The organism is Pseudoalteromonas sp. C2R02 (assembly GCF_018860845.1).
Lineage (GTDB): Bacteria > Pseudomonadota > Gammaproteobacteria > Enterobacterales > Alteromonadaceae > Pseudoalteromonas.
In genome coordinates this window covers 115,344-173,014 of record NZ_JAHKQC010000041.1, presented here as the reverse complement: position 1 = coordinate 173,014, position 57,671 = coordinate 115,344, and the positions used below count along the sequence as shown (strand labels likewise).

Sequence of the window (57,671 nt, the reverse complement as noted above, 5' to 3'; positions counted from 1 at the left end):
TCGGGTTTTATTCATAAAGCCAAATGGATTAATCAACCAAATAGCTTAAAAGGCACCGCGGTAAATATTGCCGTTAAATTATTTAAAGGTGAAGTAACGAGTGATGGCTATCCACAAGATGAATTAAATTGCTGCTTAACCGCTGGTGAGCACACTAATTTAATTAAAGTAATTGGCCAAATAGCCCAAACAGATCAACTTGGCTTAGTTATGGAATTAATACCAAGTACTTATGGTAATTTGGGTTTACCACCTTCATTAAAAACCCGCACTAGAGATACCTTCGAAGCTAACACTACGTTTTCTATTGCTGAAATACTCAAAATCACAATTCAAATGTCCAATACTTTAAACCACTTACATAAAAACAATGTAAGTCATGGTGATATCTATGCGCACAATACGATGATCAATAGTGATTCTGACATGCTATTTGGTGACTTTGGCGCTGCAACGGATTTATCTGGTTTAACCCTTATTCAACAAGAAGCAATTGAAAGCATTGAAGTGCGTGCTTTTGGTTGCTTGTTAGATGATTTACTGTCATTAAATAATGATAATAGTCCTATTGCCAATAAATTAAATGAAATTAAAGATAACTGTATGCAAACCGCTTTACCGCTTCGCCCAAGGTTTGAAGAAATAAACACGCTATTAATGCAATTATCAAATAAAACTCTCACAGCTTAAAATACCTCTATAAAGAAAGGCTATTTTAATGGCCTTTCTAATCTTTTAATCTCTTTTCTCAAAATACTTAATAACAACATTGTCGTTTTTTCACTAAAACCTGTCGTTCCTTTACTAGGAATTTTTATAAGTAAATACCAATATTGAGTCGTACCATCAAAGTGATGGGTATATTAAAAAACGACAACAATAAGGGTAAATCAATGAGACTTTTTACTAAGCTCGCAGTCACATTTTCAGCTGTGGTTGCATTAAATGTAAATGCCGCAAAACCTCAATTAGATATAGATGTTTCTGTTAATGAAGCAGATAACGGTAATGTAAATGCAACTTTATCAATCACCAATAATGCCAATGGCCAACAAAAAATATTAGGTTGGTATACAGATCTTGAAGAAGAACATATCTTTCATGTTGAAAGAGATGGTGTTGAAGTTGCTTTTTACGGCCCACATTACAAACGACAAGCGCCAACAGAAAAAGATTTTATTAAATTAAAATCAGGCGAAACCTTAACAAAATCATTTGAACTATCATCTTTATACGATATGAGTGAAGCGGGTAACTATCAAGTAAGTTACGACGTTAAATCTTTACACTTATTTAGCAATAAAGGTCAGCAAAACAAAGCTGAAAAAATGGATGTTGAAACACTAAAGTCAAATGTCGCAAACATTTGGTTAGAGGGGGTAACTTCAAAAGGTTCTGCCAACAAAGGCAAGCCAGGAGGAGGTAATGGTTCTGGTGATTGTATTGATGGCACATGCTTTACTGGCCGCTGTGACAACGGTCAAAAAACTGAGATCATGAGTGCATTTAGCGCTGCAGATCAACTTACAAATAATGCTGTTTCATACTTAAATTCGCATTCGGCTAATAATACTTCAGCCCGATATGAAACTTGGTTTGGAGAAGCGACAAACTCTCGTTACAACACAGCTGTAGCTAATTTTGATGCGATTAACGATGCTATCGATACTAAACCTGTAACATTTGACTGTAGTTGTAAAAAAACTTATTTTGCTTATGTTTACCCTGCACAACCTTATAAAGTATATTTATGTAAAGCATTTTGGAGTGCAAATGAAATTGGCACAGATTCACGCGCTGGTACTATAATTCATGAACTAAGCCATTTTAATGCAGTTGCAGGTACTGATGATGTTGTATACGGCCATAGTGGTGCTAAGAGTTTAGCTAATTCTAATCCAGATCAAGCACTTAACAATGCTGATAGCCATGAATATTTTGCTGAGAATACACCTCATCAAAATTAATAATAACTAGTTTCTAAACCAAGAGCAGGTAACGCCAGTGTTTAACTGCTCTTTATCACAACAAGAGAGTGCTATGCAGGTAAAAATACTATGTCTTATATTACTGCTATTACCAATCACTATCTTTGCATCAACACCTAATCACATTATGCCTAAAATGTTAAAATGCGAACTTAAGATTGAACCCCAGCAATATGAAGCGCAGGCTGTGTTACTCGACTTCACAATACATAATACATCAGCTAAACCCATTTCACTTTTAACTTGGTACACGCCGTTTGAAGGATTTTTTTCAAATCTATTTAAAATTACTAACAAAGAAAATCAAACACTTGAATATCTAGGGCCTATGGTAAAGCGTAATACACCTCAAATAGATGACTTTGTTATTATTAATGCGAATAGCAGCTTAACCACGCAAATTGATTTAGCTCAAGCCTATGAATTTAAAAAAGATGATTATGCCATTACTTTAATCACTAAACCCATAGCCCATAAGGTAAATAATGTATTTAACTCCAGTATTTGCCATGCTAACACCGTGTCTATCAATATAGAATAATTACACTTTTCTTATCGACATCTCATGCTATAAGAGCAATTATGGTTTTCACTAATTAATTGAAATTAACTCTCTTTTAATAGATATTAAAACCACTCTCAATTTATGCCTGATATCTATGTTTAAAATAAAAAAAATACCAACGCTGCTCTTTTTAGCAACATCATTTATAGCAAATACACATGCAAATACAAAGCTCGATCACAATGAAAAAAACATAGTTAAACAGGCTGAATTAGCCATTCCACAAGCACTAAAAGAAATTGAACAAGCCGTTAATATCAATAGTGGTTCAATGAATATTGAAGGTGTAAAGCAAGTTGGCGAATTGGCCAAACAACAGTTATCTGATATTGGCTTTGATGTACAGTGGTTAGATGGCAGCGAATTTAATCGCGCAGGCCATATTTTAGCAACCCATAATAGTAAAAAACCTAATGCACTTAAAGTTTTAATGATCGGTCATTTAGATACCGTATTTGCCAAAAATGATGACTTTCAAAAATTTAAAATGTTAAGTGATACGCAAGCCGCAGGGCCAGGTGTAGCCGATATGAAAGGCGGCAATACAATTATCATTTCAGCAATGCGTATTTTAAAAAAGCTTAATTTACTCGATAATATCAGTATAAAAGTGCTATTAACAGGCGATGAAGAAAGCAGTGGTCGACCTTTATCTTTATCTAAAAAAGCCATAGTAGATGCTGCAATTTGGGCTGATATTGCATTAGGTTTTGAAAATGGTGATAACAATATTAATACTGGAATGGCTGCTCGTAGAGGCTATACCGGCTGGACTTTAAATGTAGCAGGTAAACCAGCACATTCGTCACAAATATTTAATGAAGAAATCGGCTACGGATCAATTTATGAGACAGCCCGAATTTTAGAAGCTTTTCGAACGCAATTAGAGCAAGAAGAAAACCTTACATTTAACCCAGGCATCATTATTGGTGGCACCAATATTGACTACGATAATTCAAAATCTAGCGGCTCTGCATTTGGTAAAAGTAATGTGATTGCGCAAACAACTAAAGTAAGAGGCGATTTAAGAGCGTTATCAAATAAGCAGCTGAAACAAGCCAAGCAAACGATGCAAAATATCGTTAAAAACAACTTAAACCATACAAGCGCAGAACTTATTTTTGAAGCGGGTTATCCGCCTATGGCACTCACACAAGGCAACTTAGACTTATTAGCGCAATATAGCCAAGTCAGCCAAAATTTAGGTTATAACCCAGTTAAACCAGCTAACCCTAGAAAAGCAGGCGCTGCCGATATTTCATTTGCAGCAGAACATGTTGATATGGCATTAGATGGTTTAGGACTAATGGGTTCAGGAGCCCATACTAAAAATGAAATTGCTGATTTAACCACTTTAAATAAAAATATCGAAAAAACAGCAATATTGATTTATCGCTTATCGCAACAAAAATAAGCGATTGTAATTATCACACAAAATCCAAACTACTTTAGGAGACAATATTCAGTTTACCTGGCTTGGTATATACTTAGCCTAATTTCAATTAGGCTTTATTTTATGATGACTCAATCACATTTTTTTCACAATTCTCAACGCCTAGTATTAGCCGTGGGCATTTTATCACTCACTTCATGTGCCACTTTAGAGCAACAAATAAAACAACATGTGCAACAACCAAAAATTAGTTATAAAAAAATTGCTTTAGGTGAAGTAAATAAAAATGGTATTAGCTTAATGCCCACTTTTACGATTACTAACCCCAATTTATACGCAGTACCGGTTCAATCGGTAAGTTATCAGCTTGAGCTAAACAGCAAACAAATAGTTTCAGGTTCAACCAATCAAATTGGCACATTAAATCCTAACTCACCAAAAGATGTAACTTTAGATTTAAACCTTAAAAATCAGTCGTTAAAAACCTTACAAACGGCTTTATTTAAAGATAAACAGATTAATTATTCTATTAAAGGTAATGTGAACGTAATGGGGTTTGCAATTCCTTTTAGTCAGTCAGCTAACTTGTATATACCAGATATATCAGTTAACAAATTGACAATTAAAAAGGCGAATATTAATGCAGTCACTTTAATGGCAAGCTTTAACATTAATAATAAAAACGACTTTGTATTACCTTTAGATAAAGTTAATTATTCACTCTCAACGGGTAATAAGTCATTACTGAATGGCGCTTTAAATAACCAAAAAATTACCCAAGGTAAAAATCAAATTAATGTACCTTTAACTTTAAAAACCAACCAATTAGTTAGCAATGTATTGAGTTTATTAAAAAACCCGAACTTGCCACTGACAATCAAAGTAGATAGCCCGCTATTTAACTACAGTACAACACAAAGCTTAAATTTAGCGAGCTTGTTATAAATATTTGCTAGCTGTTAAAAGTTTATTTAAAGACCTTTTTTTGAGCTAGCAAAGCATCCAATTTATCTGTGCTTTCCCACTTACCAACCATAGTTTTAGCTGCAACACCTTTTGAATTGGCAATTGCAGCAACTCGACCTTGACCATTAAATAACACATCAGGTAATTCTTTGGCGATAGGATCTGTATAGGCTTGCTGTGCAGAAATAATCTCCCACCCTTTACTTTTTAAATGTGCAATTAAATCACCCACAAATAGTGCCGTAATATCGTTTTCATGTAATAGCAAAACATGTTTAGGTGAACGCCCTAATGCTTTAATTGCTATTTCGTCATAAAACGCAATGCCATCGGCCAATGTTGTTATATAAACTTGTTTAAGCGCTTCATAGTCTATCGCTTTTTGCTTGTTTAAAGCTTGTTGCAACTTGCTATTTAGATACCATTCGTAGTTATCTATGGTTACATAGCCTTGTTGATAACCAGACGCTTGTAAATGCGCTCTAATTTGATCTCGCTTCTGGACTGTATTTCCATGATGTAAGTACGGAAAACGATAAAATGGTAAAAAGCTCGCCTTGTTTTCAAGTATGTTATGCGCTTGATTAAAGTCTTTAATAAAAGTATCAACATCATTTTTATTCGCTGAAATATGCGCATGGCTATGATTAGCTAAATGAAACCCAGCATCGGTATAGGTTTTTAAACGGCTTTGAGATTCTGGCGTGATATGTTTTGTAGTAATAAAAAACAAGGCATCTTGTACACCTGATTTTTGTAGGCTGTTGATAATTTTATTGGTGCGCTGTTCACCAGTAAATAATGCTGAATCCGGCATAGGTGCATCATCAAAAGTAATGGCGATTTTTTTTGCTTGACTAGAAAAACTTAAAAAGAGGGTAAGTAGCGCTATTTTTATTTTCATGTATTTGGTTTTTAAGCGAATGTTAAAGCCAGTGTACAGTGACTAAGATAAAAAACCAGATATTAGGAACAATCATATCAATTCCAATAAATCTGTGACTAATCGAAATGGTTTAAAAATACTATCGTTATATTGCTTATATAGATGCAGAAACTTAAGTTTAATCTGAAAGTATAAACATGCGTTCTCGAGAATTTATCTTAGATCGCAAACTTAATAGCATTGGTATGATTTAAATGTGTTTTTCACTTTATTAACCGATCATCATATTCAGGGTTAATAAAGTGAGATTGAATCAATAAGTAATCCAGCTATTTAGTTATTTAAAGCATAACCGCCTTTTAAATGACCTACGTTTTTATAGCCTAAACGTGCTAATGCCTGCGCTGCAATATGTGAGCGGCTGCCACTGCGACATACTAATACTAGTTGCTCAGACTTATCTTGATGTGCACCAATAAAATCAACTAAACGCGTAAGTGGTACGTTTATACCAAATTTTTGCGCATGCCCTAATGCATATTCATGAGGTTCTCTAATATCAATCAGCGTCATATCATCTGATTGTGACATAGCATCAGATAAAGTTTGCGAGTTATAATCAGTAACAGGTTTTGTATTGCAAGACTCTACAAACGCGCCACACATGATTTCACTGCCCGTTTCATCATTAATATTAGTATCTAGTGCTGTTTTTTCTGTTACAAAATCAGCAACTGCAATCTCTTTATTAATCACGCGAGACAATAAGCAGTTACGATCCATCTCTGCCGCTATGGTGGTCACAAATTCATTATGATAATCATGGCTAGCACATAATAAACTGTCAGTGCCTACTATGCTGTGTAATCGCTGAATGCTTTGTAGCATTTGCTCTGAGCTGCTTGTTGAAAAGTTAGTGCGACCTAAGCTGCCCATTAAAATCATATCGCCACAGAATACATATTCTATTTTAAGTTCGTTATTTACTTCAGAGCATAAAATTAAGCTGATGCTATCATCGGTATGACCTGGCGTTGCTACTTTTACTAAGTATTTTTCGCCCACTTTGATCATAGGGTAGCTTTGACCATTTAATATTTTAACATCACAGTTAACAGGCCAACCTAAAAAGTCAGTTGCTTGAGTTAAGTCTAAGTTATTAACTAATTGACCACGGTCAGATATATGATCAGCATGGCCATGGGTATCTATAACAGCTGTTAACGTTAAGTTTTGACAATTTAATACGGTAGATAATCTTTCTGTGATTTCTGCAAGTGGATCAATTACTACAGCAGACTTTGTTGCTTGATCTACATATAACCAAGTACAGCTGCCACCAACTTTAAATTGCACTAAACCTGCAAGATCTGCACGCGGATTTAAATCATTTGAATCTAAAGTTAAACAACTTTGACCTAAAGCTTGAGCCGACTGAATAATACGCTCACACGCCATATCAATTTGATCTTGCGTCATAGCAGGGCCAAACGACATACGGATCGCCGACTCACTTTGCCATGCAGGTAAACCCATAGCATCTAATACAAAACTACGTGTTACTTTAGAGCTACATGCAGAGCCTGAGCTCACACGAATATTAGCCGCATCAAATAAATCCATGATTTCTTTAGAGCTAAAACCTGGAATCGCAAAGTTTAATGTTGTTGGCACACTATTTTTAAAGCTGTGGTTAAATACCACTTCAGGGAAAGACTGTTTAAGTGCCGCAGTTAATTGCGCTCTAAATTTATGAAGCTGTTCAACATTAGTAAAAGATTCATCGTTAGTTGATAACAACATATCAAAAATCACATTCAATGCCGCTAAGCCCGGTAAGTTTTCAGTACCAGAACGTAAACCACCTTCTTGACCGCCACCAGCAATAAATGGTGTAAAAGGTGCATTTTCACGAATATAAACAAAACCAATACCTTTAGGGCCATATAATTTATGACCACTAAAAGGGGCATAATCAATACTCGTATTGGCTAAATCTAAAGACGTTTTACCAAGTGCTTGAACACAATCAACCATCCAGTAAATACCCGCGTTATTATCACGAATTACTTTTTCTAAACGCGCTAAATCTTGATATACGCCCGTTTCGTTATTTACTGCCATAGTACAAATCATTAAAGCATTGGGTACTTCATTAGCAATAAACTCTAAATCTAAATCGCCATCACGATTAACCGGAATCGCTTTTACTTCAGCATTAATTTCAAGAATATTATTCCAATGTTTTAACGATTCTGGCACCGCTTTATGCTCAGTTGCGCCATATAAAATCGTGTACTTTTTACCAGCTTGCATTTGCGACTTAGCACTGTAAAGCCCAGATAAAATACCTGTTTGGATACCTTCAGTCGCACCACTGGTAAAAATAACCGAACCATTACCCGAACCTAAAACCTGTTTAGCCTTATCACGTGCATTATCCATAATCTGCTTCGCTTGCAGACCAGAAATATGGCTACTACTTGGATTACCAAACATCGTTTCCATAGTCGTTAAAGCCGCAGCTGCAGCTTGTGGCAATACCGGCGTCGTTGCATTTGCATCAAGATAAATTTGGCTTAAAGAATTTTGGGCAGTCATATACAGGCTCTTTATATGGATTCAATCAAATATAACAAAATGATATAAGTAATTACACATAGCTATATTAACAAGATAACATCACGATTCAAGCTTTAATTTTTGTTCAAATTGAGCAAAATCAAAACAAGCCATATAAAACAGGTGTATAGAGGTTTTTTAAAAACAATAAAAATTGATGGTATTTTGAGCTTTTTAAGAGTAACTTAAAAGAAAGATAATCGTAGAATCAAAGCTTCCCTAATAATTATTTAATCATCTGTGCCAGATAACCTTCAAAGCGCCATCATATCCTAATAATATGATGAAGCTTTAAAGTTAAAAATATGAGTCTGTAATTTTATTCACTTTAATTAATGATTATCCAGCCCCAGTTGAACCTAAATACATCATAGTAATACCAACCGTATTAGCTAGTCCATGAGAGATCATGAGCGGTAATAAACGACGCTTACAAAATACATAAATCATGCCAGAAAAAATACCGATAACCGTCATTGCGACTAACCCCTGAATGCCTTGATAGTACATATGCTGCTGACCAAAAATAAGAGCTTGTGCTAAAATTGCCAACCCAATTGCAAAAGGTAATCGGCTGAAAACTTTCTCAAAACGTGAAATCATAAAGCCTCTAAACAATAACTCTTCAGTAAAAGCACCTATAACCCAAGAGATCACTAGCCAATAAAGGTAAACAGGGAAGTTTCCAGGTACATTGTCAAACCGACCAGCCATGAATGCTTCAGCTTGTTCATCTACTCCTGATCCTGGGATGATTAAAGATCCAGCAAGTCCTCCAGCTAAATTACCTAGAACCGTTGTTACTATCAATGCAACGAGTACCCATAGTGACAATTTAAGCCAGCTAGTATCGTGTTTAAAGCCAATAGACTTCCAAGTTTCATTGTTACGTTTAAGGCACCAAGTGGCAACTCCTAGGCTTGCCAATAATGATATTGGACCAGCGAAAGTCCACATAGCTGTAAATTGTAGTAAAAACCATTTCAAGCTAAATAAAGTCCCAAGAGTCAAAATTAAATCCAAACTGACAGTTCGAATTTGTGATGATTCAGCTTCTTCAAATGATGCAGGTATAACAGAATCTATTTGTGTTTTTTGTTGCATATTTACTTAATCCTTTTGCTAATTAATCTTTACTTTAACTATTTTAATATTGAGCGAATTTTATTTGGCTTATGCTCGACACGAGTTCAGAAACCAAAAGCAGCACATATTTAAAGTAACTTCTCTGCTTTTAAATTATAGTAATACAGACATTAATTATTGTAAAACGATAATTATATATTTTTATACAATCAAAAGTTTCTGCCTGATATAATTACTATAAATTTAAGCAGGGAAAGTTTTACAATGAATACAAATATGCAGAAACTGATGAAGATCAGTCTATTTTTTAGAGCCTTGGTGTTAATTGGATCCGCCAGCATGCTTTTTTTTCTGGTTTATGAATACGTTGTCAATGACGAGTTACGACGTGCAGCTAGCACATATTTTTACGAACTTTGGGACTATCCAGATGCAAATAAAGGAATACTCCTTGGATTGCAACTACCCAGATTAGTTACGCTTTTTGTTGGTTTTTATTGGTTACAACGTTTATTAGGGCATTTTCAATTGGGTCAGTTCTTTGGTAATGAGGCGATGCGTTGTTATCTCTGGCTTATATGGTTGAAAGTGCTAGATATCGTATTAAAAATAACTCAAGAATTAGCAACTGCTATATATCACAATCAATTTTTTGAACACACACGTATATCTGTCGACCTCGACATCAGTAATATCACCACCATATTACTGATGTTACTTATTGTTTATTTGCTCAAAGCAGCCCGAGAAATCGAAGCCGAAAATAAAGAGTTCATCTAATTTAGCGGAGTTTTAGTTATGGAAATAATAGTTAATTTGGATGTAATGATGGCTATTCGTAAAGTCAGTTCGAAAGAACTCGCCAAGGGGATAGGGATCACTGAAGCCAATCTGTCTCTACTTAAAAGGGGTAAAGTGAAAGGCGTTCGATTCGAAACCCTAGCCAGTATTTGTCAATATCTAGACTGCCAGCCTGGAGATATTTTAGCCTTTAATAAAACTAAAGATGCTTAGAACTTGCTAAAACGATATGGCTCAAGATTTAATGAACGGTCCACTTAGTGATGCTATTCATTTAAGAGATGACTTTACTTTATCACTGAGCCAACGGAGATCAACAGGGTCAGGTCTTGCATCGTGTACAAATATCAGATTAAACACCAACTCCCCTTTTAATCACACCTGAAAAGTTTTAATTGATGCGCAATAGCAAACAGGATGTTTGCTAAGTCATACTTGCTACATGGGCGTAGCTTTCATGGCGCTTGCGTTCACATCAATTTAAAGTTTGAAGATCAGTGTGCCAATTATTTATAAAAGCAGGGGCGACTTTTTGTTATGAAATACGCCCTGTATTTCACCCTACGGGCCAGCTAAAGCTGTTCAAATTTATTCCCGATAAATTTGTAGTTCGTTCTTTTTGGCCCTCTTGGTTTATAAAAACTAAAAAGAGTAAAAGAATGAACAAAAAACCGAGTTGAACTCAGATTTAAACCCAAACTCATAATTTATAGCTGCACCATGCGCGGCTAAAGCCCATTCTATAGGGTCAGGTCTTGCATCGTGCACAAAGCTCAAAAATTGACTCCCTCTCCCCTTAAATTACACCTAAAAATTTTTAACATAGGAACAGTGTAACTCTTATTTATTACTTAAAATCCATTGTAAATAGCTAATACGTTCATTAACTTTTGTTTCATAACAAAAATTAATTATAGAGTTATACCCACTTCCCCCCTCCGATTCTAAGGTTTCCATTACACAGCTAGATTTCATGTAAAGACCCCAGTCCTCTTGAGACTTTTTAATTTTATCGCTTACTGACAAAGCTCCCTCTTTAGAGTCAGACAGAATCATATTAAAGAGTGAGTTCATTTTGTCTTTTGCCAACTTTAAGCTTTTACTCCCGCACTCATCCATTTCTGGCTCAGTCTTTTCTTCAAAGCAATTCATACTTTGATAAACAGAATGAACCTCATAATAATCGGCTTCTCTCTTAATATGACTCGCCGCCAATAAGATGCTTGGAACCATAGAAATGATTAAAATGTAGCGCATTAAAACCTCTAATTGTTATTATTTAAAAAATACCCCTATAAAATTTGATATAGGCCCTATAGATAGCTTTTCTTCAATATAGGGGATACTTAGCAATTAATTGTACCCAAAAATACAAACCTATTGCTATGCTGATTTTTTAAAACCTATGGGATCAAGTCTTGCATTTTGCACAATTATCAAATTTGACTCCCTACCCTTTAAATCACACCTGAAAAGTTTTAATTGATGAGCAATCTGAAAACAAGATGTTTGCTAAGTCATGCTTGGTACATGGGCGTAGCTTTCATGACGTTTGCGTTCACATCAATTTAAAGTTTGAAGAATAGTGAGCCAATTATTTATAAAAGCAGGGGCGAATTTTTGTTATGAAATACGTCCTGTATTTCACCCTAAGGGCCAGCTAAAGCTGTTCAAATTTATTCCCGATAAATTTGTGGTTCGTTCTTTTTGGTCTTTGTTTTAGAAGGGAGTAAAAGAATGAACAAAAAATCAAGCTAAATTCAGGTTTGAACCCAAACTCACAATTTATTACAGCACATTTCGCGGCTAAAGCCCCGCCTACCAAAATAACTATGAGACAAGACTTAAGGTAATAATAGGAACTTCAGCGTAAATCCACACAAGATTCCCGATAAAACACCTCGGGAATGACGGATGAAAGTTATTACGTAAAACAAAGAACTGAACTCCACCACAAATATCAAACAACACCATTGGGGCTAAAGCCAAGCCTACATTAATTACGAATTCTCACCATCTACAACTGAAACCTGAACCGTACCTACATTTTCAATATCTACATTTAAATCTTTAGTACCAAAAGCAACTGATGCACCTAATAATGAACGTGCAATACCATCTAAAATTTGCTCTGGGCTCAAATCCAATTCATCACATTTAGTTGAAATTACATCCATTAACTCTTGTGATTGCACATCACTAATACTGCTTTCTTGTGTCAAAATTTAACCCTCATTAATTATTATATTGATACTGATATTTAGCATTAAAGTAATTCTACACATTCACTGTAATCGGTGCTAATTTAACTGGTTTTTAAATGCCATTCGCGGCTAAAGCCAGCTCCTACACCTTACCCTATAACCACATTTTAAAACGTCATGTGTAATATTTCGTTATTGTACCTGTAACAAAATATGTATATTATTTACCGCTTACTTCACATCTGTTGAAGTAAGATTAAAACAATAACATCAAGGAAATAAGATGAACACAGAAGTGCCAGAGAACGCATCTATAACACACGGTGCTGATGCACCAAAACAAACTAGCATTCTAAATTTTGAGTTCCGTGGAGACGGAATGGAATATTTCAAAATTTGGATTGTGAATATATTATTAACCATAGTCACTTTAGGTATTTATTCAGCTTGGGCTACGGTAAGAAATAATCGTTACTTTTATTCAAATCTATATTTAGAAAATACTAACTTTCGCTATCTAGCAGATCCGATCACCATATTAAAAGGTCGAATTATCGCAATAGTCGCTTTTATTGCTTACTATGTTGCAAGTATTTATGCCCCTATCGTTGGAGTGATGATTGCCATAGCACTCGTGTTTGCCATTCCTTATTTTGTGAATCAATCAGTGGCATTTACTAACAGAATGTCGGCATATAAAAACATACAATTTCGCTTTAAAGGCTCTTATGGCGAAGCCTTTATGGTGATTTATATTTGGCCATTATTAGGTATTTTAACTTTAGGTATTTTATACCCTTTAGCGATCCTTAAAGCCAATGAGTACTTTGTAAGAAATAGCGCATACGGTACAACTAAGTTTGATTTTAAAGCGACTTATAAAGACTACGGCATGATCTTTTTAACTATGATAGGCATTGCACTAGCAATTGGTATTCCTATGGGGTTACTCACTTATTTAGTACCAGCTTTTGCAATGATTTCTCCTGTTGTTATCTTTGCTGTTTATTTTGGTTTATTTGTTTACTTTATGGTGTCTATGACTAATGTATTTTACGCAAGCTTAAGTTTAGTAGAACATAAATTTGATGCAAAACTAACAGTAACAGGGCAAACCAAAGTTATTTTAATCAACTTATTCTTTACCATTATCACTCTGGGCTTATACCTACCTGCAGCAAAAGTAAGAATGACTAAATATATCTGTTCATGTATTACAATGCATGCGCAAGGTAGTTTAGACACCTTTACAGCTGCCGAGAAAGAAAATGTCAGCGCATTAGGTGAAGAAATGGGTCAAGTATTTGATTTTGCTTAAGCAAGGAACACCATGTTAATAGACGGAATCTATTTAGATGGTAAAACCTCTAAACGCCATAATGCGCGTTTAGAGGTGATTAATGACCATAAACTCATACATATTCATTTGACTGATCAACAGCAATCACTGTGTTTTGAATTTAATCAATGCAATATAGAATCTCGCTTAGGCAATACACCTAGAGAAATCGCTTTTACTGATGCGCAATTATTTATCACTGATAATAATGACAATGTTGATACTTTTTCTCAATGGCAGCATAGTAGCAATAACAAATCATTGTTATATCGCTTAGAAAATAACTTGCCGATGATATCGGTATTTACGCTTGCCACGATTGTTTTTTTATATAGCGCTATTGTTTATGGGATCCCATCAGCAGCAAAAGTAATCGCGCATAATGCCCCTAGCTTTACTTCAGATAAGTTTTTTTCTAGCTTAGATGTGCTAGACAATACCGTATTTGAACCTTCTGAATTATCGATGGATAAACAGCAAGAAATTAGAGCATTAGCCTCACCGTATTTAGCACTGCATTCAGATTTAACACCTAAACTTGAATTTAGATCTGGCATGCAAGCAAATGCACTGGCTTTACCTAACGGTGTTATCGTGTTCACTGATGAGTTTGTTAAGTTGGCACAATCTGATGATCAATTAGTTGCTGTTTTGTTTCACGAATTAGGTCACTTGAAACATAAACACATGACGCAAAGAATATTACAAGATGCCATGATCACACTTATGGTAGTGTTTATCACTGGTGATGTTGAGACTTTTGATTTAATTACAGGTTTGCCTACTTTAATTTTAGATATGGCTTACTCAAGGGAATTTGAGATTGAAGCAGATAATTACGCACTACAGCAGCTCGATAAACATAATATTCCATTGCAAAGCTTTGTATCAATTATGAGAAATTTAGAAAGTTATTATCAAGCAGGTGATGATTCGCAATCAGGTTCGTTCACTGATTTTCTATCAACTCATCCAAGCACCGAGCAAAGAGTTAAATTAGCAGAGCAGTTTAAATCCGCATTATAATTTATCAATCAAACTAAATACAAAAGGCGCTTTATCGCGCCTTTTTATATCATTTAAATTCAATGTCATTATGAATCTTCACCATCAACAACAGACACCTGAACCATACCAACATTTTCAATATCGACTTTTAAATCTTTCGTGCCAAAAGCAACTGATGCACCTAATAAAGAACGGGCAATACCATCTAAAACCTGTTCTGGGCTCAAATCTAACTCATCACATTTAGTTGAAATAACATCCATTAACTCTTGTGATTGAACATCACTAATACTGCTATCTTGTGCCAAAATTTCACCCTTAACTTAGATTTACTGTGTCAGTTTAAATAGTTTTATATATTAGCTATAAATACATATAATTAGAATGCTTTTTTTAAGTATAAAATTTTGGCAAGATAGTTAAGTAAATAACATAAAATATCAAAAACCTAATCGAGTTTTTAGCACTTGTAAATTACGCCTTGAAATAGAAATTGGCGTAATGTGATTTAATTCAATTTCGCAGGTATCTCCTATTCCTAAATCAGTTTGCGTAACAGAATTTAAATTAACAATTTGCTGGCGATTTGCTTGTAAAAAATCACTTTCAGGCAATCGATTTAAAATATTCACTAAGGGCTTTTTAATGTAGGCATTTTTTTTACCAAAAAAAACGCGCGTATAGTTTTTACAACTTTCAAAATAATCTATATCAGCCAATGGTACTAAATGACAATACTCACCATCTTTAATAAAGACTTTACTGGTCATGGTAAGCTTTATTTCTGGCTCAACTTCTTTAGGCGTTACATGTTCAGTATCTTGGTTGGATTGTGCTGTTAATTTAGCAACAGCATCGCTTAGTCGAGTTTTACTGATAGGTTTAAGCAAGTAATCAACAACATTATAATCAAAAGATCGCAATGCATGTTCATTATAGGCCGTAGTAAAAATCACTTTAGGCGAATAATTTAATTTCTCAAGTAAATCAAACCCACTTTCTCCTGGCATATGTATATCTAAAAATAATACCTCGGGTTGCTTACTTTCTATTAGCGCTAGGGCACTGGCCACATTATCAGCATCACCTATCACATTTATTTCATCATAGGCCGCTAATAAGCGAATTAAACCATGGCGCGCTAAACGCGAATCTTCTATTACGGCAGCATTTAACATCGACTTTCCTTAGGTAGCTCCAGAGTTGCAATAAATAACTTGTCTTTAACTTGAGTATTAAAAGAGGCTTTATTGCCATAAAGTAAATGCAAACGGTCTCGAATATTGGCAAGCCCTATTTGCATGCTCGAAACCGATACATCATTTTTTGTGGGTAATGTATTAGCTAAACTCAAAGTCAGTGTATTATCTGTTTGGCTTGAAGTGAGTTTAATTGTGCCTGCGGTTGTCGAACTTTCTACACCATATTTAACCGCGTTCTCAACTAATAATTGCAGCATCATAGGTGGGATCATTAAGTTGTGGCTATTGTTAGGTACTTCGTTAATAAAGTTAAGTTTATCTTCATATTGCACCTTAATAAGTTGCATATATTTATTAAGCATTGCTAACTCATCATTTAAAGAAACTTTGTTGGATTGCGAAATTTCTAATGCATAACGCAGTAATTCAGACAAATTCACCATCATATCATCAGCCATATCAACTGATTCGGCAATCATAAAGCGTATATTATTGAGTGAGTTAAACAAAAAATGAGGATTAAGTTGCGTATTTAAATTTTCTAATTGTGCCGATTTTAACGAATTAGCTAACTCTAAGCTTTTCATTTTTGCAGATAAGGCATGCCTTTGATGAGTAATACTGGTGTAAATAAAAATCCATGAACACATAAACAATTGTGTTTGTAACGATTGTTTAAGCATAAAAGCTGTTGAGAAGGCTGATAGTAATTGTGTATCTTTGCCAATATAAGTTTGATAAATAGGATTAAAATAAGGCACAAAATAACAAATGATAATAATCACGCTGGTGATCAAAATCGAAAGCAAAGTACCAGCAAATAACAAGCTTGGGATTTGCTTTCGATATTCAATTTGATACCAAGAAAATGTATTAAATGTATACCTAAATACCAAAGCAAATAAGGTAAACAATCCCATAAACAAACAAGATACCTTTAAAATGTTGTGATTGATTTGACCATCACTCATTGACGTAATTAGGTCTATGCCAATCACGATAAATAAGGCACAGCAATGATAAATCCAAAAGGTAAAATCGCGCGGAAAAAACTTTATTTTCATAATTTTATTATGGGCACTTAACGTGCCCTATTCTTATAATTAAGCTGATAATTGAATCGCAAAAAGTTGATAACTCATTAAATATACTGCGAATAGTGTATGGGCCATTACTATACTGCTCAGATAAAAACGATGAAAGCCTTTCTCTAGTTTTTTAAATTGCTTGCAACATAACCAAACAGTTAACATTACCAATACAGGATAAAATGTCGTTGTGAGCAGCAAGATAGGGTCTATCCAAACTAAATTCTTAAATAAAATTGACTCATCAACCAATAAAATAGGTAACACAGCGGCCAATATTAGGGCAGTACAAATAAATATCAATAAACGCGGTAATGATAATGCCGCTTTTAGCTTATGACGAACTTGCATTACTAAACACGTTAGTACTGAATAAAACACATAAAAAACGCTAGTTAAAATCAGTATCATACTCAATGCTAAAGCAGCAGCTTTAGAATAAAACACCCATGCAGCTGTTTTTTGATACACATCTGAGTGACGCAATAAAACTTCTCCTGAAATGGGGTCATTGGCTAATGTAACTTGTGCCAACCCTTTTGAGCTATACAATACAGCGCTATTATCTTGTTGATGATAGGCCAGTTGGTATCCACCTAATAACCAAGTAAATGTCAGCCCTTTATCAAAAATATTCACCTTAACGGCACTTGTAAAATAGTCTGTGATATTGCTTAAGCTCATAGTTGAATTTATTTTTGTATAAATACCACTTGTCTTGCTAAAAACAGGATTAAGTAATTGCGGTGTTTTTTTAGCGATTATGCTCTTTTCAATTAAGTGATCGGCAATTACAGATTTTATTTCATTAAAAGCGGCTCCAGATACTTTAGATAAAGCAAAGGCAAAACCTGATTGTGTTTTTGGGTTGTATCTAATCGCACTAATCGCACCTGGAATACCACCATTGTGACCATAAAATAACTGACCTTTAATACTATCTTTTGCATGAGCAAAACCTTGAAACGTTGTTAACCCATTAGCAAAACCTAACTCTGATTCAATTCTCTGCATACGCTCAACTGATTTAGCTGTTAAAATTTGGCTTTGCTCTGGGTGTAAAAATAAATTGATAAACTTAGCCATATCTTCCATTGAAGCAGTTAAAGCAGATGCCGGGCGCGTGGCAATATGTTCAAAACCCACTTCAAGTCCATTGTTAAAATGCGGAGTCACACCAAAGGAGCTCCAGTTATCCGGTTTTAAAATAGCGCTATTATTCATACCTAAAGGCTTAAATATATGCGTATCAACATAGTCTGAAAATGTCATGCCTGATACAACTTCAACAATACGTGCAGCAACAGTTGGTCCTGTATTACTGTAAGCTGAACGCGTTCCAGGTACCCAACGACTCACACGACTTTGTGGATAAATCTCAAGTACACTTTTTAATGACAACGCATCATCTTTTAATATTTGTTGCTCTGCAGGATGACTATCCCAACCAGTTGTATGTTCTAGTAAATGCATTATTTTTACTGGATTAGTTTGGTGCCATGGGTTTTCAAATTGAATACCTGGTGCGATATCTTTTAAATTATCTGTTAAAACCAATTTACCTTGTTCTTGCAGTTGTAATATTGCAATGCCAGGAAGTAACTTGGTGATTGAGCCAAATCTAAAAAGGTGTTTACCGGTAACCTGCTCTTGATGTGCTTTATTAGCAATACCAGATGCATATACTTTGGCTGGTTTATTTGCCTCAATAATTGTGACACCTAAGGCTGGCACACCGTACTTTTCTCGTATCGAAGTGATTTTTTGTTCTAATGTATCGACGTTGTTAACTTGCTGAACGTTGCTAGCTGAGCTGATAAATGAAGTCATCAACACCATAAGCGTCAAACACACTGATTGAATTTTCTTAGATTTATTAAATAGATTCATAGAGTTCCCCTTTTTTTAGCTATTTTAGGGAAGTCAAAATTAATTCAGTAAAAAAGATGCCGACTTGAGGATATCAGAATTAAACGGTTGTAAATTCAATTAAACGGTTTTAAGCAAGGTCGTGATCATAAAATCTATTCACGATTTAACTTGATTAACCCTAAGATGACTAATCAATTCAAATCTAACGCTAGACGCCAAGAGGCGCCTATTGCTAAAAAAATCTTTATTGCTTGTTGCCTTTGCGAATAACTTCTAATGCTTTATTCAGGGCAGGATCAGTACCATCAACACCCCAATCTGCTGGGATAACCGCAATATTTGCCTCAAAGTCTTCACGATAAGTACCATCCACATGAAATAATCTTTCAAAACCTAGGTATAAAACACTGTTACTCTCGCCTAAGTTCATGCTTTTAATGCCACCCAATAAATCAGCAACGGGCGCACCTATTATTGCTCTAGCACCAAGCGCATCAAATCCAATCATCATGCCTTCACCTATACTACCTGTCCACCGCCCAGCTAAAACCACAAAAGGTTTACTATAAAAAGGTGTGTTAGGTTTAGCAAAAGCTTGCTGCATTTGAGCTTCTTGAAACATCACTCCATTTTCTTGTAATTGATATAATTGATAAGCTGTTTTTTGTTTAACAAAATGACCTAAAATTGGCTCCGCAACACCTGTATTACCGCCACTAGGTATATTTCTCAAATCTATAATCAATGCTTCTGTATCAATGAGGTTTTCGATTGCTTCTTTAAAAGCAGTTACGGTATCGGAATTACCTAACGAATTGTTAAAACGAATATAGCCGACTTCCTTTATACTTTTATAAGATAATACAGGCGCTTGTTTTGCAAGGTTAATCGCTTCATAAGTAGCGGCGAGTTCGAATCTTTTTTTGTTAGTACCTTGCAGCACTATCAGTGTTCTAGCCTGATTTCTTAAACCTCCTAACGCGATATTTAAACCCCACTCTTTTTGTTTAATTGATAAATTAGCGAAATCGCCTCCAAATACTTGGTTAATTGCCTCATCTACGGGTAAACCACCAACAGAGATAATGACATCATTAACTTGTAGCTGTGATTTATATGCAGCACTATTCAACTTGATATCTTCAACCAAATATTTCCCTGCTTGGTATACAGCCCAAATATCAGAACCAGTTGGCGTTACACTATAATCTTTTTCATCCATAGGCCCCATAGCTAAATGTGGGTCACGGTAATAGCGTAAGAAAATTTGAATAACGTCAATAAATTCTCTTTCATTTTTAGCTGCTAATCCTTTCTCTTTATATCGAGCCAATAATTTTGCTGTATCGACACCAGTACTATTTTGGTAAGCGTAATTCTGAGTAAAATTGTGCGTAAATTCTTGCCATGCAGACTCTGTATCAAACTCTTTTTGGTTGGCAGAGCTGGCAGGTAAAGTGACTACCAATAAAAATAATATTATTATACTTCTCATTTTATTCCTTTAATGATGTTAACCCTAAATAGTGGATTGATTTAACTGTCGCTACAGTTTTAAATAGAATAAAGAATAAAATTAACCTAGTAAACAACGCCTTACCTCCTCTCCTTATTTATTCAAACCGTTAATCACAATAAACCTCTTGAGCCTCTGTTTTTCTTTAGTCTTGCTGCCAACTAAACATATGATAAAAAATAATTTAATGGTATCTGTTATTACATATCTGAAAAAGTTTATATGTTAGTCGGTTAGGTACCAATATCCTGCAAGGAAGTTACAACTTTCAAATAGCCTTAGAGCAAAGAACTGGCTTAAATAGCGCTACGAGATATAACACCCAAGTTGATTTTTTTAACAATAGAATGCGTCTTATCTTTACAGATGTTGCTGAATATCAATCACTTGGTTTGAATTTTCAAAGGAGTTTCTAGCTAAAAGGTTTATGAATAAAAAACTAAAACTGGTTAACTCTATTACAAGTTAACCAGTTTTCCCCTTCATATGAGGTTAACTATTGAGTTCTATGCTCAAAACTAAAACTTTGTTCTGTAACAAGCTTGCCGCTACCATCTGTTGGTGTAGTATAAAATTCAACATTAAGCTCATCTTTGCTGTTATCTAAGTTGATATGAGCAAAACCCCATACAAAACTTTTAGACCAAACTAGATCATATTCTGGGTAGTTACGCTCTTGGAATTCAGCAAATGGTGTATGTTTACCACGCATTTTAGATGCTGCCCCACTGATGATTAAGGGTAATTTTTTACCTGACTCATTTATATATTTAGAGCAATCATCAGTTAATAATTCTAAGTCATGCTCGTGACCTGCAATATAAGCGTCTGCATTTTCACATAATGACGGCATTAATAACTTACGTAATACATGACCTTCGCTATATTTAGTACCGCCAATCGACCAAAGAATATGATGTCCGTAAACTAACTTCCATTTAGCTGTTGAGTTTTCTAAGCCTTCAGCTAACCATTTTAACTGTTTAGTATCTTCGCCTTTTGCAGGTTTTTCATGTGGTTCATGCTCTTCAAGTTCTGCCGTGCCATCTTTTAACGCAATATGATCTGGTTTTTCACTGCCATCAGGATTAAGCGGTACTTCGTAAAAAGTTTGCCCCGATAACAGCATATTGGTATCTAATACAAAAAACTCTACATCGTTACCCGGCTCACCCATTTTGTAGCTGTAATAACCATTGGCATCTAAATGAAAATTAGGTTGCTCTGCCATCCATTTGGTTTGTAAGGCAACTCCTTTACGAGATGTCTTCCAATCATGATTACCTAATGCAGAATATACAATTAACTCTGGCTGCTGTTCAAACAAAGGCTTTAATGGAGCTAAAATAAGATCATTCATGCGCTTTTGATCATCTTTACCATCATCTGCTGCTGCACCATCTGGGTAAATATTATCCCCTAGCTGAATACCAAATTCACATGCTTTAGTTTTACATAAACTTGCCATAGCAGTACCAACAGCCAGAGCACCACCTTTCTCTGTGGCTATTTGGGTATTTGGATACACATAAATAGGTGCATGATCAAATTCAGACATAGGACGATAATCTTCTTGCCAGTCTTCACGTTCTTTTTCTATAAATTGCGCTTTATTTCTAGGGTTTTTAATATGCTTAGTTTTAGGATAATCCACATGATAACCACCATCACCAAAAGCTAAAAAATTAATATCTTTAGCTGCATCAGTTTGTTTATTAGCAGGTTCATTGTTTGAGCAAGCTGAGAGAGCTAAACATAAGCTCGCTGTCAGTAATGTAATTTTTGCAGTCATAATATTTTCTCAATAACAAAATAACCCTATGGCTAATATAACCATAGGGTAAATTCAAAACTTAAAATGATTTAATGGTAAAACCTAACTGGAATGAGCGACCGTATTGCTCATATTGATAGTTATTTTGTGTTTCACCGTGGTATAAATAATAAGGCTCATCGGTAATATTGATGGCATTAAACGATACTTGCATGCTGGTATTTAAATTATATTTCAGGCTGAAATCTAACTGATTATGTGCCGCCTCATATACAGCTGCATCGGCTTCATAAAAACGGAAACTTTCACTTTTATGGGTTGCTGTTAAGCGCGCGCTCATTGCATTGTTTTCATAACCTATCATTAAGTTACCAACGGTATCTGATTGCGCTGGTAGCTGTGAATCAGCATCTATAAATGTGCCATTTAAACCTAATAATAATCCGTTATTAAAGGTTTTAGTCCAAGCCAGCTCCACACCCGATAACTTAGCATCTCCGCCGTTAACCATTTGTATTACTTCGTCGTATCCATCCCATTGACCATTATCATGCACATCTCTTTGCTCAATAAAGTTAGCAATGTTTTTATAAAATAATCCAGCTGATAATACACCTACCTCATCAGGGTAATATTCAATAGAAAAATCTAAGTTGGATGACTCATATGGGTCTAAATCTGGATTACCAACTACTGCTTTTCGCTCAGTTGATACTTGATTGCCATCTTGTGTGCTTTCACTCTCTATTAATTGATATGCAGCAGAATCACCAAAAGTGGGCCTGGCGATTGTATTGGTATAAGCAAAACGTGTTACTAAGTTATCTTTAAATTCATAACGTACATTTAAACTAGGCAATAAGTGGTCATAATCTTTTTCGACATGCCATGCTTCAATGTTTACCGTTTCAGAATCGGTTGTTTCATCAATGATTAAATCAACTTTATTACCACTGGTTGAGAACGCAGTATTTTCGTACCTCACGCCCGCTACGATATGCCAGTCTTCAATATCCATAGTGACCATGCCGTAGGCTGCAAAAACATCTTCAGTGCTTATGTAGCTTTCGCCTTTAGTTATGATGTCCGATTCATTTTGATTAATATCAAAACTTGATTTGTTCATCATTACAAAGTCATGCAAACCATCTTCATCTAGGCCTTGACCAAATTCACCTAATGCATACTCAGGTGCAGGTGTTGCAAATTCATCAGCTGTCACATCACCAAAACCACCATCATAAACTGTTGCATCTACAGCATTTGTCTTTTCACGGCTGCGATATTTAGCGCCAAACTTAAATTCACCATAGTGATCATCAAAAGTAAAATAGCGCTTAATATCAAAACGAGAACTGATCTCTTCATCTTCACTTAAACTGTCAGAATAAGACACTTCATCCATCGCAAAGTTAGTTAAGTCTTGAGAATCAGCAGAATGCGTTAACTGTGGTGTTTTACCATTGCTACTGTAACCTAAATCAAAACCTTCGCCATTAAAGTCGGTATCAATACGTCCATCTTCGGTTTCGCTCGATTTTGAATAACCAACGCTGTACTCAAATGCCCAATCATCAAATTCATTTTCGCCACCAGCTACAAGAGAGAGGATTTCTTGTACTTGAATACGGTCTTTAGTATCTCTATCCATTTGCGCATCAGTATATTGCGCTGGAGAATCGGTTACTGAACTTGCATCTACTTGGCCTTTATCAAACTTGTATTCGTTTCTTAATCTAAATTCATCATCAGAGAAATCACTATATAAAGTACGTAAGTAATACTTATCAGTTGTACTTGTACGTAAATCAAAATTTAACGCAGCACCTAAACGCTCTCGTGAAATTTCATATGCTCGTTGTTCAATTTCTTCTGCACCAAATATTTCAATGTCTTCACCCGTTTGTGAATCTTCAACTTCAATGGTGCTCCAGCCAGCGTCAGTTTCCATATTGTGTGAACCAAAATCACGCTTAAACCAAGATAACGCACTTGCTACACCTAGCTCTGCACCTGATTTTAATTCAAACTTATCGGTAAAACTGCCCGAAATTTTTGGACTAGTTTTTGACACCAATTCATTGTGTGACGCTTCAGTTGAAAAGCTATAACTTTGCTCCTCACGGTCAAATGCACTTAAACTTTTAACTTCTATCGAGCCACCTACAGCGTTGGCATCCATATCCGGAGTAACAGATTTACTCACTTCTAGGCTTTGAATTAACTCACTTGGAATAACATCCAATGCAACACTTCTGACACCTGCCTCAGGAGATGGCACATTTACACCATTTATGCTGACATTATTTAAATTAGGGTCGATACCTCGTACCCCTACAAAGCGCCCTTCTCCTTGGTCTTTTTGAATAAACAGACCTGGTAAGCGCTGAAGCGCTTCCGCTGCATTTTGGTCTGGAAACTGACCGATTGCATCTGCACTGACAACCGATTTTAAATTTTCTGCATTTTTTTGTTGGCTTAACGCGCTGGCTTGCCCTGCAATTTGGCCATAAACAATAATATTTTCGATGCCATTACTTGCATTGCCAATCACATAATTTTGACTTGAATCTACGCCATCGCTTATTGTTATTTGTTTTTCTACAGGTGCGATACCTATGTAGTGAATTTGTAAGGTATAAGTACCTTGTTTAACATTAGGGAACCTAAACGAACCATCACGTTCAGACACAGTTGATAAATTAAGTTCTTTTATTTTAATCTGTGCGCCATCAAAATATACCGACTGACTTTGGTCGGTAATACGACCTTCAAGATTGCTATCAGCTAAGGCTGATAATGAAATTAAACTAGTACAGGCAAATACGATACTTTTCTTCATTAAACTAAATGATTGTTTGGATCGGTTCATGAGTTTCTCAATGTTAGTTGCGTTCTATTGGTGACGGTTCTTGCTTGGGCAACAAACTAATCGCTATTCATGACAAAAATATTTCAGTTATTTTTCTTAACAATCAAATACCTTTAAAAAGATATTATTTGGCACTCATTTAGCAACAAATGAGCTTTTTTGACCCCTCTAAACTTTATAAATACATCGCTATTTCAAAAAAATCGCCCATTACAATTTTTTATTGTAAAAATACTGTCATTTATGTGAGCTAATATGACCCTGCATTTAAATTTAATACCTGTATACCAATTCCGTCAGTGCAGTTATCACTCAGAGATTGTGAGGGTTTACAATTCTAGGCATGTCAGTGAATTAATGGTTTGTCCCTTTAGAACTGACATAACAACGAAGTGTAAATCCTCAAAAACTCCTTTTAGACGGGTTTAAAATCGATTTATACTGCGTTATTGGTTTTGATTAGGAAGTACTATTGTCTACAACCAATGCCTTGCCTAAAGCGCTTTGAACTCCCGCTGAATGACCACTTCACTAACGGAAATGGTATTTTAATTAATTACCCTTTAGCACAGAAGCTAGCCATGAACCTTTCATTATTAAAGCTCCATTTCAAAACCATTATTCTGCTATTTGTTGTTTTCTTTTCATTGATGTTTTACACGTTTTCTTTAGGAGAGCTCAAGCAAACTAGCTTAATTGATTGGTTTGATGTTTTAGGGGAAGGCAGTATTAATTTAATGATTATGATTTGGATATTTTTCACCATGATCAGTCGACCAAAAGGCAAAGTAACTCATTTATTAATAACAGGTTTGGCAACAATGCAGCTGTCTATGATGCTAGATTTTTTAGATGAATTTATTCATTACCCGCAAACCAGTGCCTGGATCTCTACCATAGAATCTTTACCTGCCCCCATAGGCATGATCATGATGACTATTGCTTTGTATTACTGGCATCAAGAACAAACGACTTTAAATACGCATTTAATAAAAAAAGAAAGATTTTACCGAGAGCATAGTTTAACTGACTTTATAACTGGGCTTTATAGTATTGAATATATGAAGAACCAAATAAATCGTGAAATAAACTTAAATAAATATGCATCAAACTTCAGTGTGATCATGTTAGATGTTTGTAATTTTGATGCATTTAATCGACAGTTTAGCGATCTGCAAGGCAACAAATTATTAAGAGAATTTGCTAATCTCATTTTAATGAATATACGTGATACAGATTTAGCATGCAGATTTGCAGCCGACAGATTTATTATTTTATTACCCGATACAAATCAAAAATCAGCAGATGAAATTGCACAGCAAATTCAGCAGTCTGTTTCACATTTAGCTTATAAACCAGGACAAAGCTCACAAGCTGTTTACCATCAATTTTTAGCTTGTATATACCAGCATCAGCAAGGAGATAATTACACAGATTTAATCAGTAAATTAAATCAAAATATGCTGCAAACTAAATTAACAAAAATCAAAAAACTTGCCGCATGATCAAGATATTTGAGATTTCAGATAAAAATTTAAACAGTCCTCATTTAGCAGTTATGCTGATTGATTTATGTTTAATGCGTGGCATTAATCAACATAAGTTACTTAAAGGCACAGGGCTGTTTTATGAAGATATTAGCAAAGGAGAAATTAAAATAAGCCCTTTGCAATTATTTAAATTAATCGAAAACAGCCAAAAATTGCTGAATAATCATGACATGAGTTTTTTACTTGGCAGGCGATTTTTTCCTGGTAATTTGGGTGCAATATCAAATGTATTACTTAATGCAAAAAACCTATCCGAGATGCTAAAAATAATAATGTGTTTTCAGCCATTATTATTTCCTTTAATGTTTGTTCAATACAAACAATATAACGATAAAACCTATTTGATTATTAATCACGCTTTTGGTGAGTTTAATGATAAACACGCCATATTTATGGCAGAGTTATTTTGCAGTATATTAGTAAGTGTGATTAAGCTGCGTTTTGGACAAAACTTTCCCATCGCATTTAAATTCCCTTACTCTCAACCGTCGCATATAGAAGAGTATCAAGTAAGCCTTGGCGAAAACCTACAATTTGACCAACATATATTTATGATCGGGATTGAAAATAAATACTTAAACTTACAACTACAAGACAGCAGTAAAACCTTAAAATCTTTATATTTATCACAATGTAAAAAACAGCGTAATAAACAGGCCGGTTTAATTCAACATATATTGATTTATCTAGGTAAAAATACCAGCGCAACACTAGAGCAAAGTGCCTCTTACTTAAAAATAAGCCCCGCGACTTTTAAACGTAAGTTGAAGCAACATAATACGAGCTTTCAACAGCTATTAGATTTAGTAAAAAAACAGACAGCCATCTATCAAATTACCATAGAAGGCAGCAATAATAACAATGTATCTCACACACTAAAATTTAATGATGCAACCAATTTCAGACGCGCCTTTAAACGCTGGACAGGCATGACACCCAATACATTAAGAAAAACTTAGTACTTTACACGCCCTGAATGTATGAATTTCATACAAAAATTGCATCTATTCAACTTCTAGTTTAAAGTGATTTTATGAAATTATTTATAATAATCACATTTCTAACCCTAATATCTTTTGAATCGAAATCAAAAGACCTACTCGTTGTAACTGAAAATTGGCCTCCTTATAATTACCTAGATAGCAAAGGAAAGCTCACGGGTGAGTCTACCGAAGTGGTTAATAAAATCTTATCCAATGCCAGCATTTCCTTTGATATATCACTTTATCCATGGGCTAGAAGCTTACAAATAGCCAGTGACAGAAAAAATACTTTAATTTATTCGATCTATAAAACAAAAGAGAGAGAAAATAAATTTCATTGGTTTTGCCCTATATTAAAACCAACCCCAATGCATTTTTATAAAATGACAACTAATCAACATATTTCGGCAAACGATATAACTGATATTAAAAATTATACTGTCGGTATTAACAGAAGTGACTGGATACACTCGCATTTATCAAGCTTAGGTTTTATTGACGGAAAACATTTAGATTTAGCTGCAGAAACCCAGGTTAATATCAATAAATTAGTTGCAGGCAGAATAGATTTAATTGTGAACTCAGAACTCGGCATGCAATTGGCACTCAAAAAGCATAATTTACCCACACACGCTTTTACCAAATTACTTTCCTTAGATTTAACTGGTAAAAATGATTTATGTATGGCGATAAATAAGCAGTCATCGCCAGATCTCATCAAAAAAATCACCCAAGCTTTTAATCGTTTAAAAGATAAAGTTTAGTAACAGCTACTTACTCGCAAAGTCCTTAAGTGTGTCACCTACCATACGATAACTGACCCATTCAGGCTGATCTTTTGCACCAATAGAAGCATAAAAATCGCGAGAAGGTGTATTCCAATCTAAACAACTCCATTCAAAACGTGCACACTCTTTTTCAATCGCTATATTAGCTAATGCTTTTAAAAGTTTTATACCTGCACCTTTACCTCGAAATCCTGATGATACATATAAATCTTCTAAATATAATCCAGGTTTTGCAAGCCAAGTAGAATAGTTAAAAAAGTAAATCGCAGAGCCAATCGCTACACCATCTAGTTCACAAATAAGCGCATGCACATTACTGTTATCTGAAAACATACTGCTTTTAATCGTTTCTTCAGTTGCTAATACTTCATGCTCAGCTTTTTCATAGATTGCCAATTCTTTTATAAATTTAAATAAGGTGCCAGCATCATTTTCTGTCGCTACTCTTATTGTTAATTCACTCATTATTTTCTCAATTCGTTAATTATTCATTACTGATAGCTTATATTTTCGAGTTAAATGATACCAATGCATAGTTATCAACAACCCATGATTAATATTCATAAGGATATATTCATGTACTGCAATAATTTACTAGCGCACAGGATAAACACAGCACTACAATGGGAAAAGGCATCACAAAATGCAGTTTTATAATGGCTAATCAGGTTTGAATTAAATTATGTTTGAAGAAAAAATTGATTATTGGCATAACCCTATTCTTCCAGATATGGAACTTAGCCATGCTCGTTTTCAGCATTTTGAGTTCGACCAGCATGTTCATTTAGACTATCACATAGGCGTAGTTACCCAAGGCGGTCAGCAATATAATCATAAAGGCGAGAAATACCGCTTAAATAAAGGTTTTATCTCAACTTTAAACCCAGATGAAAGCCATAATGGACACAGTATCAATAATGAAGCTTATCAAGCTTTTGTAATGTCGATTCCTATAGATTACGCCAACCAAATCGCCAATGAACTAAATCTTAAAGAATTATTTTTTGCTAAGCCTTTAAATCATGAGCCTGATATCTATAATCACTTTTTAAAACTTCATAACATGCTAACTCAAGCTCAAACACGCCAAAATCTATTGCAAATAGAAACAACATTGATGGCTTTTTGTACTGAGTTATTTATGCGATTTGGCGTCTCTAATTTATGCAATGCAAGCCCTAATCTCTCACAAGAGAATTTACTTAATATAAAAGCGCGCTTTCACGATGAAATGGGGAACTCTTTTCAATTAGAGCAATTAGCTAGCTCTATTGGCTTAAGTAAATTTCAATTTTTACGACAATTTAAAGCCACAACTGGCATGACGCCCCACGCATATTTAAAACGTGTAAGATTGGAATATGCTAAAAAAGCCTTAGCTAAAGGCAGCAATATGGCTGATATCGCCCATAAAGTTGGTTTTTTTGATCAAAGCCATTTTAATAAAGCTTTTAAAAATGCATATTTGATTACACCCTCTCATTTTCAAAAACAGATTAAATAATCTCAAATTTAATTAATATATCTAACGGCTGTTTTGCAATAATTTACAATCATTATTACTGAGCAAAGTGCAAACTTATATCAAATCACTTTTTAGGCTAAATCATGGAACTACAACTTCTTATCTCACTTGCTGTGATCCACAGTGTTGCACTTGCAAGCCCAGGCCCTGATTTTGCGCTTGTAGTTAAAATGGCAAGCCAAGAGCGACGCAGTACAGCCATTGCAGCTGCAGTAGGAATATCTATTGCGATATTAGCGCATACACTATTAAGCTTAACTGGAGTCAGCTTACTTATTCAAAGCTCTCAAACCCTTTTTATCATAGTGAAACTCATTGGTGCGAGCTATTTAGGCTGGATGGGAATAGGTGCCATTAGAGCTGCTATAACTCATTGGCGAGATAAGCAATCCTCTATCTTTGAAAAAGATAAAAAAAACAAGCTGTCAGTCAAAAAAGGTTTTTTATTGGGGTTTTATACCAATATGTTAAACCCTAAAGCTATGGTGTTTTTTATTACGTTATTTTCGACTTTGATAACACCTAATGTAAACCTTGAAACTAAAATCGCTGCAACCTGTCTTTTGCTTGTTTTATCATTAGCTTGGTTTATTTTTATCGCTTTTGTTTTATCTAAGCCTAATATTCAAAAAACAATGCAAAGCGCTACGCCAACTATCAACCTAGTAACAGGTATTTTATTTTTAAGCGTAACTGCAGTTATCATTTCAGGTCTGATAAATTAACTTACCAAACTAAGACCTTTAAGTTTACAATTGGAACTGAAAAATTAATTAGGGCATAACAATGGATTTGCATCAGCTGGATTTAAACTTATTGGTTATGTTTGATGCCCTATATCGACATCAATCTGTATCTCAAGCAGCCAATGAACTTTGCATAAGTCAGTCAGCTTTTAGTCATGGATTATCTCGGTTGAGAAAACGCTTAAACGATGACTTATTTATCAGAACAAATAATATAATGGTGCCAACTGCTCGCGCTCAAGAAATGGCTCAGTACTTGGCAAAGGCTTTGCCATTAATTTCATCGGCGATAAATGACAGCCAAGTATTTAATGCAAAAACAGATACTTCAGAATTTAAATTCTCAGCAACCGATTACACTGAATTTAGCCTTTTACCGCGATTAATAGGTAAGATAAATCATCAAGCCCCTAATATAAAACTCAATGTGATTGGCGCTAAAGAGCAACACCCTTTAGCTTTATTAGAAAACCATCAAGTCGATTTTGCTTTAGGTTATAGCCACCTTATTGAAAGTTCATCAACCATAGAGTCTGTTACTTGGTTACAAGAAAGCTACTGCACCATAGCAAGAACCGATCATCCAGCATTAGCTAATGGCTTAGATTTAGATACCTTTTTATCTTTATCTCACGTCAGAGTATCACCATGGGGTGAAAAATCAGGTGTGGTTGATGAAGCTCTGGCAAAACTAAAACTCAGTCGTAATGTCGCTCTGCAACTTCCTAGTGTTTTAGTGGCACCACATACTGTATTGCATTCTGATTTATTACTGACTATTCCTAAAGCGATAGCAGAACAGCTCTCGAGCCAAATAAACATTCAATTATTTGATACGCCACTTGATATCCCTAACTACCATTTAAATATATATTGGCACAAAATTAACGCTGCAAAACCTAACTTTAAATGGATCAAACAACAAATTTTAAGCCTTTGACATTAATGGGTTTACTCTGTGATAATGGTTTTCAATTCACTATACAGCCAACTCATTACAGGCCCCATTATTACACCTTTAGCTGTCACTATATCCACTGGAATACGCCATGTTTTATGATCTATCATCACAGGTAATTTATATAACTGACCTTTTTTAATTTCTACCTCAACCATGTGTGCAGGTAAATATGCCCAACCAATATTCTGCTTAATAAACATCTGTAAACTCTCAAAACTATTAGCCCACCATACATCTGCTGAAATTTGTGGGAACTGCTGCATAAACTCACCGGTTTCACCTCTTTGTAATAACTGTTTATGGTTCACAAGGTCGGAGATATTAACCTTTTTAAGGTTAGTAAGCGCATGTTCTGGATGACACACAGCATAAAATGGTAAATGACCAATAAAACAAGGATCAACTTCATTTTTAAATTCTAAATCAGTAAAAACAATGCCTAAATCAATTTTTTGTTGTGTGATATTTCTCGTGATATCTGTACTAGTTGAAGTGATTAATTCAAGCTGAGTATGATTAAATTTGTTACCAAAACCATTTAATACTTGCTTAAATTCATTAGTGAAAATAGCACTATCGCAGGCTAACCTAATAAGTGATTCTTCAGAGCTCTCAATGGCAGTCACCGCGTTATCTAACTGGGCAGTTTGAAATAAAACCGCTTTTGCATACTGATAAATTCGCTGACCATCAGGCGTTAAAGTGGGTTTGCGAGTTGAGCGATCAAATAACTGAAGTGCTAAATCTATTTCTAAATTAGCTATGCCTTGGCTAATAGCCGATTGCACTTTTCCCAGCTTTCTTGCACATGCCGAAAATGAACCCAGTTCGGCAGAAAGTACCAACATTTTTAATTGTTCTATATTATACATATCAGTTTTAGTGATAGTTATTAACTTTATTCAATCTTATTAGTAGATATTATTTACCACAAGTTTAATTTTTGAGTTAACTAACATGTCCCATAAAGAACGTATTTTTCACTCCATTTTATTTGAAGTTGTCGCATTAATTTTAATGATGGTTTTTGCTTTTTTATTTATTGAAGGTTCTATGGCTGCGATCACAGGATTAGCAGTTGGTTTATCTGTAATGGCAATGGCTTGGAATTATATTTTCAACATAGGTTTTGATAAAGCATTTGGCAATGACCGCATTAATAGAAGTTTTAAACTACTTTTATTTCATGGTTTTACATTCGAGATAGGTATGTTGATAGTGACTTTACCGCTCATTATGTGGGTACTAAATTTAAGCTTTTTGACTGCTTTATTAATGGATATAGGTTTTGTTTTATTCTTTTTAGTTTATGCCATCGTATTTAATTGGGCCTATGATACGGTTTCAAATTGGATAAAATCTAAAAGCACTAAAGCAATGACATCAAGTTTAGAAAACATTTAACCTTCTAATGCAGTGTCATTATTTCATCTCCTCATATCATAGATTACCTAGGCTCTGATGAAAACAGTTAGTGACTGGGTCAAAACCATATATAATTGCCAAAAAAATAGATATAAAGTCACAATGCGTTATTACTACGAAAAATATTGTTTTGACCAAGATACTTTAACGCTTTATTTCAATGAACAACCCAAAGCGATAAAAAACCATGAAGCTAAATTACTGGCTTTATTTATTAAAAATAAAAACACGATTTTAAGTAAAGAAATGATCCTCACTGAAATCTGGGGTGAACAAAACGTATCCGAACAAGTTGTATTTCAAAATATAAGTCAATTACGTAGTATATTTGGTAGTAATGCAATAAAAACATTTCCTAAAAAAGGCTATCAATTACAACTACCTTTTGCACTACAACAATCGTCGCAAAGTGAAATAGACTTACCACCAGCCAAAATAAATAATAATCCATTAAATTATAATTTTTTAATTACTTCCGCCTTAATTATTATTTTTGCCATGGCTATATTTCTCTACTTTTCAGAAGAAAAAAATCCTAACAATAAACTCCATTTAATCCCTTTTTCTTTAACGGGTGATGCCCAGCAAAAACAACTTGATAACTTAAACAATTTAATAAGCCAATATGGTAATGATAATGTGTTATCAACCTCGACATTATCTTTTTTTAACTATCCAGATAAAACAAAAAAAGCGTTACAACTGGAAAGTAATTCGGTGGTTTTATCAGGGTATTTATCTTCTTATTATAAAAATTTACTTATAGAATATAAACTCGTAGGTAGCAAAAGAAGTTGGTCAGGCTATTTAATTGCTCAAGATGAAAAGTCATTAGCTACATCACTTAAAAAGACTATCGATGGCATACAAGAATCAGGTTACCTTAATGAAGCAAACCCAGCTTTATTAAGCTCAAAACTTAGATTGCTTTTAGATAAACAGCCAAATAATCACTCTGTAATTTACCACTTATTAGAACAACAGCTTAATAAACAAGATTATGATGTTGCCAAAGCATTAGTTGAACAGCTGATCAATCTAGAGCCTAAATCTCCTTATATAGCTCTAGGGTCTTTAGTCAAAGCCGGAATTTTTCATCAGCAGCAAGAGTTTGATCAAGCCTTAAAACATTACAACCTCGCATTAACACGACTAGCTGATGAGAAGTTTCCAGAAATACGATACAAAGTAGCAACCTCAAAGGCTTGGCTTTATTACGCATTAAAACAACCCGCTAAAGTAGCGCAACATATCCATAATGCAGCCAAGTATGCTCAACAAAAAAACGATGTATTAGCCCAAATATCAGCATATACCACAGGCTCAATTCTATTCCATAAATTAGATGATATAGTTAATCGCTACAAATATTTAAATACAGCTAAGTCACTACTAATTACTCACCAAGTTTCAGACGCGCACTCTGCAATTATTTATTATCATCTTGGTCTATTTGCATCTGATAAAAAAGAAGCCGAATCATACTATTTAAAAATATTAAGTTTACCAAAACTAGCTAAATATCAATGGCTATATGAAAGCGCTATTGAAGATCTACTCAGTTGGTATATAGAAAACAAACACTGGGACAAAGCTATCTCTTTATTCCACTCTCAACCTGAAAATAGTTTTAATCTCAGCCAAAAAGCGAGACTTTTTAAAGCCGAAGGCAAATTTAATGATGCATTCAATATTGCAAAAAGCGCATTTGACCAAGCAAGATTAAATTATCAACACAACCATGCTTTACATGCGGCATTATTGCTATATCAGCTTCAAAAACATATAAATCAACCTCATACTCCTGATTATCAAAATTATATTAAACACAATGCGTCTAACTTCTGGTTAGACAAACATAAGCATGAGTTAATTAAGCTAGGTTATTTTGATAATTTAACAAATTAAATACCTACATTTTTTGCAGCCTTGCCTTCGATAGAGCTTAATAATTTGTGATAATTTAAGCTCTCACCCATTTTTAAGGTTTTGACACTGAAATTTGGCTTTGATTGCTTTATAGCTAAATCTAATCTTCTAAGCGGTTCATGAACATGCTCACAGCCTAAAGTCCAAGTACCATAGCCCCAAGGGACAAATATTTTACAACCTAAATCTTCAGCTGCTTGTATGGCATCTTCTGGTGACATATGAACACGTCGCTTTCCCTCATGATATGCAACAATTGGCATTAAACACACGTCCATAGCACCGACTTTTTCTCTTATATCTTTAAATACATCGCTATACCCTGTATCTCCAGCAAAATACACTTTGTATTCTCCATCATTTAACATCCAACTCCCCCACAAGCTTTTATCCGCATCAAACATACCTCTAGATGAATTATGATTACTTGGTAAAAAATGAATCTTGGTTTTGTTATGTTGGGTTTGTGTATACCAATCCATTTCAGTAATTGGTCCAGATGAATAATCAGCATCATCGCTATTATCTAGTGGTAAATACAAATGCGTATTTTCACTAAAAGTATTAAGTGTTGTGCTACTTAAATGGTCAAAATGATCATGTGAAATCAGAACCCCTGAAACAAAAGGTAATTTATCTGCTTTAACAGGTGCCTCTCCAAGTCTTACAAATGAGCTACTCAATTGCTGCCCTAACCAACCTAAAAAATCGTCAAACTCATGAAAAACAGGATCTGTGACTAAAGCATCATTGTTCATTTGTTGAATTAAAAAACTAGCATGCCCTAACCAGGTCAGTTCACCTTGCTTATTTGCATCGATGTTAATATCTGAATACACTAAATTTGAAAATTCATATCCATGACTTTTACTGTATTTATGGGATGGTAAAGGGTCAAGGAACGCTCTTTCAATGACTTTTTTTTCTTCTGGTTTTAGTAAATCTAAATCATCATTTATATGATGAGGACCATTACCAATATAATGACTAGGAAATAAATTCTGATACTGTCCATTGCTTTCTAACCGTTCAGGATTTTCTATACGCGTAGCGGACGTGCCACATCCTGCTAGTACCAGAACAGAAATAATTTTTGATAACACTTTAAGTTTCATAACTAAATACCTTCAACAAATTTATATTTAATATAATGAAATAAAAAATTAAGTCTTATCCAAAAGTTATTCTTGCTTAATAAAAAACAAATAGAAAAATTAATCAATAAAAACAATTAATTAAAGGTATTAAAACACCCTCAAAAAAATCGATATTAAAAAGTCACAAGAATAAGTAAATTTACCTGTAACGTAAAATAGGCATTACAAATAAGTTTTTCACTGTGAAAAACCTAACAAAAGAAATTTATTCTGCATATTCAGGTCTATTATTTCTAGAGTAGTTAACTTTGGATACCCTTATGAAAACCATTATGGCTTTATGTTTCACTTTATTATTTAGTGCTTATTCAAATGCACTTGAGCATGGTGAAGCTAAATACACAAACAACAGCTTACAAGTTTGGAATCAAGATACAAAAGAGTGGCAATCAGGAGAAGCATTTTGGCTAAGTTACGCACAAAGCCAAGGCGGTTTAACTTGGGCTAAGAGCGCAACATATCCTAATTATGATGATGTAAAAGAGTTTGATACGTTTTTAGTTGAGTTAAAACAAGGTACTTGCCTCATGCAGTTCTTTCATTCTCGCTGGCGCTTAGCCAATGATGTGCAAAGATGGAATAATCAATTTAATGACTTCTCTGGATGTTCTTACGTTTTTGATTAGTAGGTAATTGTTATAACATGCTCCTTTCTACATTTTCATTTATGTTTTTGGAGCGCCAGTGTTTAAAAAGTTAGCTTTGTTATCATGTTTAATTACGCCTTTATTGAGTCAGGCTCAGCAAATCAGTTCTGTATCTCAAAGTACCGCTGATTATGCAGTAAAAACTTACCAACAAGATATGGTGCAAAGCTTAAAACAGCTTATAAAATATAATACGGTGGCTATTGGAGGCACGCCCTCTACAAAAAACCCAACCCATATTGCATTTAAAGCAGAACTCAAAAAGCAAGCCTTAGCTTTAGGGTTAGATTTTGAAGATCATGGTTATGTTGCCATAGTGGGTTTAGGTGAAAGTAAAGAACGAGTGGGCATTATCACTCATGGTGATGTGCAGCCAGTCAACCCAGCTAAATGGGCAAAGTCACCTTTTGAATTAGACTTAACTTCGCAACCTGGCAAGTTAATCGGCCGCGGTACAGAAGATGATAAAGGCCCTATTTCTACAGCTCTGTATGCTATGAAAGCAATTAAAGATAACAACATAACGCTCAATAAACGCTTAGAACTTTATGTGTATATGGCTGAAGAAAGTGATTGGCAGCCATTAAAAGAATTTATAAAACATAATAGCTTGCCGCAAACTAACATTACTATTGATGCATCATATCCAGCTGTAATAGCAGAAAAAGGCTGGGGTATGTTAAAAATGACCTTTCCTAAAAATGAAATTATCAGCAATAAACCTTATTTAAGTGCTTTTACTGGCGGTTTGTTTGGCAGTCAAATTCCTGAAGATGCGCAAGTTGCAATAGAAAATGCGAACCCATTTATTGTTAAACATATTCAACAAATTGCAGCTAAACACCCTAAAATAAAATACAACTATCAATGGCAAGAAAAACAATTAACCATCACAGCTTTAGGTAAATCGGCACATTCATCTGAACCAGAAGATGGTTTAAATGCGATAACGCATCTCGCAGAACTTTTATCATTTAAACATTGGCCTAATAGTACAAGCGGCGCTTTAGTTAATTTTATCAATGATAATTTAGGCACTGGTTTATATGGCGAAAAATTTGGTGAAATTAGCTATGAAGATGACTTTATGGGAAAAATGACTGTATCGCCAACTTTTTTAAAACAACTAGATGATGGCATACAACTTAATATCAATATCCGTAGACCAAAAGGAAAAATGACTGGCGTACTTGAGCTAGAAATAAGGCAAGTATTAGCGCAATGGCAAGCTAAAAATAAAGTCACCTTATTAAATTTTGAAAGTGAAATTGAAGAACCATTTGTACAAGATAACGCGCCGCATTTAGATACCTTATTAAATGTATTTTCACACTATACAGGTATTGAAAACCCCCAACCTATTTCGATAGGCGGTGGCACAAACTCACGATTATTTCCAAATGCAGTTAGCTTTGGTCCATCTATGCCTAACGCAGAATATACAGGTCATTCAGAGCATGAATTTATAACGATGAAGCAATTCAAATTAAACTTACAAATGTATACAGCTGTAATGATTGAGTTGGCTAAACATAAAACCCATTAAATACTGGCATTTAACTCAGCCATTTAATTAAAATCTAAAAAGGCATGTTTAAACATGCCTTTTATACAGTTGACTATTGTGTAACGAAGCTTACTTCACCTGTTACTGATTCATAAATAATGCGCACCTTTCCTGTATTTCTGTTTCCAGTATCACCCAGTTTTCTTAAGACATAGGTACACTTACTTTGATTATTATTAATACCTTGGCTGCGATAAGAGCGGTAATCTTGATCATTTGAGTTATGAGAAACAGAAGGCGCATTAGCAATAATGCTCCGCCAAAGGTCGGCACAAGCCCTAGCACCTCTACCTATATTAAAGGGTGCACCCATAGGCTCACCTTTATTTAAACCAAGCACATAACCATTATCATTTAAATCTAAGTTATCATCGCCATAACCCATTAAGTTATTTACCCGACTTGAATGTCCATTTAAAATCCAACGAGCATTAATAAATTTAATTTCTTGTTGTAACACGGCGGCATAACTTTTAGCTACAGCAAGTTCAGTATCATCTTGTACAGATAAAAATTTAAGGGTAGCTGAAATAGCTAATACAGCCAAAATAACAATTACGATTATTAATTCGATTAATGCAAAACCATAATTTTTAGACTTCTTTCTGCTCATATAAACACACAACCTATCCGTTATTAAGCATTTTCTTCCCTAAGATTTTTTTATCGTATCCATATTTTAGTATAACAAATAAACACTAGCTTCATATAATCATGAACTATATGCACACAATATAAAACATCGTATTTTTATCTATACTGAAATTTCCCTGTTCATAATCCTAAATTAAAGCGAATTCATGAGGCTAATCAGACTCATATTCATATTTTTGATACTCGGTTCGACAAAAATTCATGCTGTACAAAAAGAACTCAATTTTCACTATTTATTCCCTATTCCAACATCCCAATCTTTTATGGCATTTACCATTCAACAACTAAGAGATAATTTTGATAAAGCACTTTTAAGGATTAAAGAAACGGGTGAGTTTGAAGCCGTATACGATGCTTATTTACCAAAATAGCAATTATTCCATTTGCAAAAAAAACTTTTTAGTTTAAGTTTTCTTTTTAATTTAAAAAGGGATAATAAAAATGAAAAAATATAGCCTCTACATAATATTTACTTTTTTGATGAGCTTACCAGTTCAAGCAAGTGACTTAGTTTATATGACGGCAGCACCAGTTAAGAGTGTTCAAGTGAATAGTAAAACTGATAGTTCTATTTTTATATTAAGAACTGAAGGTTCATGGGTACCTTATCCTACATATGCAGATAAAGCTGCGAGTTGTCCTACACCTGTTTATGCAACCATTGATGAAAGTAAACCGGGCTCTGCTGAACTCTTTGCTTTAGCCTTAGAGTCAAAGAAAAGCCAACTACCAATCACCGTTATAGGAAGGTGTGGCTATCACGAAGCGTACTTTGAAATAGAGCGAATTATCTTTTAATTATGAATTTAAAAGACACCTCTAGTTATGAAGTGTCTTTTATTAAAAATTTCATTTACAAATATTTGCAATTAAAACCTCCCTTTACCCTATAGAGAAACACAGAAGCATTCTTATTTAGTTTTAAACACTATATAGTTAATTTACTTAACTTTTATAAATCGTTTAGGTCAAACTTCAAAGGGAATATCATGGATTTATCTAAAAAAACCAGACTAGCAGCGGCACTATCGCTGGCTTTTATGACTACAGCTTGTGTTTCAACAAGCGAAACATCAAATATAATTACTAATGTAGAAGCGTCAACATCTAAAGATATTGTTAACTTATCTTATAACGAATTTACCCTTAAAAATGGCCTGCGCGTTGTTGTACATGAAGATCGTAAAGCCCCCATTGTAACTTTAGGTGTTTGGTATCATGTTGGTTCTAAAAATGAACCAAAAGGCCGTACTGGTTTTGCCCATTTATTTGAACATTTGATGTTTAATGGCTCAGAAAACGCAAATGAAGATTACTTTAAACCTTTGCAAGAAATTGGTGCAACTGGCTTGAATGGCACAACATGGTTTGATCGTACCAACTACTATCAAACAGTACCAACTTCAGGTTTAGATATTGCCCTTTGGATGGAATCAGATCGCATGGGTCATCTTGAAGGTGCGATTTCTCAAGATAAATTAGATGAACAGCGTAAAGTTGTACAAAACGAAAAACGTCAAGGTGATAGCGCCCCTTATGGTATGTCTGAATATCGTGTATTAGAAGGTTTATTCCCTGCAGGCCACCCTTACAGACATTCTACAATTGGCTCTATGGCTGATTTAGATGCAGCTTCACTTGACGATGTTAAATCTTGGTTTGCTAAATATTACGGTGCTGCCAATACTGTTGTTGTATTAGCCGGCGATATTGATGTTGAAACTGCCAAAGAAAAAGTAGAAAAATATTTTGGTGATATTGCATCAGGCGACCCATTACACCATATGACGTCTATGATCCCTGAGCGCACAGTTAATACTTCTGAAGTGATGTTTGATAATGTATCTCAAACACGCATTACATGGAATTGGGCAGTACCAGGTCGCACAACTAAGCAAGCAACTGAGTTATCACTCGCTGCTGCAATTTTAGGTCAAGGCAAAAGCTCTCGCCTTTATAAGGAATTAATCCATAAAAACCAGGCTGCTACAGATGTTTATGCTTCTTTAGAAAGACATGAGCTAGCAAGCACTTTTTCTATTTCAGTTACTTTAAAATCTGGTGGTGATGCTGATAAAATGGAAAAAATGGTCGATAATATTTTAAGTGATTATTTAAAATCAGGTCCTACACAAGCAGAACTTGCGCGAATTAAAACTGTGATTAATGGCGGCGTAATTCGTTCGTTAGAGTCTATCAGTGGTAAAGCGAGTACATTAGCACAAGGTGCACTTTATGCTGGCAATCCTAACTTTGTAAATACACGATTAAATTGGATTGAAAACGCAAAACCAGCAGATATTCAAGCCACAGCAAAAGAATGGCTATCTGACGGACATTACAAACTCACAGTAAAACCATTTGGTAAACATGAGGTTGCTAAAACGGGTGCTGATCGCAGCAAACGTCCTGAAATGACAGCAGCTAAAAAACTATCTTTACCTGATGTGCAAACAGCTAAGCTATCTAACGGTATTGAAGTATTTTTATCAGAGCGTCATAGTGTGCCTGTTGTAGAAATGAGCATGGTTTTTGATGGTGGTGATGCAGCTAATGTTAAAAGTAAAATGGGTTTAGCCTCTTTCACTTTAGGCATGATGAACGAAGGCACTCAATCACTTTCTTCACTTGAGCTAGCCGAAAAACAAGAGCTACTAGGTGCCCATATAGGTGCGAGTTCTTCTAGAGATATATTTAGAGTAAATGCATCCGTACTGAAATCTAATTTAGCGGCTTCAACTGATTTATGGGCTGATGTTGTAATGAATCCAGCGTTTAACGCTGATGATTTAAAACGCGATCAACTATTAACAATAGAAGACATCAAAAAAAGCCAAAACAATCCACAATCAATCGCTTTTGATGTGTTATTACCTGCACTATACGGTAGTGAACATGCATATGGATTCCCAAGCTCTGGTACCGAAGATTCAGTAATGTCATTTACCACTAACGATATGGCGCAATTCCATAGCGCTTGGATCAGACCTGATAACGCAAAAATATTTGTAGCAGGTGATACCTCTTTAGCCGAAATTACTGAACAACTTGAGGCTTCTTTTGGTAACTGGAAAGCGCCAGAAGCAGCGAAAGGCAATAAATCATTCGAAACTGTAGCCTTAGCTAAAAAGCCAAAAGTAATCTTAATCGACCGCCCTAATTCACCACAAAGCATGATAGTAGCGGGACATTTAATGCCATCATCAGGTGATGCGAACCATTTAGAGTTAGAAACAATGAATGGTTTATTAGGCGGTACATTCACGGCACGTATGAATATGAACTTACGTGAAGATAAAGGTTGGGCATACGGTGCTTATACGGGTATATCTACTGCTCGCGGACAACGTATTTGGTATAACTACGCGCCTGTACAAAGTGATAAAACAGCCGATGCTATGAATGAGGTTATTGGTGAAATCATCCGTTACAGAAGTACAAACCCAGCGACACAAGCTGAGCTTGATTTGTTTGTTAAGAGCAAAACATTAACGCTTCCCGGTAAATTTGAGCAAGCTAAAACTGTTTTAGGTCATATGGTTAGCAACAATAATCTTGAACGTCCACAAAAGTCTGCTGAAGCACTACAAAGTAAATACGACAACATGACGCCAGAAATGATGGCTGAACTTGCAAAATCTGCATTTGATCCAAATGCCATGGTTTGGGTTGTAGTTGGTGATTTGAATAAAATTGAAGCCGATGTTAAAAAGTTAAACTTAGGCGACGTAGAAGTTTGGGATACCGAAGGTAATAAACTTCGTTAACCACAAAAAATAAAGGAGTCGGAGTTAATAAAGACGTTTATTGACTCCGACCCCTTTTTTTTATTATGCGTTGGTGAGGGTGATAAAAAATGCCATTTCTAAGGCTTTTTCTTTAAGACTTTTAAATCGGCCTGATGCGCCGCCATGACCTGCATCCATATCTGTTTTGAATACTAAAACATTGTCGTCTGTTTTATATTCACGCATTTTAGCAACCCACTTCATTGGTTCCCAATATTGTACTTGTGAATCGTGTAAGCCTGTAGTCACTAAAGTATTTGGATACGCTTGTTGCTTGATATTATCCATCGGAGAATAGGCTAAAATAGTATCGTAATCCGATTTATCGTTTGGATTACCCCATTCATCATATTCATTTGTTGTAAGCGGAATACTTTCGTCAAGCATAGTAGTTAATACATCTAAAAATGGTACATGACAGCCAATGCCTTTATAAAGCTCAGGCGCTTGATTTACCACAGCACCCATTAATAAACCACCTGCACTACCGCCCGATGCACATACTTTATCTTCAGCGCCATAACCTTGCTCTACTAAAGCTTTTGTTACGTCGATAAAATCATTAAAGGTATTTTGTTTAAACTGTTTTTTACCATTATCGTACCAATCACGACCTAACATTTCTGAACCACGAATATGCGCAATTACATAAACAAAACCGCGATCTAATAAGCTTAAAGCACCGCTTGAAAAGTTAGGGTCGATTGTGATGCCATATGCACCATAACCGTATTGAAATATTGGGTTTGTCCCATCTTTTTTGAATTTTTCTTTATGATAAACAATCGATACAGGGACTTTTACGCCATCTCTGGCTTCAATAAATAAACGTTCTGAACCATAATTTTCAGCGTTAAAATCACCTAACACTTTTTGTTGTTTTAGTAATTTACGTTCACCAGTATTTAAATCAAATTCAAATAACGAACCCGGTGTTGTTAAACTTGAATAATATAGTCTTGCCGTTTCGCTATTTGGCTCAGGGTTATCACCTACTGCCGCATAATAACAAGGGTCGTTAAATTCTAATGGGTATTGCGAGCCATCTTTTTTATAAACTACAAAACGAATTTGGCCAAGTTCTCGCTCTGTTACAACCATAAAATGAGTAAATAACTCTACGCCTTCAAATAATATATTTTCTCTATGGGCGATAAGTTCTTGCCATTGGTTTTTATCATGTATCGTGTCTTTATTAGCAGTCATTAACCTGAAGTTTTTAGCCTGCCAATTGGTTGTGATATAAAAAACATCACCTAGTTTATTAATATCAAACTCATGCTTTTCTTCACGTTTGATTACTTGAGTAAACTCACCATTAGGATTATTAGCATCTAATATCCAAGTATCACTGCTTTCGGTTGATTCTAGATCGATGAAAATTAAACTCTCATCACGACTTTTACCTAACCCCATGTAAAAGCTACGATCATTTTCCTGATAAACTAAAACATCATCAGCTTGTGAAGTGCCTAATTTATGGCGATAAACTTCAAAACCTAATAACGTTTTTAAGTCTTTTTTAACGTAAAAAACTGTTTTATTATCATTAGCCCAAACAGTTTGGCCTTCAGTATTTTCTAATACGTCAGCCAAGTATTCGCCGGTATCAATATCTTTAAAACGTATGGTATAAATACGGCGACCATCAATATCTTCACTATATGCTAGCAACTCATCATTTTCGCTTATTGATATATCGCCCAATTCATAAAACTCATAATCACTGGCAAGCTGATTTACATCTAACAATAAAAGCTGATCAGTGCCTTCAAAACTGGTTGTTCTATAGTGACATGCAAATTCATCATCGCCACTTACTGTGCTGTGATACCAAAAATTACCATCACGCACAGGTACTGTACTGTCATCTTTTACAATACGACCTTTAAGTTCTTCAAAAATCTTATCTTCTAATGGTTTTTGGCCTGCTAACACATGATCGCAATAATCATTTTCAGCTTTTAAATGAGCAAGTATTTCTTCATCTTGACGCTCATCATCACGCATCCAATAGTAGCTATCGTCTCTTTGGTGATCATGGTGAGTCATTAAATGTGATAACTTTTTTGCTCTCGGCGCGGTAATTTCTTTAGAAGTTTCAGATATTTTTTCAGACACTAAACGTTAGTCCATCAATAAGATAAGTATGCCTTGAGTTTACCCGATTAAATATGTGACTGCACTATTAAGAGGTATCTCTCAAGCTTGTAATTTTGCTCACTGAAATAACCCTACTAAAAAATTTTAAGTATTTACACGCATTTTTATTGAAGATTGACGACTAATTATGATACAAATCTATTTATCATATTAATTATATAATATACAAAACTGGTAATCTTATGAAAATTGCTTTCTCTACTTTAATAGTGTGTGCGGGTATCACAGCTAATGTTTTCGCTGAACAAAAGCCTAATTGGCAAAACCACCAAGTATTTGCCATAAACAAACAAGCACCCCACGCCACACTATTCCCGTATTTATCAGAGCAAGCAGCATTAGTAGACCAACCAAGCCAAAACAATAACTACTTATTATTAAATGGCTTATGGCAGTTTAATTGGCAAAAAGATCCTAAAAATGCACAAACGGGATTTGAGAAAAAAGGTTTTGATGATTCACAATGGTCGCAAATTCCTGTGCCTGGTAACTGGGAGATTGAAGGTTTTGGTTACCCCATTTATCTTGATGAACGCTTCCCATTTACCACAACTTGGCCTGATGCCCCAGAAGATTACAACCCAGTAGGTTCTTACCGAAAACCTTTTAAATTACCAGATAGCTGGAAAAACAAACAAGTATTTTTACATGTAGGTGCCGCAAAATCCTCATTAGATGTTTGGTTAAATGGTAAAAAAATCGGTTATAGCCAAGGCTCAAAAACACCTGCTGAATTTGATTTAACCGAATATGTAAAAGAAGATAATTTATTAGCTTTTCAAATTCGTCGCTGGACAGATGCAAGCTACCTAGAAAGCCAAGATATGTTAAGAATTTCAGGCATAGAAAGAGACGTATATTTATATGCCACACCTAAACAACATGTTTTTGACTTTCACGCGAAGCCTGGTTTAAACAAAGACTTCACCCAAGGTGAGTTTGAGCTCGATTTAACTGTTAAAAACTATGCTGATAAACAAGCTAAAAGTTTAACTGCTAGCTATCAGTTATTAGACCCTTCACAAAATATGACAGTGGTTTTAAATGGTTCACAAAAACTAAGTTTAAATAAGCTAGGTCAAAATGAATTATCTTTAAATGGTAAGTTAAATAAACCAAGATTGTGGACTGCCGAAACACCCAATTTATATACTTTATTAATTAATTTAGAAAATGAAAATGGCGAAGTCATTGAGTCCTTAACGGATCAAATCGGCTTTCGTCATATCGAAATTAAAAATGGTCAATTAACAGTAAATGGCAAAGCCATTTATATTCGCGGTGTTGACCGTCACGAAACTTCACCGAAACATGGCCACGTAGTAACAAAAGAGTTAATGGAACAAGATATTCGCTTAATGAAGCAGTTCAACATTAATGCGGTACGCTCTAGCCATTATCCAAACGACCCATATTGGTATGAGTTAACCGATAAATACGGCATGTATGTGATTGATGAAGCTAATATCGAATCTCACCCATTAGCAATCGATAAAAATACCCAAATCGGTAATGAAATGAGCTGGCTGCCAGCACATTTAGATAGAACTCAACGCATGTTTGAGCGAGATAAAAATCACCCCTCTATTATTATTTGGTCTTTAGGTAATGAAGCCGGTGAAGGTAAAGTATTTGAAGCCACTTACCAATGGTTAAAAGACAATGATGATACTCGACCAGTGCAATATGAGCCTGCTGGTGAAGAACATTACACTGATATTTTTGCGCCTATGTATCCAAGCATAGAAAGGTTAGAAAAATACGCTAAAAATAATAATGACCGCCCAGGGATCATGATTGAATATGCTCACGCTATGGGTAATTCTGTTGGTAACCTACAAGATTACTGGGATGTGATCGAAAAGTACGATGTATTACAAGGTGGATTTATTTGGGATTGGGTTGATCAATCTTTAGAATACACCAATGCGCAAGGCGTTAAATATTGGGCATACGGTAAAGATTTTCATCCGGATTTACCAAGCGATGGTAACTTTTTAAATAACGGTTTAGTTAATCCAGATCGCGTACCTCACCCTCATTTATTTGAAGTTAAAAAAGTATACCAACCGGTTGGCTTTAAAGTGGTAGATATAAAAGCTGGTCTGATTAATATTCATAATAAGTTTATTTTCACTAACTTAAATGAATACGATTTACAGTGGCAATTAGAGGCTAACGGTGAGGTTATTGCAACTGGCCATCAAGCAATGCCAAATATAAAACCTGAAACAACACAACAAGTTCAATTAAATTTACCTAAGCTACCTAGCGCTAGTCATAAAGAGTATTTTGTGACTGTTAAGGCTGTTGTAAATAAAACTAAACCATTGCTTAAAAAAGGCCATGAAATTGCATTTGAGCAATTTAAAGTACCAGTGAAATATGCAAAAGCAACCCAGAGTAAAACCAATATTCCATCAATCCCAACTGCTGATAATTTAGCAATAGCCAATAAAAATGACTTACTGACAATTAGTAATAACTTAATATCGGCAACATTTGATAAAAAAACCGGTTGGTTATCACAATATCAATATTTGAATAATCAGCTAATAACACAGCCTTTAGTTGCTAACTTTTGGCGTGCACCAACAGATAACGACCTAGGCAATCAAATGCAAAAATGGGCTAGTATTTGGCAAGGCGCAGGCGTAAAACTTAAGTTAAATAGCATAAATAGCAAAACAAACAAGTCGGGCATTGAAGTGAATACCCACTACAGCAGCAATGCCTTTAAAGGCAATTATCAAGTGGTTTATTCTATTTCGCATCAAGGTGAAATTCACGTAAAAACAGCGCTCGATTTAGCTGATAATCAGAATCTACCTAATTTACCGCGTTTTGGTATGCAGTTAGTTATTCCTGGCGAATATCAAAATATGAGCTGGTTTGGCCGTGGGCCACATGAAACCTATGCAGATCGTAAAAGTGCAGCAAAAATATCGACCTATAAAGGCAAAGTGAAAGATCAAATCCATCATTATGCTCGCCCACAAGAAAACGGCAATAAAACTGATGTACGTTGGTTAGCGTTAAAAAGTAACAATGGCGCAGGATTATTAGCTGTTGGTGATAAACCTTTATCAGTGAGTGCATGGCCATATCTACAAGCTGACATTGATTTTATAGCAGGTAAAGATGGCGAAGAATCAGCTTCAGGTTTAGTACCCGTTACTTCAAAACATGGTGCTGAAGTGCCTATGAGAAACTTAGTGACAGTGAATATAGATCATAAACAAATGGGTGTTGGCGGTGATACATCTTGGGGTCGTTTAGTACATGCGCCTTATACGATAAAAGCACAAGATCACAGTTATGGTTTCACCTTAGTGCCTTTTATAAAACCACAAAGTGTTACCGAACTAGCGGCTAGGAAACAATAATGAATAAAGCATTTAAAAAATTCAAACCTGCTTTAAGTTTATTCGTTTTAGCGAGTTTAAGCAGTTCAATTAACGCAAGTAATACTACTTATGCTGATGTGATCAACCGTTTCGGTTCGCCAGAACAAATGAAAGATTATGATAAATATGGCAATCAAAAATTCAGCCCTTTACTTGATATGGGTAGCTGGCATGGATTTTTATTACCAGATGAAGATAGCTTATTAGGCGCTTTTACAGGTCCTATGATCATTGCCGAAGAATATAGTTTATTTTTAGCCGAATCATTAGAGCAACTTAGTATCACAAATCAAAATTCGGGCAAAAAATATGACTTTTCAAAAGCGAATAAACAGCTTAATTCTCTGCCAGGTAGTTTAAAACAAAGCTATATTTGGTCCGACTTAAAACTTGAATTATCGCTTTCATTTGCAACTGATCGCAGCGCCATTGTCAGTACTAAAATCTCAAATTTAACGCATCAAGATTTAGCGTTAGATTTAAGCTGGCAAGGAAAGTTACTTAATAAATACAATGATAATAAAACCATAAAACAAGCATTACCAAATTGGCAACGCAACATTAGCGCCAATGAGCGGGGCTTAGATATCAGTTTCAGTGAAGTACACAATACCTGGAACATTATGATGTCCGATCAAGCACGTTATAGCATTAAACGCTCTATTGATTCCAATACGACAATTGATAAAACAAATTTAAGTTATACCAGTAACAGCACAGTTAAAGTTCCAGTAAATAACAGCGAAACGCTTTATACAGTGCAATCTTATGTGCACAATCAAGATGAATACTTAGCAGAACAAATACGGGTAGCAAAAATACTAAGCCAGCCAAAAGATTATATATCTCAATCAAAACTGAGATGGGAAAACTATTTAGATCTAGGCTTAAGCAATCAAAATACTCTAATTGATAATAGATTGGCAGTTAAAACCATAGAAACCTTAAATGGTAATTGGCGCAGCGCAGCAGGTGAAATTAAACACGATATGGTGTCTCCTTCTGTTACAGCACGTTGGTTTAATGGTGCCTGGGCTTGGGATACTTGGAAACATGCCTATGCTATGGCTAACTTTAATCCTGAAATCGCAAAAAACAATATTCGTGCAATGTTTGATTATCAAATACACGCTGATGATGCACTACGACCACAAGATGCAGGCATGGTGATAGATGCTGTATTTTATAATAAAGACAAAGTCCGTGGCGGAAAAGGCGGTAACTGGAATGAACGTAATACTAAACCGCCTTTAGCAAGTTGGGCTGTCTGGCAAGTTTACCAACAAACCAATGACATCAAATTTATTGAAGAAATGTATCCTAAACTTATTGCCTATCATGATTGGTGGTATCGCAATCGCGACCATAATCAAAATGGTTTAATTGAGTATGGCGCCACCAAACATAGAGCACATAACAATCCTAACGGTAATATCACCTTTAAAGTGCAATATGATAAACACCCTAAAGAGATCGATTTATCTAACTGTACTAAACAAGAAAAAAACTGGTATGCCTGCTCAGGCATGGCGTTATACGAACAAGTTTTAGATACTGGGTTATATTCAGATTTAGATATTGGCGCGCAACATGGCGCAGGTTGGGAATCTGGCATGGATAACGCTGCCCGTTTTGGTTTTATTAATTCAGAGCAAATAAATCAATACGCTAAAACCCATTACCAAGGCAACTTAAAACAAGCCAGAGCCGATTGGCAAGTACGCTTTTTTGAGAATAAAAACGATAAAGGCGAACTACTTGGTTTTTCAATCGATCAGGAATCAGTGGAGCTAAATACCTATTTAGCGCAAGAAAAACAACTGCTCTCTAAAATGGCTAGTTTACTCAATCACAAAAAAGCAGCGAATCAATACAAACAGCAAGCCAATACATTAATAAAACGTATTAACAGCTGTTTTTATGATGATAAAACAGGATTTTATTACGATATAAAAATTACCAGTGATAAAAGTAGTGCCACGCAATGTGATGGCGAATTATTAGTAGCCAGAGGTCGCGGTCCTGAAGGTTGGAGTCCTTTATGGGCTGGCATTGCAGAGTCAAGTAAAGCCTCTGAAGTTGCAAAAGTCATGTCACAAGCGACAGAGTTTAATAGCACGATTCCATTGGGCACTGCAGCATTAAGTAATCCAGCTTATCATGCTGATATTTATTGGCGTGGTAGAGTATGGCTTGATCAGTATTACTTTGGTGTTATTGCCTTAGCTAATTATGGTTTTAACGAACAAGCTGAGTTGATGGTTACTAAGCTACTAAAAAGTGCTGAGGGTCTAGCGGATGATGGTCCAATTAGAGAAAACTACAACCCTGAAACAGGTGCAGTACAAGGTGCAACTAACTTCAGTTGGAGTGCCGCTCATTTATACATGTTGTATCAGTATAAAAAACAAAAATAACCGCTTGAGATAACTGTAATTCCCCTCGTTTTATAATCTAATGAAAATTGTCTAGTTAGGTTATAAAACGCTTTTCTGCTTATATTCTGGTATTAAAATTAGTTTATACTCACTGGAAAATAGATTTTAACTTCAAAGCCACTTTCTGGGCTTGAGAAACACTTTATCTCTCCTTTTAATACTTGAGTTACCAAGTTATAAACAATATTCATTCCTAAGCCACTGCCACCTTGATTTCGTTTACTGGTAACAAAAGGGTCAAATATATGTTTGAGCATATAAAGATCCATACCTTTACCATTATCAAAGTAATTTAAGCATATACGCCCTTCAAGTATGCTAATTTCAATGCGAATTTCACCTTTTTCTAAATGTTCAAAAGCATGTAAAACAGAATTATTAACTAAGTTCGTTATAACTTGATAAATGGGACCAGGATATGTATTTATAGTTAAAGCTTCTGGTCCATGGATAACAACGCCAATCACCTTTTTATTAAATAAAGGTTTAACAGAATTCATTACTTCATGAATATATTCAGTTAAATTCACTTCCCTCTGAGTTTCAGAGTTTTGATCAACAGCAACTTGTTTAAAACTAGCGATTAAATGATTTGCGCGATCTAAATTTTTTAAAATTAACCTATAACCTTCTTTTTGATTATTATTAGAATTTATTAAGTCATCTTGAGTTAAGCTTTTATTATCTAATTTTTGTTCCATTTCGATCAAACAATCTTGATTATGGGTAATTGCTGTCATTGCAATTCCTAATGGTGTATTTATTTCATGAGAAATTCCCGCAACTAAATTACCTAAAGAAGCCATTTTTTCACTTTCTACTAACTCTTCTTGCGCTATCTCTAATTGAGACATTGCACTTTTTAACGCTTCGTTTTTTTTAGATATTTCAGCTGTTCTTAACGCCACTTTTTGCTCTAATTTGTCATTTAAGTCTTGTAAAGAATCTTCATGCTGTTTGAGGGCAGCGATATCTCTCATTGAACCTGCAATACGAGTGACTTTTCCTTGTGAATTTCTAGCAACAACTTTACCTCTATCTAATACCCAACACCAATTACCAAAAAAATCTTTAACTCGCACTGCTAACTCATAACTATCAACACCTTGATTTAAGCAGGCATCTATTTTTTTATGCAGTGCATCTCTATCTTCAATATGAATAAAATCAATACTTTCACCATTTTGTCCTTCACCATAATCAATACGAGATTCAACTGTATAACGACGTATTTTATTCTTGATTAAATCCCAATCCCAAAGTTCATCACCACTGGCCCATAATGAGAGTTCCAACCTTTGCTTGAGTTCAGCCATAACAAGGTTATCTTTAATAACTTGCTTGTATACCCAGTACCGATATAAAAATATTAATATTATTGTGCTAGTAACTAAAAATATATAAACAACTTGACTGATTGAACTCCACCACCAAGGTGCTAATAATTCAATATTTAATTGATGTATATTTGATTTATTACCATGCTGATCTAAAGCATAAACTTCTACTTGATAACTACCTGGCGGAGGTTTAATTAAATTTACTTGCCTACTATTATTGTCTAAAGACATCCAATTGTCTGATAAGCCAATGATTCTGTAAAAATATGACATCTGTTGGTGATTAGAGAAAGCTAAAACAACATAGTTAAATGACATAATATCTTGATCGTAATTTAATGTAATTTCTTTCACCAAATGAGGTTGAAATTTAATTAATTCTGGTGAGTTTTGAGGAGTAATTTCTTCCCCTAAAATAGAAATAGTATTCAGTAATAAATTAGGTTTATGCGTCACTTCAACTATTTCACTAGGTAAAAATTGGTTAAAGCCATTGGTTCCTCCTAAAAAAATCCTCCCTTCATTCGACTTCCAAGCTGCGCCAAAATTAAATTCTGCACTTTGTGCACCTTCGAGAGCACTATAATTATCAATTTCATAAGTATCTACATTGATACGTGCTAAACCACCACTAGTGCCTACCCACATGCTATTTATATCATCAAAAACAATACTCCAAACAGATTCGTTACTAAGGCCTTTTTTTTGATTTAAAGATTCAATTATTTTTAAATTATCATTTACAACATTAATACCTACCTCACTGGTACTCCAAATTCGACCTTTATTGTCGAATGCTAACGAAAATACGATATCTGATAATAACCCACTTGATGTATTTAATTGTTCTAAACGATTATTACGATATTTAAATAACCCGGCACCTACAGAACCAAACCAAAGAGAATCATCTTTAACCAAAAGGTCTGTCGTATCCATCGATATATTATTTTTATCATTCAAATACCCAACAAACATATTTTTATGTTCGTCATAGCGCAACAAGCCATAACCTCTAGAGCTAGCAATAATGTCGCGACCATATAGAACTAAATCATTTACAGATACTGCAGGTGAATTGTTAAATTTTGAAGAGTATTGTTCAAACTCATTGGTGTTAATATTAAATCTAGCAATACCATTTCCTCTGCTTGTAAACCAGATATCATCACCATTTATAAAAAAGTTAGTAATGAAAGCATTCTCAAATGGCTTTAATTGTTCATATAAGATATCAGCTTTAATAAATTGCTCATCAATAAAAACATAAGCTCCCTTTGTTGTAGCAAACCAGAGTTGTCCTTTACTATCTGAAGAAAAAGCTCTGATATCTACATGGTCGATAGGACTTTCTTGATAGTTTTGTTGATTAATATGTCCAAACTTTTTTAATTCTTTTGAGAAATAACTCACTCCTCCAGAATTTGTTCCAATCCAAAGGCCAAGGTTATTATCAATAAATAAAGACAATACAATATCATCGGCTAGGCTATCTGATATTAAGTCATTATGTTGATAAGTTTCGAGAAGTTGACCTTTTGTATCAAATATTGAAACCCCTAAATTTGTACCAATATAAATCATATTACTCTGTTTTATTGCAACTTTGATTGTGTTTTTATCGTTTTCAGTTAACGAATGCCGCCACTTTAAATCTAGATTAGAGCCATTTATTTTATAATACTCTAGCCATGCATCATTTCGACCCACAGCTATAAAATCTTCTAGTATTGCGATTGAATTTAATGCTTCATTTGTATGCTTTTTTAATTTATACGTTGTACGATCAACAGAAAAAAGTCCCTCATCACTTGCGATAAAAACATGATTTAAAGATAGTTTTATATCGAGTATTTTTAAGTTCTCAGTGCCATTAATAATTGATACTGTAAAATCATCCAAACTAATTTTATATGAACCATTAGCTTGTGTTCCTACAAAAACATATTTTTCTGAACACACTATTTTTTGTACATTATCTGAAGGAATCGTCGGGTTAAAACCTTTTATAAACGAACGAAATAAACCTGTATTTATATCATATAAACTCAATCCACTCGTAGTGCCTATCCATAAATGTTCCTCATCACAACTTTGTAGTGCTGTAATAAAATTACCCGCTAAATGATTTTTTGAAGCTGGTGTAGCTCTATACTGCACAAACTCATAACCATCAAAACGATTTAAACCCGTTTGTGTACCAAACCACATAAACCCTGTTTTATCTTGCGTAATCGCATTTACTGTCACCTGACTTAAACCAGACTCCGGAGTGAAATTCATCATAGGTAAATTTACATCCGTGAAAATTTCCTGCGGTATAGCGAACAGTGGTTTTGCAAAAAGTAGTGCTATCAAAATAAAACAGATGGAACGTTTATCCATAAGCTAAGAGACCCTATTTCTTTTAAACAATATATAAGGTTTTAGAGCTGCAAAGAGTAAAAAAATAGTCCAAATAGTTAATGTAAAAAACCAAGTCTGGAATAAAGATAGCTCATCAGAGAGCAATATTAGAAACAACAACAGAAAAGTTAACAGCCCCATTAACCATTTAAATCCTGTTTTATTTTGCTCATTCATAATCACGCCTAAAACGAGAAGTTTTGTCCAATTAACTATAGTCGAAATAAAGAATAAAACAGTGTGATTCAGTCAATAGAAGCAATAAAAACGCTATCGTTCTATCGTTTAATTCACTCATGCACGCGGGTTTTAAAAGCTTTAAAGATCCTTATTTTCACCTCATAAATCATCTTTTTATAGAAAAATTGAGAGCATCCAATATAAAAAGTGTTTAAATAAAAAACATAAAAACTAAAACCTTAATATTTACCTCAAAACCAAGCGCGTTCAAATAAACCTCTAATAGATTAACAAAGTGTAAACCAATCAACTAGAACACCAAAAATCAGAGTTGCAAAATTGTTAAATACGTTAATATGTAAATGAAACCAATAAAATACACCTTAATAATTAATAAAACAGAAAATAAAAACCAAGATAAATCATATATTTAAAGTTTAAAATTAGAACAGATTTAGTTTCATTATTGAGCAAGGCTTTCAATTTCCAGTTTCTGATTAGAAATACAAAGATCCTTTTTAATATAGTGCAAATGGTAAGATCAAAATTGATCTCTCACTCAATTTATTGATCAAACTCGGAACATTGAAAATCTAACCATTGCTGATTATGTTTTGCATATTTTTTTAGCCACAGCGCTACAGATTGCTCCTCAGAAAAACCATCAGCAGAAACTAAAGCAGATGCTTCTGAAATCATGTCGTTGGTAAAACTAATTTTTTTGAGAAGTGCATAGATGCAGGGTAATTTTGATTCAAGTCCAGGCCAAGCTGCTTTTTTTAATAATGTGCTTTTTGTATTGCCACAATCATGAAGCATTTTTTTATTTTGACCCCAAGTAGGATCTAATTCACACGCCTCTTCATACTCAGGAAATTCAACAAACTTGCCTTTTATACGCACATCAATCCAATTAGGTGTCCAGTTAAGTATAACGATAGGTTGATTTGATTCTTGTGCTTGTTTTAATTTTTGCCAAATCATATTTGCATCTTTTAACCTTTCTATAGTGAAGTTTAATTTAAGCGCCCTAATTAAATCAGCATCGCGATAATTCCATGGTCCGGTATAAAAAATTCCTTTTTCAGCGTTGTTATCAATATTAAAAATACTTGCACAATTATTTAATGCGCGCCAATCTGGTAATCCACTACAGCTTTTTTCTACATACTCTGGATACCACCAATCTTCCCGACCAATAGCTTGATGACTACCAACATCAACAATAAAACCTTTTTTTACATAAGTTCTAAAGGGCCCTGTATGCTCACTTTGCCAAACCTCTACTTGTAAATGAATTAGGCCCTTTCTCAAAGCGACCCACTGATCCGTAGAACCTATTTCAACAAACTTAACTTTATAACCTAAGCTTTCTATCTTTTGAGCAACTACTTTTGTTAAAACACGCTGACTTGCCCAAGCATTCAAAGGCAGAACTACGACTTCTTTATGAGACGCATCCGAAGAATCGAATTTAAATAATAAACATAGAAAAAAAATACCAATAATAAACCGCACAAATAATAGCCGATTTTAAAACTTAAAAAATAAGTATAGTTTAAGAAAAAGAAAATCATGAAAATCATGAAAATCTTTCGAACTTGCATAACCAATTTTTTATAAATGAAGATAAATAAAATTACTGAAGACAAAAATAATCGTTAATGTTATTGAAGTGAAACCTCAGTATTTCCTTCGGAGACAATTTATATTATTACAACAGCCAGCAGATTTTTATCAAAAACAACTCGCTGAAGCCTCAGTGATCGAAAAATTTATTTTCGAAAATTAGCTTAATTTTCAATAATCTTACTTTTAATTTAGGACTCAAATTTACCGATAATCAAAAGTTGGGGACAATCGAACCTTATAGGTTACAACTAAAGAAGCGAACCTTTTTAGACCATACAAGTATTTACTAAAATGGAAATACGATTGCCTCATTTGATATTGAGAACAAACTTAAAAAGGTTCAGCGTTTTAATTGATTAGATGGAGATAAATAAGACACATTTAATAAGGTTGAGGACTTTAAATACTCGCAAAAAACAACAAGTTATTTAGGGATATCAAAAACCTTTGATGTCTATAACAAGAGTATATAGATAAACTATCGAGACCAAATTCAATATATATAAAAACATTACCAATAAACCCCACAAGTCGCTGAATACGCAAAAAAGGCGCAATTCCTTTAAAAATAGCGCTTGAAACACGTATTTATTATCAATTGGAGCTTATTTTTAAATAGATGACCTTTAAGTAAAATGTATCTTAAAGGTCATCTCCAAAAACAAAATAGATCTTTATAAATTCGAACTAATCTATAGCATTATAGCGCTTCGCAGCGACCATGGCTTTTGGCCATCTAGCATCTAATTTTAATTCTGAAAGTAAGTTTATTTCTTCTACTTCAGATAATGCTAAGTATCCCTTAGCTGCATCAAACGGATAAATACCTTGTTCTAAATTTTTTATATCATATCCTGCTCGCTGCAACAGCCATATCGCACTTGAGCCAGTATAATAAAAAACGTTAAATGCAAAATAATCTATTACATCTTTCTTTGTCGTCAAAGGTACATAACCGTCAATGGCTTGATCCATCTTAAAAGGCGCGCTATAAATAAATTTATTTTCACTAGTTATCGCTAATACCTTTCGGCTTACCATTTGGTCAATATATAATGCACTTCCTTCAAAAAGCTCTTGTCCTAAACCATGCTTATATATCAATCCAGTTTTATAACCACTATGAGCTGTAGGATCAAGTTTTAGCATTTCGTTAATTATTACATAATACTTTTTAAGCGCCTCTTTAGCTGCGGGTTGAGT

At 34.6% G+C, this 57,671-nt stretch carries 44 protein-coding genes (2 of these 44 cut by a window edge); 24 read left to right on the top strand and 20 right to left on the bottom strand.

The window, feature by feature from the left end; translation table 11 throughout:
- From KO527_RS20195 to KO527_RS20175, 5 genes are all read left to right on the top strand, one after another.
- Nucleotides 1-690, top strand: the 3' portion of a protein-coding gene (locus tag KO527_RS20195) for a leucine-rich repeat-containing protein kinase family protein (RefSeq protein ID WP_216042064.1). Its footprint begins 639 nt before the window's first position; 690 of the gene's 1,329 nt are visible here — the last part of the coding sequence; its start codon lies beyond the left edge, outside the window; its stop codon occupies nucleotides 688-690.
- Nucleotides 691-893: 203 nt separating this feature from the next.
- The gene (locus tag KO527_RS20190) at nucleotides 894-1,967 is read left to right on the top strand and encodes a M35 family metallo-endopeptidase (RefSeq protein ID WP_216042063.1); all 1,074 of its coding nucleotides are present in this window, start codon (nucleotides 894-896) and stop codon (nucleotides 1,965-1,967) included.
- 73 nt (nucleotides 1,968-2,040) lie between these two features.
- Nucleotides 2,041-2,529, top strand: a complete 489-nt coding sequence (locus tag KO527_RS20185; protein WP_216042062.1) for a hypothetical protein — start codon at nucleotides 2,041-2,043, stop codon at nucleotides 2,527-2,529.
- 118 nt (nucleotides 2,530-2,647) lie between these two features.
- Nucleotides 2,648-3,967, top strand: coding sequence for a M20/M25/M40 family metallo-hydrolase (locus tag KO527_RS20180; protein WP_216042061.1), 1,320 nt, complete (start codon nucleotides 2,648-2,650; stop codon nucleotides 3,965-3,967).
- Between the two features lie 102 nt (nucleotides 3,968-4,069).
- Complete coding sequence (locus KO527_RS20175; protein ID WP_216042060.1) at nucleotides 4,070-4,891, top strand: LEA type 2 family protein; 822 nt, start codon at nucleotides 4,070-4,072, stop codon at nucleotides 4,889-4,891.
- 22 nt (nucleotides 4,892-4,913) lie between these two features.
- On the opposite strand, the gene KO527_RS20170 is transcribed toward KO527_RS20175, so the two are convergent.
- From KO527_RS20170 to KO527_RS20160, 3 genes are all read right to left on the bottom strand, one after another.
- A complete protein-coding gene (locus tag KO527_RS20170; RefSeq protein WP_216042059.1) occupies nucleotides 4,914-5,816 on the bottom strand; it encodes a polysaccharide deacetylase family protein in 903 nt (300 codons plus the stop codon).
- 315 nt (nucleotides 5,817-6,131) lie between these two features.
- Nucleotides 6,132-8,399, bottom strand: a complete 2,268-nt coding sequence (locus KO527_RS20165; protein ID WP_216042058.1) for an aminotransferase class V-fold PLP-dependent enzyme — start codon at nucleotides 8,397-8,399, stop codon at nucleotides 6,132-6,134.
- A 360-nt stretch (nucleotides 8,400-8,759) separates the two neighbouring features.
- A complete protein-coding gene (locus tag KO527_RS20160; RefSeq protein ID WP_216042057.1) occupies nucleotides 8,760-9,524 on the bottom strand; it encodes a CPBP family intramembrane glutamic endopeptidase in 765 nt (254 codons plus the stop codon).
- Between the two features lie 246 nt (nucleotides 9,525-9,770).
- Here KO527_RS20160 and KO527_RS20155 point away from each other — a divergent pair, with 246 nt between their 5' ends.
- Nucleotides 9,771-10,286, top strand: a complete 516-nt coding sequence (locus tag KO527_RS20155; RefSeq protein ID WP_216042056.1) for a DUF2975 domain-containing protein — start codon at nucleotides 9,771-9,773, stop codon at nucleotides 10,284-10,286.
- An 18-nt stretch (nucleotides 10,287-10,304) separates the two neighbouring features.
- Nucleotides 10,305-10,520, top strand: coding sequence for a helix-turn-helix transcriptional regulator (locus tag KO527_RS20150; RefSeq protein ID WP_216042055.1), 216 nt, complete (start codon nucleotides 10,305-10,307; stop codon nucleotides 10,518-10,520).
- 627 nt (nucleotides 10,521-11,147) lie between these two features.
- On the opposite strand, the gene KO527_RS20145 is transcribed toward KO527_RS20150, so the two are convergent.
- On the bottom strand, nucleotides 11,148-11,564 hold the full coding sequence (locus KO527_RS20145) for a lysozyme inhibitor LprI family protein (protein WP_216042054.1): 417 nt from the start codon (nucleotides 11,562-11,564) through the stop codon (nucleotides 11,148-11,150).
- A 743-nt stretch (nucleotides 11,565-12,307) separates the two neighbouring features.
- Entirely contained in the window at nucleotides 12,308-12,529 is a 222-nt protein-coding gene (locus tag KO527_RS20140; RefSeq protein WP_216042053.1) for a hypothetical protein, read from the bottom strand.
- Between the two features lie 265 nt (nucleotides 12,530-12,794).
- Between KO527_RS20140 and KO527_RS20135 the strand changes: the two genes are divergently transcribed.
- Both KO527_RS20135 and KO527_RS20130 read left to right on the top strand, forming a co-directional pair.
- Nucleotides 12,795-13,829 (top strand): YjgN family protein, encoded by a 1,035-nt coding sequence (locus tag KO527_RS20135; protein ID WP_216042052.1) that lies wholly within the window; start codon nucleotides 12,795-12,797, stop codon nucleotides 13,827-13,829.
- A gap of 12 nt (nucleotides 13,830-13,841) precedes the next feature.
- Nucleotides 13,842-14,876, top strand: coding sequence for a M48 family metallopeptidase (locus tag KO527_RS20130; protein WP_216042051.1), 1,035 nt, complete (start codon nucleotides 13,842-13,844; stop codon nucleotides 14,874-14,876).
- A gap of 68 nt (nucleotides 14,877-14,944) precedes the next feature.
- Here the strand turns inward: KO527_RS20130 and KO527_RS20125 are convergent, their stop codons facing one another.
- From KO527_RS20125 to KO527_RS20095, 7 genes are all read right to left on the bottom strand, one after another.
- The gene (locus tag KO527_RS20125) at nucleotides 14,945-15,166 is read right to left on the bottom strand and encodes a hypothetical protein (RefSeq protein WP_216042050.1); all 222 of its coding nucleotides are present in this window, start codon (nucleotides 15,164-15,166) and stop codon (nucleotides 14,945-14,947) included.
- Between the two features lie 132 nt (nucleotides 15,167-15,298).
- Nucleotides 15,299-16,036 (bottom strand): response regulator transcription factor, encoded by a 738-nt coding sequence (locus KO527_RS20120; protein ID WP_216042049.1) that lies wholly within the window; start codon nucleotides 16,034-16,036, stop codon nucleotides 15,299-15,301.
- Nucleotides 16,030-17,124 (bottom strand): histidine kinase, encoded by a 1,095-nt coding sequence (locus tag KO527_RS20115; protein WP_216042048.1) that lies wholly within the window; start codon nucleotides 17,122-17,124, stop codon nucleotides 16,030-16,032. The genes KO527_RS20120 and KO527_RS20115 overlap by 7 nt, the downstream gene beginning before the upstream one ends.
- Nucleotides 17,125-17,163: 39 nt before the next feature.
- Nucleotides 17,164-19,038: a serine hydrolase domain-containing protein gene (locus KO527_RS20110; protein ID WP_216042047.1), complete on the bottom strand. Its 1,875-nt coding sequence runs from the start codon at nucleotides 19,036-19,038 to the stop codon at nucleotides 17,164-17,166.
- A gap of 226 nt (nucleotides 19,039-19,264) precedes the next feature.
- Nucleotides 19,265-20,515: a S41 family peptidase gene (locus KO527_RS20105; RefSeq protein WP_216042046.1), complete on the bottom strand. Its 1,251-nt coding sequence runs from the start codon at nucleotides 20,513-20,515 to the stop codon at nucleotides 19,265-19,267.
- Between the two features lie 517 nt (nucleotides 20,516-21,032).
- A complete protein-coding gene (locus KO527_RS20100) occupies nucleotides 21,033-22,328 on the bottom strand; it encodes a metallophosphoesterase (protein WP_216042045.1) in 1,296 nt (431 codons plus the stop codon).
- Between the two features lie 61 nt (nucleotides 22,329-22,389).
- A complete protein-coding gene (locus KO527_RS20095; protein WP_216042044.1) occupies nucleotides 22,390-25,182 on the bottom strand; it encodes a TonB-dependent receptor in 2,793 nt (930 codons plus the stop codon).
- Nucleotides 25,183-25,763: 581 nt separating this feature from the next.
- On the opposite strand from KO527_RS20095, the gene KO527_RS20090 reads away from it, so the two are divergent.
- The 3 genes from KO527_RS20090 to KO527_RS20080 all read left to right on the top strand — a co-directional run bounded on the left by KO527_RS20090 (nucleotide 25,764) and on the right by KO527_RS20080 (nucleotide 28,479).
- Complete coding sequence (locus tag KO527_RS20090; protein ID WP_216042043.1) at nucleotides 25,764-26,687, top strand: diguanylate cyclase; 924 nt, start codon at nucleotides 25,764-25,766, stop codon at nucleotides 26,685-26,687.
- Nucleotides 26,684-27,691, top strand: a complete 1,008-nt coding sequence (locus KO527_RS20085; RefSeq protein ID WP_216042042.1) for an AraC family transcriptional regulator ligand-binding domain-containing protein — start codon at nucleotides 26,684-26,686, stop codon at nucleotides 27,689-27,691. Before KO527_RS20090 ends, KO527_RS20085 begins: the two co-directional genes overlap by 4 nt.
- 74 nt (nucleotides 27,692-27,765) lie before the next feature.
- A complete protein-coding gene (locus KO527_RS20080) occupies nucleotides 27,766-28,479 on the top strand; it encodes a transporter substrate-binding domain-containing protein (protein WP_216042041.1) in 714 nt (237 codons plus the stop codon).
- Between the two features lie 6 nt (nucleotides 28,480-28,485).
- Here KO527_RS20080 and KO527_RS20075 read toward each other — a convergent pair whose 3' ends face one another.
- On the bottom strand, nucleotides 28,486-28,968 hold the full coding sequence (locus tag KO527_RS20075) for a GNAT family N-acetyltransferase (protein ID WP_216042040.1): 483 nt from the start codon (nucleotides 28,966-28,968) through the stop codon (nucleotides 28,486-28,488).
- A gap of 217 nt (nucleotides 28,969-29,185) precedes the next feature.
- Between KO527_RS20075 and KO527_RS20070 the strand changes: the two genes are divergently transcribed.
- The 3 genes from KO527_RS20070 (at nucleotide 29,186) to KO527_RS20060 (ending at nucleotide 31,714) form a co-directional block, all read left to right on the top strand.
- The gene (locus KO527_RS20070; protein WP_216042039.1) at nucleotides 29,186-30,007 is read left to right on the top strand and encodes an AraC family transcriptional regulator; all 822 of its coding nucleotides are present in this window, start codon (nucleotides 29,186-29,188) and stop codon (nucleotides 30,005-30,007) included.
- Between the two features lie 104 nt (nucleotides 30,008-30,111).
- Nucleotides 30,112-30,753: a LysE family transporter gene (locus KO527_RS20065; RefSeq protein ID WP_216042038.1), complete on the top strand. Its 642-nt coding sequence runs from the start codon at nucleotides 30,112-30,114 to the stop codon at nucleotides 30,751-30,753.
- Between the two features lie 61 nt (nucleotides 30,754-30,814).
- Complete coding sequence (locus KO527_RS20060; RefSeq protein ID WP_216042037.1) at nucleotides 30,815-31,714, top strand: LysR family transcriptional regulator; 900 nt, start codon at nucleotides 30,815-30,817, stop codon at nucleotides 31,712-31,714.
- Nucleotides 31,715-31,725: 11 nt separating this feature from the next.
- Here KO527_RS20060 and KO527_RS20055 read toward each other — a convergent pair whose 3' ends face one another.
- Nucleotides 31,726-32,607 carry a LysR family transcriptional regulator gene (locus KO527_RS20055; RefSeq protein ID WP_216042036.1) on the bottom strand — a complete coding sequence of 294 codons (882 nt, stop codon included), beginning with the start codon at nucleotides 32,605-32,607 and terminating at the stop codon, nucleotides 31,726-31,728.
- Nucleotides 32,608-32,692: 85 nt separating this feature from the next.
- Here KO527_RS20055 and KO527_RS20050 point away from each other — a divergent pair, with 85 nt between their 5' ends.
- Together KO527_RS20050 and KO527_RS20045 are read left to right on the top strand one after the other, a co-directional pair.
- Nucleotides 32,693-33,139, top strand: coding sequence for a PACE efflux transporter (locus KO527_RS20050; protein ID WP_216042035.1), 447 nt, complete (start codon nucleotides 32,693-32,695; stop codon nucleotides 33,137-33,139).
- A 123-nt stretch (nucleotides 33,140-33,262) separates the two neighbouring features.
- Complete coding sequence (locus KO527_RS20045) at nucleotides 33,263-35,068, top strand: winged helix-turn-helix domain-containing protein (RefSeq protein ID WP_216042034.1); 1,806 nt, start codon at nucleotides 33,263-33,265, stop codon at nucleotides 35,066-35,068.
- Here the strand turns inward: KO527_RS20045 and KO527_RS20040 are convergent.
- On the bottom strand, nucleotides 35,065-36,204 hold the full coding sequence (locus KO527_RS20040) for an MBL fold metallo-hydrolase (RefSeq protein WP_216042033.1): 1,140 nt from the start codon (nucleotides 36,202-36,204) through the stop codon (nucleotides 35,065-35,067). The two genes, KO527_RS20045 and KO527_RS20040, sit on opposite strands and share 4 nt — an antisense overlap.
- 302 nt (nucleotides 36,205-36,506) lie before the next feature.
- Here KO527_RS20040 and KO527_RS20035 point away from each other — a divergent pair, with 302 nt between their 5' ends.
- Nucleotides 36,507-36,872, top strand: coding sequence for a hypothetical protein (locus tag KO527_RS20035; protein ID WP_216042032.1), 366 nt, complete (start codon nucleotides 36,507-36,509; stop codon nucleotides 36,870-36,872).
- A 58-nt stretch (nucleotides 36,873-36,930) separates the two neighbouring features.
- Nucleotides 36,931-38,439 carry a dipeptidase gene (locus KO527_RS20030; RefSeq protein ID WP_216042031.1) on the top strand — a complete coding sequence of 503 codons (1,509 nt, stop codon included), beginning with the start codon at nucleotides 36,931-36,933 and terminating at the stop codon, nucleotides 38,437-38,439.
- A gap of 73 nt (nucleotides 38,440-38,512) precedes the next feature.
- Here the strand turns inward: KO527_RS20030 and KO527_RS20025 are convergent, their stop codons facing one another.
- Nucleotides 38,513-39,073: a prepilin-type N-terminal cleavage/methylation domain-containing protein gene (locus KO527_RS20025; RefSeq protein WP_216042030.1), complete on the bottom strand. Its 561-nt coding sequence runs from the start codon at nucleotides 39,071-39,073 to the stop codon at nucleotides 38,513-38,515.
- Nucleotides 39,074-39,260: 187 nt separating this feature from the next.
- Here KO527_RS20025 and KO527_RS20020 point away from each other — a divergent pair, with 187 nt between their 5' ends.
- From KO527_RS20020 to KO527_RS20010, 3 genes are all read left to right on the top strand, one after another.
- Nucleotides 39,261-39,485 (top strand): hypothetical protein, encoded by a 225-nt coding sequence (locus tag KO527_RS20020; protein ID WP_216042029.1) that lies wholly within the window; start codon nucleotides 39,261-39,263, stop codon nucleotides 39,483-39,485.
- Between the two features lie 70 nt (nucleotides 39,486-39,555).
- A complete protein-coding gene (locus tag KO527_RS20015; protein ID WP_216042028.1) occupies nucleotides 39,556-39,912 on the top strand; it encodes a hypothetical protein in 357 nt (118 codons plus the stop codon).
- A 191-nt stretch (nucleotides 39,913-40,103) separates the two neighbouring features.
- Nucleotides 40,104-42,881, top strand: coding sequence for a pitrilysin family protein (locus tag KO527_RS20010; RefSeq protein ID WP_216042027.1), 2,778 nt, complete (start codon nucleotides 40,104-40,106; stop codon nucleotides 42,879-42,881).
- A gap of 63 nt (nucleotides 42,882-42,944) precedes the next feature.
- Here KO527_RS20010 and KO527_RS20005 read toward each other — a convergent pair whose 3' ends face one another.
- A complete protein-coding gene (locus KO527_RS20005) occupies nucleotides 42,945-45,023 on the bottom strand; it encodes a S9 family peptidase (protein ID WP_354668643.1) in 2,079 nt (692 codons plus the stop codon).
- A 224-nt stretch (nucleotides 45,024-45,247) separates the two neighbouring features.
- Between KO527_RS20005 and KO527_RS20000 the strand changes: the two genes are divergently transcribed.
- On the top strand, nucleotides 45,248-48,451 hold the full coding sequence (locus KO527_RS20000) for a glycoside hydrolase family 2 TIM barrel-domain containing protein (RefSeq protein WP_216042026.1): 3,204 nt from the start codon (nucleotides 45,248-45,250) through the stop codon (nucleotides 48,449-48,451).
- The gene (gene ygjK / locus KO527_RS19995; RefSeq protein WP_216042025.1) at nucleotides 48,451-50,889 is read left to right on the top strand and encodes an alpha-glucosidase; all 2,439 of its coding nucleotides are present in this window, start codon (nucleotides 48,451-48,453) and stop codon (nucleotides 50,887-50,889) included. The genes KO527_RS20000 and ygjK overlap by 1 nt, the downstream gene beginning before the upstream one ends.
- A gap of 98 nt (nucleotides 50,890-50,987) precedes the next feature.
- Here the strand turns inward: ygjK and KO527_RS19990 are convergent, their stop codons facing one another.
- From KO527_RS19990 to KO527_RS19980, 3 genes are all read right to left on the bottom strand, one after another.
- Nucleotides 50,988-54,635, bottom strand: coding sequence for an ATP-binding protein (locus KO527_RS19990; protein WP_216042024.1), 3,648 nt, complete (start codon nucleotides 54,633-54,635; stop codon nucleotides 50,988-50,990).
- A gap of 765 nt (nucleotides 54,636-55,400) precedes the next feature.
- Nucleotides 55,401-56,354: an ABC transporter substrate-binding protein gene (locus KO527_RS19985; RefSeq protein ID WP_216042023.1), complete on the bottom strand. Its 954-nt coding sequence runs from the start codon at nucleotides 56,352-56,354 to the stop codon at nucleotides 55,401-55,403.
- A gap of 801 nt (nucleotides 56,355-57,155) precedes the next feature.
- Nucleotides 57,156-57,671: the end of a hypothetical protein gene (locus tag KO527_RS19980; RefSeq protein ID WP_216042022.1), read on the bottom strand. The gene runs 666 nt beyond the window's last position; the window shows 516 of its 1,182 coding nt (coding positions 667-1,182); its start codon lies beyond the right edge, outside the window; its stop codon occupies nucleotides 57,156-57,158.

Excerpts from the sequence above, each read along its gene's own strand:
- KO527_RS20190 (WP_216042063.1), top strand. The coding sequence starts at position 894 with ATGAGACTTTTTACTAAGCTCGCAGTCACATTTTCAGCTGTGGTTGCA.
- KO527_RS20185 (WP_216042062.1), top strand. The coding sequence starts at position 2,041 with ATGCAGGTAAAAATACTATGTCTTATATTACTGCTATTACCAATCACT.
- KO527_RS20180 (WP_216042061.1), top strand. The coding sequence starts at position 2,648 with ATGTTTAAAATAAAAAAAATACCAACGCTGCTCTTTTTAGCAACATCA.
- KO527_RS20175 (WP_216042060.1), top strand. The coding sequence starts at position 4,070 with ATGATGACTCAATCACATTTTTTTCACAATTCTCAACGCCTAGTATTA.
- KO527_RS20170 (WP_216042059.1), bottom strand. The coding sequence starts at position 5,816 with ATGAAAATAAAAATAGCGCTACTTACCCTCTTTTTAAGTTTTTCTAGT.
- KO527_RS20165 (WP_216042058.1), bottom strand. The coding sequence starts at position 8,399 with ATGACTGCCCAAAATTCTTTAAGCCAAATTTATCTTGATGCAAATGCA.
- KO527_RS20160 (WP_216042057.1), bottom strand. The coding sequence starts at position 9,524 with ATGCAACAAAAAACACAAATAGATTCTGTTATACCTGCATCATTTGAA.
- KO527_RS20155 (WP_216042056.1), top strand. The coding sequence starts at position 9,771 with ATGAATACAAATATGCAGAAACTGATGAAGATCAGTCTATTTTTTAGA.
- KO527_RS20150 (WP_216042055.1), top strand. The coding sequence starts at position 10,305 with ATGGAAATAATAGTTAATTTGGATGTAATGATGGCTATTCGTAAAGTC.
- KO527_RS20145 (WP_216042054.1), bottom strand. The coding sequence starts at position 11,564 with ATGCGCTACATTTTAATCATTTCTATGGTTCCAAGCATCTTATTGGCG.
- KO527_RS20135 (WP_216042052.1), top strand. The coding sequence starts at position 12,795 with ATGAACACAGAAGTGCCAGAGAACGCATCTATAACACACGGTGCTGAT.
- KO527_RS20130 (WP_216042051.1), top strand. The coding sequence starts at position 13,842 with ATGTTAATAGACGGAATCTATTTAGATGGTAAAACCTCTAAACGCCAT.
- KO527_RS20120 (WP_216042049.1), bottom strand. The coding sequence starts at position 16,036 with ATGTTAAATGCTGCCGTAATAGAAGATTCGCGTTTAGCGCGCCATGGT.
- KO527_RS20115 (WP_216042048.1), bottom strand. The coding sequence starts at position 17,124 with ATGAAAATAAAGTTTTTTCCGCGCGATTTTACCTTTTGGATTTATCAT.
- KO527_RS20110 (WP_216042047.1), bottom strand. The coding sequence starts at position 19,038 with ATGAATCTATTTAATAAATCTAAGAAAATTCAATCAGTGTGTTTGACG.
- KO527_RS20105 (WP_216042046.1), bottom strand. The coding sequence starts at position 20,515 with ATGAGAAGTATAATAATATTATTTTTATTGGTAGTCACTTTACCTGCC.
- KO527_RS20100 (WP_216042045.1), bottom strand. The coding sequence starts at position 22,328 with ATGACTGCAAAAATTACATTACTGACAGCGAGCTTATGTTTAGCTCTC.
- KO527_RS20095 (WP_216042044.1), bottom strand. The coding sequence starts at position 25,182 with ATGAACCGATCCAAACAATCATTTAGTTTAATGAAGAAAAGTATCGTA.
- KO527_RS20090 (WP_216042043.1), top strand. The coding sequence starts at position 25,764 with ATGAACCTTTCATTATTAAAGCTCCATTTCAAAACCATTATTCTGCTA.
- KO527_RS20085 (WP_216042042.1), top strand. The coding sequence starts at position 26,684 with ATGATCAAGATATTTGAGATTTCAGATAAAAATTTAAACAGTCCTCAT.
- KO527_RS20080 (WP_216042041.1), top strand. The coding sequence starts at position 27,766 with ATGAAATTATTTATAATAATCACATTTCTAACCCTAATATCTTTTGAA.
- KO527_RS20075 (WP_216042040.1), bottom strand. The coding sequence starts at position 28,968 with ATGAGTGAATTAACAATAAGAGTAGCGACAGAAAATGATGCTGGCACC.
- KO527_RS20070 (WP_216042039.1), top strand. The coding sequence starts at position 29,186 with ATGTTTGAAGAAAAAATTGATTATTGGCATAACCCTATTCTTCCAGAT.
- KO527_RS20065 (WP_216042038.1), top strand. The coding sequence starts at position 30,112 with ATGGAACTACAACTTCTTATCTCACTTGCTGTGATCCACAGTGTTGCA.
- KO527_RS20060 (WP_216042037.1), top strand. The coding sequence starts at position 30,815 with ATGGATTTGCATCAGCTGGATTTAAACTTATTGGTTATGTTTGATGCC.
- KO527_RS20055 (WP_216042036.1), bottom strand. The coding sequence starts at position 32,607 with ATGTATAATATAGAACAATTAAAAATGTTGGTACTTTCTGCCGAACTG.
- KO527_RS20050 (WP_216042035.1), top strand. The coding sequence starts at position 32,693 with ATGTCCCATAAAGAACGTATTTTTCACTCCATTTTATTTGAAGTTGTC.
- KO527_RS20045 (WP_216042034.1), top strand. The coding sequence starts at position 33,263 with ATGCGTTATTACTACGAAAAATATTGTTTTGACCAAGATACTTTAACG.
- KO527_RS20040 (WP_216042033.1), bottom strand. The coding sequence starts at position 36,204 with ATGAAACTTAAAGTGTTATCAAAAATTATTTCTGTTCTGGTACTAGCA.
- KO527_RS20035 (WP_216042032.1), top strand. The coding sequence starts at position 36,507 with ATGAAAACCATTATGGCTTTATGTTTCACTTTATTATTTAGTGCTTAT.
- KO527_RS20025 (WP_216042030.1), bottom strand. The coding sequence starts at position 39,073 with ATGAGCAGAAAGAAGTCTAAAAATTATGGTTTTGCATTAATCGAATTA.
- KO527_RS20020 (WP_216042029.1), top strand. The coding sequence starts at position 39,261 with ATGAGGCTAATCAGACTCATATTCATATTTTTGATACTCGGTTCGACA.
- KO527_RS20015 (WP_216042028.1), top strand. The coding sequence starts at position 39,556 with ATGAAAAAATATAGCCTCTACATAATATTTACTTTTTTGATGAGCTTA.
- KO527_RS20010 (WP_216042027.1), top strand. The coding sequence starts at position 40,104 with ATGGATTTATCTAAAAAAACCAGACTAGCAGCGGCACTATCGCTGGCT.
- KO527_RS20000 (WP_216042026.1), top strand. The coding sequence starts at position 45,248 with ATGAAAATTGCTTTCTCTACTTTAATAGTGTGTGCGGGTATCACAGCT.
- ygjK (WP_216042025.1), top strand. The coding sequence starts at position 48,451 with ATGAATAAAGCATTTAAAAAATTCAAACCTGCTTTAAGTTTATTCGTT.
- KO527_RS19990 (WP_216042024.1), bottom strand. The coding sequence starts at position 54,635 with ATGGATAAACGTTCCATCTGTTTTATTTTGATAGCACTACTTTTTGCA.